This window comes from Parvibaculum lavamentivorans DS-1, from assembly GCF_000017565.1.
Classification (GTDB): Bacteria; Pseudomonadota; Alphaproteobacteria; order Parvibaculales; family Parvibaculaceae; genus Parvibaculum; species Parvibaculum lavamentivorans.
In genome coordinates this window covers 3,491,563-3,549,233 of sequence record NC_009719.1, presented here as the reverse complement: position 1 = coordinate 3,549,233, position 57,671 = coordinate 3,491,563, and the positions used below count along the sequence as shown (strand labels likewise).

Annotated in this window: 47 protein-coding genes (2 of these 47 only partly in view); 19 read left to right on the top strand and 28 right to left on the bottom strand. The window is 61.5% G+C overall.

Features of this window, described 5'->3' with window-relative positions:
- Positions 1 to 355, bottom strand: partial view of a thiol-disulfide oxidoreductase DCC family protein gene (locus tag PLAV_RS16850; protein ID WP_012112250.1) — the 5' portion only. It extends 2,051 nt beyond the left edge of the window; 355 of the gene's 2,406 nt are visible here — the first part of the coding sequence; it begins with the start codon at positions 353 to 355; the stop codon falls past the left edge of the window.
- Positions 356 to 1,692: 1,337 nt separating this feature from the next.
- Here PLAV_RS16850 and PLAV_RS16840 point away from each other — a divergent pair.
- Together PLAV_RS16840 and PLAV_RS16835 are read left to right on the top strand one after the other, a co-directional pair.
- Positions 1,693 to 3,402, top strand: a complete 1,710-nt coding sequence (locus PLAV_RS16840; RefSeq protein ID WP_143710249.1) for a hypothetical protein — start codon at positions 1,693 to 1,695, stop codon at positions 3,400 to 3,402.
- The gene (locus PLAV_RS16835) at positions 3,399 to 4,097 is read left to right on the top strand and encodes a WbqC family protein (protein ID WP_012112245.1); all 699 of its coding nucleotides are present in this window, start codon (positions 3,399 to 3,401) and stop codon (positions 4,095 to 4,097) included. Before PLAV_RS16840 ends, PLAV_RS16835 begins: the two co-directional genes overlap by 4 nt.
- A 107-nt stretch (positions 4,098 to 4,204) precedes the next feature.
- Here PLAV_RS16835 and PLAV_RS16830 read toward each other — a convergent pair whose 3' ends face one another.
- The 9 genes from PLAV_RS16830 to PLAV_RS16795 all read right to left on the bottom strand — a co-directional run bounded on the left by PLAV_RS16830 (position 4,205) and on the right by PLAV_RS16795 (position 12,789).
- Complete coding sequence (locus PLAV_RS16830; protein ID WP_012112244.1) at positions 4,205 to 4,870, bottom strand: acetyltransferase; 666 nt, start codon at positions 4,868 to 4,870, stop codon at positions 4,205 to 4,207.
- Complete coding sequence (locus tag PLAV_RS16825) at positions 4,870 to 5,517, bottom strand: class I SAM-dependent methyltransferase (protein WP_012112242.1); 648 nt, start codon at positions 5,515 to 5,517, stop codon at positions 4,870 to 4,872. The genes PLAV_RS16830 and PLAV_RS16825 overlap by 1 nt, the downstream gene beginning before the upstream one ends.
- The gene (locus tag PLAV_RS16820) at positions 5,511 to 6,455 is read right to left on the bottom strand and encodes a glycosyltransferase family 2 protein (RefSeq protein ID WP_012112241.1); all 945 of its coding nucleotides are present in this window, start codon (positions 6,453 to 6,455) and stop codon (positions 5,511 to 5,513) included. Before PLAV_RS16820 ends, PLAV_RS16825 begins: the two co-directional genes overlap by 7 nt.
- Positions 6,456 to 6,551: 96 nt before the next feature.
- Entirely contained in the window at positions 6,552 to 7,454 is a 903-nt protein-coding gene (gene rfbA / locus PLAV_RS16815) for a glucose-1-phosphate thymidylyltransferase RfbA (protein WP_012112240.1), read from the bottom strand.
- On the bottom strand, positions 7,451 to 7,687 hold the full coding sequence (locus tag PLAV_RS20080; protein ID WP_425357302.1) for a sugar nucleotide-binding protein: 237 nt from the start codon (positions 7,685 to 7,687) through the stop codon (positions 7,451 to 7,453). Before PLAV_RS20080 ends, rfbA begins: the two co-directional genes overlap by 4 nt.
- Positions 7,688 to 7,805: 118 nt before the next feature.
- The gene (gene rfbB / locus PLAV_RS16810) at positions 7,806 to 8,876 is read right to left on the bottom strand and encodes a dTDP-glucose 4,6-dehydratase (RefSeq protein ID WP_012112239.1); all 1,071 of its coding nucleotides are present in this window, start codon (positions 8,874 to 8,876) and stop codon (positions 7,806 to 7,808) included.
- 53 nt (positions 8,877 to 8,929) lie between these two features.
- Entirely contained in the window at positions 8,930 to 9,499 is a 570-nt protein-coding gene (gene rfbC / locus PLAV_RS16805; protein WP_012112238.1) for a dTDP-4-dehydrorhamnose 3,5-epimerase, read from the bottom strand.
- 145 nt (positions 9,500 to 9,644) lie between these two features.
- Positions 9,645 to 11,489: a hypothetical protein gene (locus PLAV_RS16800; protein WP_012112237.1), complete on the bottom strand. Its 1,845-nt coding sequence runs from the start codon at positions 11,487 to 11,489 to the stop codon at positions 9,645 to 9,647.
- A 130-nt stretch (positions 11,490 to 11,619) separates the two neighbouring features.
- Positions 11,620 to 12,789, bottom strand: a complete 1,170-nt coding sequence (locus PLAV_RS16795) for an acyltransferase family protein (RefSeq protein ID WP_012112236.1) — start codon at positions 12,787 to 12,789, stop codon at positions 11,620 to 11,622.
- 270 nt (positions 12,790 to 13,059) lie between these two features.
- Between PLAV_RS16795 and aspS the strand changes: the two genes are divergently transcribed.
- Entirely contained in the window at positions 13,060 to 14,883 is a 1,824-nt protein-coding gene (aspS, locus tag PLAV_RS16790) for an aspartate--tRNA ligase (protein WP_012112235.1), read from the top strand.
- A gap of 84 nt (positions 14,884 to 14,967) precedes the next feature.
- On the opposite strand, the gene PLAV_RS16785 is transcribed toward aspS, so the two are convergent.
- Complete coding sequence (locus PLAV_RS16785; protein WP_012112234.1) at positions 14,968 to 15,501, bottom strand: fasciclin domain-containing protein; 534 nt, start codon at positions 15,499 to 15,501, stop codon at positions 14,968 to 14,970.
- 117 nt (positions 15,502 to 15,618) lie between these two features.
- Between PLAV_RS16785 and PLAV_RS16780 the strand changes: the two genes are divergently transcribed.
- Entirely contained in the window at positions 15,619 to 16,647 is a 1,029-nt protein-coding gene (locus tag PLAV_RS16780) for an ATP-grasp domain-containing protein (RefSeq protein ID WP_012112233.1), read from the top strand.
- A 462-nt stretch (positions 16,648 to 17,109) separates the two neighbouring features.
- Here PLAV_RS16780 and PLAV_RS16775 read toward each other — a convergent pair whose 3' ends face one another.
- Positions 17,110 to 20,844 (bottom strand): vitamin B12-dependent ribonucleotide reductase, encoded by a 3,735-nt coding sequence (locus tag PLAV_RS16775; RefSeq protein WP_012112232.1) that lies wholly within the window; start codon positions 20,842 to 20,844, stop codon positions 17,110 to 17,112.
- A gap of 397 nt (positions 20,845 to 21,241) precedes the next feature.
- Here PLAV_RS16775 and PLAV_RS16770 point away from each other — a divergent pair, with 397 nt between their 5' ends.
- The 4 genes from PLAV_RS16770 to PLAV_RS16755 all read left to right on the top strand — a co-directional run bounded on the left by PLAV_RS16770 (position 21,242) and on the right by PLAV_RS16755 (position 23,228).
- The gene (locus PLAV_RS16770; protein WP_049767818.1) at positions 21,242 to 21,766 is read left to right on the top strand and encodes a response regulator; all 525 of its coding nucleotides are present in this window, start codon (positions 21,242 to 21,244) and stop codon (positions 21,764 to 21,766) included.
- Positions 21,767 to 21,874: 108 nt separating this feature from the next.
- Positions 21,875 to 22,273, top strand: coding sequence for an NADH:ubiquinone oxidoreductase subunit NDUFA12 (locus PLAV_RS16765; RefSeq protein ID WP_012112230.1), 399 nt, complete (start codon positions 21,875 to 21,877; stop codon positions 22,271 to 22,273).
- A gap of 49 nt (positions 22,274 to 22,322) precedes the next feature.
- A complete protein-coding gene (gene mlaD / locus PLAV_RS16760) occupies positions 22,323 to 22,817 on the top strand; it encodes an outer membrane lipid asymmetry maintenance protein MlaD (protein ID WP_012112229.1) in 495 nt (164 codons plus the stop codon).
- A gap of 3 nt (positions 22,818 to 22,820) precedes the next feature.
- Entirely contained in the window at positions 22,821 to 23,228 is a 408-nt protein-coding gene (locus PLAV_RS16755) for a DUF2155 domain-containing protein (protein ID WP_012112228.1), read from the top strand.
- Here the strand turns inward: PLAV_RS16755 and aat are convergent.
- The 5 genes from aat to aroQ form a co-directional block, all read right to left on the bottom strand.
- Positions 23,165 to 23,815: a leucyl/phenylalanyl-tRNA--protein transferase gene (aat, locus tag PLAV_RS16750; protein WP_041536090.1), complete on the bottom strand. Its 651-nt coding sequence runs from the start codon at positions 23,813 to 23,815 to the stop codon at positions 23,165 to 23,167. The genes PLAV_RS16755 and aat overlap by 64 nt on opposite strands.
- Before the next feature lie 98 nt (positions 23,816 to 23,913).
- Positions 23,914 to 25,884, bottom strand: coding sequence for an AsmA family protein (locus PLAV_RS16745; RefSeq protein ID WP_012112226.1), 1,971 nt, complete (start codon positions 25,882 to 25,884; stop codon positions 23,914 to 23,916).
- A 41-nt stretch (positions 25,885 to 25,925) separates the two neighbouring features.
- Positions 25,926 to 27,269, bottom strand: a complete 1,344-nt coding sequence (gene accC / locus PLAV_RS16740) for an acetyl-CoA carboxylase biotin carboxylase subunit (RefSeq protein ID WP_012112225.1) — start codon at positions 27,267 to 27,269, stop codon at positions 25,926 to 25,928.
- Positions 27,270 to 27,285: 16 nt separating this feature from the next.
- Positions 27,286 to 27,729 (bottom strand): acetyl-CoA carboxylase biotin carboxyl carrier protein, encoded by a 444-nt coding sequence (locus PLAV_RS16735; protein ID WP_041536089.1) that lies wholly within the window; start codon positions 27,727 to 27,729, stop codon positions 27,286 to 27,288.
- A gap of 82 nt (positions 27,730 to 27,811) precedes the next feature.
- A complete protein-coding gene (aroQ, locus tag PLAV_RS16730) occupies positions 27,812 to 28,270 on the bottom strand; it encodes a type II 3-dehydroquinate dehydratase (protein WP_012112223.1) in 459 nt (152 codons plus the stop codon).
- A 275-nt stretch (positions 28,271 to 28,545) separates the two neighbouring features.
- Here aroQ and thiS point away from each other — a divergent pair, with 275 nt between their 5' ends.
- On the top strand, positions 28,546 to 28,746 hold the full coding sequence (gene thiS / locus PLAV_RS16725; RefSeq protein WP_012112222.1) for a sulfur carrier protein ThiS: 201 nt from the start codon (positions 28,546 to 28,548) through the stop codon (positions 28,744 to 28,746).
- Positions 28,747 to 28,771: 25 nt separating this feature from the next.
- Entirely contained in the window at positions 28,772 to 29,584 is an 813-nt protein-coding gene (locus PLAV_RS16720; protein ID WP_012112221.1) for a thiazole synthase, read from the top strand.
- A 12-nt stretch (positions 29,585 to 29,596) separates the two neighbouring features.
- Here the strand turns inward: PLAV_RS16720 and PLAV_RS16715 are convergent, their stop codons facing one another.
- Together PLAV_RS16715 and PLAV_RS16710 are read right to left on the bottom strand one after the other, a co-directional pair.
- The gene (locus tag PLAV_RS16715) at positions 29,597 to 30,046 is read right to left on the bottom strand and encodes a DUF421 domain-containing protein (RefSeq protein ID WP_012112220.1); all 450 of its coding nucleotides are present in this window, start codon (positions 30,044 to 30,046) and stop codon (positions 29,597 to 29,599) included.
- Positions 30,047 to 30,055: 9 nt separating this feature from the next.
- Positions 30,056 to 30,514 (bottom strand): hypothetical protein, encoded by a 459-nt coding sequence (locus PLAV_RS16710; protein ID WP_041536088.1) that lies wholly within the window; start codon positions 30,512 to 30,514, stop codon positions 30,056 to 30,058.
- A 266-nt stretch (positions 30,515 to 30,780) separates the two neighbouring features.
- Between PLAV_RS16710 and PLAV_RS16705 the strand changes: the two genes are divergently transcribed.
- The gene (locus PLAV_RS16705) at positions 30,781 to 31,251 is read left to right on the top strand and encodes a DUF421 domain-containing protein (RefSeq protein WP_049767895.1); all 471 of its coding nucleotides are present in this window, start codon (positions 30,781 to 30,783) and stop codon (positions 31,249 to 31,251) included.
- On the top strand, positions 31,248 to 32,543 hold the full coding sequence (locus PLAV_RS16700; RefSeq protein ID WP_012112217.1) for a DUF2254 domain-containing protein: 1,296 nt from the start codon (positions 31,248 to 31,250) through the stop codon (positions 32,541 to 32,543). The genes PLAV_RS16705 and PLAV_RS16700 overlap by 4 nt, the downstream gene beginning before the upstream one ends.
- Before the next feature lie 12 nt (positions 32,544 to 32,555).
- Here the strand turns inward: PLAV_RS16700 and PLAV_RS16695 are convergent, their stop codons facing one another.
- The 4 genes from PLAV_RS16695 to PLAV_RS16680 form a co-directional block, all read right to left on the bottom strand.
- Positions 32,556 to 33,587: a class 1 fructose-bisphosphatase gene (locus PLAV_RS16695; protein ID WP_012112216.1), complete on the bottom strand. Its 1,032-nt coding sequence runs from the start codon at positions 33,585 to 33,587 to the stop codon at positions 32,556 to 32,558.
- 86 nt (positions 33,588 to 33,673) lie between these two features.
- Positions 33,674 to 34,660: a fatty acid desaturase gene (locus tag PLAV_RS16690; RefSeq protein ID WP_012112215.1), complete on the bottom strand. Its 987-nt coding sequence runs from the start codon at positions 34,658 to 34,660 to the stop codon at positions 33,674 to 33,676.
- Between the two features lie 61 nt (positions 34,661 to 34,721).
- Positions 34,722 to 35,513, bottom strand: a complete 792-nt coding sequence (locus PLAV_RS16685; protein ID WP_012112214.1) for a DsbA family protein — start codon at positions 35,511 to 35,513, stop codon at positions 34,722 to 34,724.
- 38 nt (positions 35,514 to 35,551) lie between these two features.
- Positions 35,552 to 36,910, bottom strand: coding sequence for a M48 family metalloprotease (locus PLAV_RS16680; protein ID WP_012112213.1), 1,359 nt, complete (start codon positions 36,908 to 36,910; stop codon positions 35,552 to 35,554).
- 223 nt (positions 36,911 to 37,133) lie between these two features.
- On the opposite strand from PLAV_RS16680, the gene PLAV_RS16675 reads away from it, so the two are divergent.
- On the top strand, positions 37,134 to 38,645 hold the full coding sequence (locus PLAV_RS16675; RefSeq protein ID WP_012112212.1) for a gamma-glutamyltransferase: 1,512 nt from the start codon (positions 37,134 to 37,136) through the stop codon (positions 38,643 to 38,645).
- Positions 38,646 to 38,725: 80 nt separating this feature from the next.
- On the opposite strand, the gene PLAV_RS16670 is transcribed toward PLAV_RS16675, so the two are convergent.
- Positions 38,726 to 41,317: an Rne/Rng family ribonuclease gene (locus PLAV_RS16670; RefSeq protein ID WP_012112211.1), complete on the bottom strand. Its 2,592-nt coding sequence runs from the start codon at positions 41,315 to 41,317 to the stop codon at positions 38,726 to 38,728.
- 871 nt (positions 41,318 to 42,188) lie between these two features.
- On the opposite strand from PLAV_RS16670, the gene PLAV_RS16665 reads away from it, so the two are divergent.
- The 4 genes from PLAV_RS16665 (at position 42,189) to PLAV_RS16645 (ending at position 49,555) form a co-directional block, all read left to right on the top strand.
- On the top strand, positions 42,189 to 43,622 hold the full coding sequence (locus PLAV_RS16665; protein WP_083762720.1) for an N-acetylmuramoyl-L-alanine amidase: 1,434 nt from the start codon (positions 42,189 to 42,191) through the stop codon (positions 43,620 to 43,622).
- A 217-nt stretch (positions 43,623 to 43,839) separates the two neighbouring features.
- Positions 43,840 to 46,566 (top strand): penicillin-binding protein 1A, encoded by a 2,727-nt coding sequence (locus PLAV_RS16660; RefSeq protein WP_012112209.1) that lies wholly within the window; start codon positions 43,840 to 43,842, stop codon positions 46,564 to 46,566.
- 363 nt (positions 46,567 to 46,929) lie between these two features.
- Positions 46,930 to 48,058 (top strand): peptide chain release factor 2 gene (gene prfB, locus PLAV_RS16650; RefSeq protein WP_143710247.1). Its coding sequence is split into 2 segments (ribosomal slippage): positions 46,930 to 46,998 and positions 47,000 to 48,058, totalling 1,128 coding nucleotides; the frame shifts between segments, so codons are not numbered across the junction.
- Positions 48,059 to 48,364: 306 nt separating this feature from the next.
- On the top strand, positions 48,365 to 49,555 hold the full coding sequence (locus PLAV_RS16645) for a BaiN/RdsA family NAD(P)/FAD-dependent oxidoreductase (protein WP_012112207.1): 1,191 nt from the start codon (positions 48,365 to 48,367) through the stop codon (positions 49,553 to 49,555).
- Positions 49,556 to 49,999: 444 nt separating this feature from the next.
- On the opposite strand, the gene PLAV_RS16640 is transcribed toward PLAV_RS16645, so the two are convergent.
- From PLAV_RS16640 to bcp, 4 genes are all read right to left on the bottom strand, one after another.
- Entirely contained in the window at positions 50,000 to 50,593 is a 594-nt protein-coding gene (locus PLAV_RS16640) for a bactofilin family protein (RefSeq protein ID WP_012112206.1), read from the bottom strand.
- Positions 50,571 to 51,950, bottom strand: a complete 1,380-nt coding sequence (locus PLAV_RS19115) for a peptidoglycan DD-metalloendopeptidase family protein (RefSeq protein ID WP_012112205.1) — start codon at positions 51,948 to 51,950, stop codon at positions 50,571 to 50,573. The genes PLAV_RS16640 and PLAV_RS19115 overlap by 23 nt, the downstream gene beginning before the upstream one ends.
- Positions 51,951 to 52,081: 131 nt before the next feature.
- Complete coding sequence (locus PLAV_RS16630) at positions 52,082 to 52,897, bottom strand: ferritin-like domain-containing protein (protein ID WP_012112204.1); 816 nt, start codon at positions 52,895 to 52,897, stop codon at positions 52,082 to 52,084.
- Positions 52,898 to 52,900: 3 nt separating this feature from the next.
- The gene (gene bcp, locus PLAV_RS16625; RefSeq protein ID WP_012112203.1) at positions 52,901 to 53,407 is read right to left on the bottom strand and encodes a thioredoxin-dependent thiol peroxidase; all 507 of its coding nucleotides are present in this window, start codon (positions 53,405 to 53,407) and stop codon (positions 52,901 to 52,903) included.
- A gap of 197 nt (positions 53,408 to 53,604) precedes the next feature.
- Here bcp and PLAV_RS16620 point away from each other — a divergent pair, with 197 nt between their 5' ends.
- Positions 53,605 to 57,114 (top strand): YhdP family protein, encoded by a 3,510-nt coding sequence (locus PLAV_RS16620; RefSeq protein ID WP_012112202.1) that lies wholly within the window; start codon positions 53,605 to 53,607, stop codon positions 57,112 to 57,114.
- Between the two features lie 89 nt (positions 57,115 to 57,203).
- A protein-coding gene (locus tag PLAV_RS16615) for a ferritin-like domain-containing protein (RefSeq protein WP_012112201.1) crosses the window boundary here: on the top strand, positions 57,204 to 57,671 show its 5' end (the start). Its footprint extends 669 nt past the window's final position; the window shows 468 of its 1,137 coding nt (coding positions 1-468); the start codon lies at positions 57,204 to 57,206; its stop codon lies beyond the right edge, outside the window.

Genomic DNA, 57,671 nt, shown 5'->3' with positions numbered 1-57,671 from the left:
GGCCGGCGGGCGCTAAGAGAAAAAGCAGAAGCGCGATGGACAATACCATGGTACCGAGCGTCGACGCCCCGAGCGCGTTGTCGATCAGAATGTTGGCCGAGCTCATTAACAAGAGAAGTGCCACCGGTGTTGCCACACCCAGCATCACCAGTAGCGACAAACCAGTCGCAACTCCGGCAACAAGCACGATGTCGTAGGAGCCATTCGACAGCGCGAGGGAAAGGATGAGGCCGTATCGTCCGGTGGCGAAAGCGCCTATCGCGATCCGGGCGATGTCTAGTTTTCGGAGATCGTGGTCAATTTCGTGTTCGGGAAGTGCGTGCCTTTTTCTGACCCAGCCCGCTAGCGTCGCCATGGCGCGACCCATCCTCCCCGATAGCCACCTTGACCTCGCGGAAATCGCAAAGGACAGGAGGAGGAGAGACCAGAAAATCAGGAACTCCGTTTGTGGTCCAATATCGGTGAAGCCCGGTATCATTAGGAACCCTTCCGTTGTCACCATTCTTTCTCATCTCTGCTTCGAGGTTTACTGAAATTTGGACAAAATGGAAGCTGTGAGCCATTTCTATACAGCGGATATGGCAGGATTGCCGCGACGGGTTAACCGCCATCGTCGAAGTCAGTATCCTCTTTTGGTCTATTGGAAGGATCAAATTCCGGAACGGGCAGGCCGGCATGGGGCTCACAGGACACCGATAATGCTAGATGGGGAGCGCGTTTTAATGGATCAGAACGGACAAGCTGCACGGCGGGCAATACTGGTCTTGGGGATGCACCGCAGCGGTACGTCCGCGTTGACGGGGGTCCTCTCCGCGTTAGGCGTTACAGCGCCAAACACGCTCATAAGGGGCAACGAATGGAATCGCCGCGGTTACTGGGAATCTGCCAAACTCTACCATTTTCATGAAAACCTGCTGGCAGCGGCTGGAAGCGAGTGGAATGACTGGAGCCAGTTTGACAGCACTTGGTCTTCAGGAGCAGCCGCTGAACCTTTCTCGATTAAATTGGCCCGCATAGTTGAGGATGAGTTTGGAAGCGCCCTACTATTTGCTGTCAAAGATCCAAGAATGTGCCGCTTTCTACCTCTTTGGCTGCAGACCTTGAAAAGCCTGGGAGTTCAAACCTCCGTTATTCTGTCTTTGCGCGAGCCGATGGAGGTTGCGATCTCACTTCGCCGTCGAGACGGGATGAGCCTCAATGAGGGGTTGCTTCTGTGGCTTCGGCACACTCTTGATGCGGAGTTTTCGTCACGCGGACTGAATAGAAGTTTCGTCTACTACGACGCCCTGCTTGCGGATTGGCGTTCCGTCGTGCGGCAGATAGGTGCTGAACTGACCATTCCGTTTTCTCGACTAACGGAGGACGCAGAAAAGGATCTGAATGAATTTGTCAGCAAGGAGCTGAAAAACAACACAGCAACGTTAAACGAGGCAGATGTTCCGACGCCGTTGCTGAGATGGGTCGAGAAAAGCCATTATGCCTTTCAAGGGCTGGCCCGGAAGACAGGCTCTGAGGAGATATTCCTTCGAACGCTGGACGAAGTCAGAAATGAATTCGACCAATATTGCAGAATTTTCTCAGAAACGAGCAAGAGGCGCAGACTCAGCATTCAGAAGAACGACCCAGAGAAATCCTATCTCGGTCGAAAAATAGAACGATCTTTGAAAGGGCTGATGGGAGAGAAGCTCAACCATGCCCGTCGTGTATGGGGAATTAAAACTCTTCTTGTATGCGAACCGATTCTCAAAAAGGAATACGCAGAAAATCTTCGGAGACGCCTCGACAGGATCGAGATTAGGCATCGGTTCAAGTTATAACCTGATTATCAATCTTGATTTTCCAATGGCGCGCGGCGGGGGGGCAGCGTTGATAAAAAAGTTTTTGGCACTGGGGAATAATTATTTAGCCGTGACAGCGCTTGTCGCTGCGGGGTGCGCATTTGCATTTTATGCCTGGCAGAGAGATATCGGTCTCGACCTCTGGGACGAAGGGTTTTTATGGTACGGCGTCCAACGCACCATGTTGGGTGAGGTGCCGGTTCTCGACTTCTTCGCATACGATCCAGGACGATATTATTGGTCCGCCGCGATCATGCTTGTATTGGATGACGCGGGCCTTCTTGCCTTACGGATCGCAGGGGCGGCGATCCAGGCCATCGGCTTGTTCTTCGGGTTATTGGCACTGGGAACGGTTACAAAGAAAGAGGACCGGTTCTTCATACTCATAGCGGCAATTACGCTCGTCATATGGATGTTTCCTAGGCATAAATATTTCGACATCACGGCATTACTCGCACTGATTTTTGTTTTCACGTGGCTCGTGCAACGCGCCGATCTTCGGCGGTACTTTATTGCGGGACTGACCGTGGGAATCGTGGCGGTCTTTGGAAAAAACCACGGAGTCTACGGCCTCACGGCAAGCGCACTCATATTGGGTTATTTGTGGCTCGAACGCAGCGGGCCGGGTCTTCTTAAAAGCATATCGGCGCTGTCGGCAGGGATCGCTGCCGGATACGCGCCTGTGTTAATTCTCATGGTTATGCAGCCCGGCTTCACGGAAGCTTTCTGGCAGAGCATTGTGTTTCTGCTAACTGGCGGCGCAGCAATAATTCCGGTCAACATACCTTGGCCGTGGCGAGTTTCGTTTGGCGACAAAACGATAATTGGCCTTGTCTTTCTTGCCGTGTTTGTTTGGGCCGTTGTGGGGATTCCGTGGATTTTATGGCTCCGCTACAAACACAAACACGTGCCGGCACTATGGGTCTCCTGTGCAGCGCTTGGCTTGCCGTATGCGCATGCTGTCTCCCTGCGCGCGGACATTCCTCACTTGTCCCAAGCTCTGTATCCGGTTTTGTTGGCTGCACTGGGCGGGATTGCAATGCAAAGGCCTGCGAAAAGAATGGCGTGCGCTGGATTCATATGCCTACTCAGTATTGTCGTGATGTTGGGGCGGCATCCCGGGTGGGACTGCCGGCCGGGGAAAGAGTGCGCAGAGGTTGAGCTGCTAGGTGACCGGCTGAAGCTTCCGCCAAGCGTAGACAGAGATATGAAGCTGCTTAACAGCTTGAACGAACAATACGCGGCTCCTGCGCGCACCTTCTTCGTAGCGCCCTTCTGGCCCGGCGCTTATGCGGCGTTCGAGAAGAAAGCTCCCGTTTGGGAAGTCTATGCATTTGCCACGCGTGACGATGCTTTCCAACGGAGAGAAATTGCGCGTATCGAAGCTGCAAATCCCGGCTTCGTATTGATTTATGACCTGCCGCTCGATGGTCGCGACGAGTTGCGCTATAGCCGGTCGCACGCATTGATTGCAGAATACGTCGAGAAAAACTATGTCTTGCTGGAAGGCTACTCGGAGAACCCCGCATACAGGATTTACGCCTCTAAGCAGAACAGACAATGAAGAAAGTTGCGATACTCCAGTCGAACTACATCCCTTGGAAGGGCTATTTCGATCTCATTGCGTCGGTGGACGAGTTCATTCTCTACGACGACATGCAATACACGCGGCGCGACTGGCGGAACCGAAACCAGATCAAAACTCCGCAAGGGCTGATGTGGCTTACGGTTCCTGTCAAGGTCAAGGGAAAGTACCATCAGAAGATTTGCGAGACGGAAATCGATGGAGTGGACTGGCCTGAAGGGCACTGGAAGAGCATCTCATCCAACTACAAGCGAGCGCCCTTTTTTGCCGAGGTGACGGAATGGTTATCTCCTTTCTATCTGGAGAAGCGCTATTCGCATCTTTCCATCCTCAACCGCGATCTGCTTGAAGCCATCTGTCGCTACCTTGGAGTTTGCACAACAATCACAAACTCCTCGGACTATGAACTGGTCCAGGGGCAAACCGAACGACTTGCCAGTCTCTGCGAACAAGCCGGTGCCTCTGAATATATCTCCGGTCCTGCAGCGAGGGAGTATCTCGACGAGGAGGTTTTTCGCCGCAAAGGTATCGGCGTCACCTGGTTCGATTACAGCGGTTATCCCGAGTATCCTCAGCTTTGGGGTGATTTCGTGCACACCGTTTCAATCGTCGATCTGCTATTCAATTGTGGTAGTTCTGCCGGCCAATATATGAAAGCAGCCGGCCGGCGGTAGGCCGAATGGGGGTGTGTTGTTCGACGATCAGCGACGTGAGTTTAATATATTTGCGGTCGGATTAATCTCTAACGCGCCCGCTCTGCTTCAGAAATATATCGGCCGTTTCATATCTTTCGAAGCCTGCTGCTGGGAATCTTCGCGCGCTCCGTGCCTTGGCCGACATAAACGCCTTCCGCTTCTGCATCGGCGAGAATGATGGCGCCTGCGCCGATTACACAGCACTCACCGATTTTTATGTGATCGCGAAGCGTGGCGTTCACGCCAATAAAGCTGCGTTCCCCGATTTCGACACCCCCGGAAACCACAACATGGGAAGCGATAAAGCAGTGATCGGAGATCACGGAATGATGGCCAATGTGATTTCCACTCCACAGGGTCACATTGTTGCCGATGGTAACAAAGGGCTGGATGGTGTTGTCTTCCAGGATGAAGCAATTTTCGCCGATCTTGCCTTGGTTAAGCACCGATGCGCGGGAACTTATGTAGCTTGCAATATTGTATCCAGCGGCTTTTGCGGCCAAATATTTGTCTTTTCGTAGCTGGTTGAGCTTGGAATAGCTCAGGGCGACAAAAAAATCGTGCTCCCGGGGCGGGAAGGCGTCAGTTACCTCTTCAAACGGGACCACGGGGAGGCCGCAAAAATTGTCCTGATCGATATGGGCGGCATCCACGCTGAAAGCGACAACTTCATGTGCTGAATCTGTCGAAAAATAGTAGTGCGCCAGTTGGGCAATGTCGCCGGCGCCGAAAATGACCAGCGGTTTTGTCATTAGAGTTTCCTCACCAGAATTGTGAATTCGTAGAGTCCGTAATCATGCAAGAGAGCCACTTGCCGGGAGTATTTTTTCTTGCAGATATCGAAAAGCTCGCACGGATCCGCGTAGTAGAGGTGGGGACGCATCTTGTCCTTATCCGAGTATGAGGTGAGGCAGTTGAAGGAAAATCCCAGTCTGCTGGTCCTGTGAAGCTGATCGAGCGTCTGTTCTATATAGCTGCGCCATTCTGCATCGGCGCGACCGAGCCTGACATTGAAGATGCCACTCGCCATGCCATAGTCGGCAGATGTTTGAGGTGTCGAGGAAACCGAGAAGGTGGCATTTCGGGCATGGCCAAACTGCCTGCGCGCAGCCATCACCATACTTTCGGAAACGTCGTACCCGAAATAGCTGACATCGGCGTAGCGAGTATCGAGATAGGAAAAAAGTGCGCCGTAGCCAGCACCGAGATCATTGACAGAAAAAGCGGGGCCGGAAGCGACCACCTTGCTAAGTTGTTCGAACCTCAACACCTGACCGGCCTCGCCGTTCCAGTCCACCCCCTGGGGCGTTTCTCCATGTTCCGCGAGTTTGCCGGAATAGTAGTCCGCAACTTCCGCAAGAATGGTGGTGTGAGAGTCGGTGCCGCTTTCTTTCACCATGAAAGCCGCCTTTCTTCGACGGAATCGACGACGTAGAGCGGTCGGCCTCGCGTCTGCTCGAATATCTTGCCGATATATAATCCTACGAATCCCAAACTAATAAGGATTACGCCTGTGCACAAAAGCATAAGCACGATGAGGCTTGTCCATCCGGGTATGCTTGCTTGGAACAGCTGTCGCCACACAAGATATGCCGCTGTAGCAGTGCCGCTGATTGCGATGAAGAAACCGAATCCGACGATCCAGTGAAGCGCGACGGTCGCCTGGAGGAGGATACCGTTGATTCCGATTCGGAAGAGGTGTCGCAGGCCGTAGCTGCTGCTGCCTGAATGCCGGCTCCGGTGAAGGAAGTCTACTGTTCCTACATTGAAGCCGAGGCAGCGGATGATGCTCAGATAGTAGCGCTCCCTTTCTTCAAATAGCAGAAAGCTGTCGACGACCTTTCTCGACAGAAGAGAAAAGGAGCCGTAGCTGCCGTCGATCTTCTCGTTGGTGAGCATGCGCGAAATTGCAACGAATATACGTGCAGCAAGTTGTCTGAACGGCGAGTGGCTTCGGGATACCCGGCGGGCGAGTACGAGGTCATGACCTTCCCGAAGCTTTGCGAATAGAGTGGGAATGAGATCCGGCGGATCCTGAAGATCGCAATCCATCACGACCGTGTAGTCACCCTTCGCTGCGGCAAGACCCGCCGTTATGGCTACTTGCTGTCCGTAGTTGCGGCTGAGGCGAACGGCTTTGAGTGAAGCATGGCGCTTCTGTAATTCTGGCAGAATCTGCCACCAGTTATCCGGACTTCTATCGTCAACAAGGATGATTTCGTACTGGTCGGTGAGGATAGACAAGTTGCGCTCGAGCTGGACACAAAGTTCCTCCAGGCAATCCCGGCAGCCATAGACAGGGACTACTGCACTGATCGTGAAGGGTTCGTTGCTCAAGGCGGCTCCTGCTAAATACATGTCCGGTTTAGAGCACTCTATCCATAGGAGTTTAGCGAGTGTGGCGAGGTTCGGAACCGGAAAAGATACTCCAGTCTATGCCCTTCCTGCGCCCGGCGCCGGAGGCTGATACTCTTCTCGGGTAAGCAGCTTGAGGTAATTACTGTACCCGTTGTTACCGCAGCTCGCGGCAAGGGCAATAAGTTGATCCGCATCGATATACTTAAGACGGTAGGCAACCTCATCGGGACTGCCGATCTTGAGGTTCTGGCGCTCTTCGATCGTTTCGACAAATTGGCTCGCCTGCAGCAATGTCTGGTGAGTGCCTGTGTCGAGCCACGTGAAACCACGACCCAGGATTTCCACTGTCAGGCATCCTCGATCCAGGTACATATTGTTGAGCGTGGTAATCTCCAGCTCGCCTCGTGCTGAAGGTCGAATTTCCGCGGCCATATCGACCACCTGCTCGTCGTAAAAATAAAGACCGGTGACCGCGTAGGGTGATTTGGGCCTCTTCGGTTTCTCTTCGATTGAAATCGCGTTTCCGTCCCGGTCAAACTCCACGACTCCATATCGTTCAGGGTCGGCGACCCAGTAGCCGAACACCGTGGCGCCGTTCTTCCGGGAAGCGGCGCGTTGGAGGATGCCGGAGAGCCCGTTGCCGTAGAATATGTTGTCGCCGAGAACCAGGGCACATCTCTCCCCGGCGATGAAATGCCGGCCGATAAGGAATGCCTGCGCCAGGCCTTCGGGGTTCGGCTGCACAGCGTAGGAAATCGAAATGCCCCACTGATTTCCATCTCCTAGGAGATTTTGGAAGGCAGCGGCGTCATGCGGTGTAGTTATGACGAGGATGTCCCGGCTGCCAGCAAGCATCAGTGTTGTGAGCGGGTAATAGATCATCGGCTTGTCGTAAACCGGCAGCAACTGTTTGGACACGGCACGCGTTATCGGGTAGAGGCGGGTGCCGCTTCCGCCAGCCAGTATTATTCCCTTCATTTCATGTACCCGCTTTTTGCGAGATTGCCGGACAGAAGTTGGTCCAGTACCTCGCCAAGACCTTCTTGCCACGGCCGCAGCACAAAGCCGAAAACATTACCGACCTGTGTGCAATCAAGCGCGACATTTGCGGGCCGGATCGACGCAGTTGGGTAGTCGGCCGTTCTGATGGATTTACGGTTCGCTGAGGCATTACACGTGCCGCCGCTTCCTTCAATATCGCTTCTGCACACTGTTGAAGTGCTAAACACCCCATGGCGGCTCGCCCCCGAAGGCGAGGTCTCCCATACCGCGTTTCATTACAACAAGAAGCCCCTCTGCAATATCTGCCGCGCAGCTCGGATTTCTGTGTCATATCGCCTGACGGGCGCCCATAAGGCCTAGCCGTTCACCTTGGTAGCGGTCGAGAAGCAACCGCGTCCAGATGGCTCTGTTGTCGATGTACCATTCAACAGTCTTTCTCAATCCGCTTTCAAAGCTTTCGACCGGCTGCCAACCCAACTCGCGCCGGATTTTCGATGTGTCTATCGCGTAACGCATATCGTGGCCTGGCCGGTCGGCAACGAACCGGATCAGGTTTTCATGGGGACGAAACGATGAGTGAGGCAAAATCTCGTCCAGAAGGCTGCAGATGGAGCGAACTACTTCTATGTTGGTGCGTTCGGCGTCGCCGCCGACATTGTAAGTTTCACCGACGCGCCCGCGTAGAGCTATCGTCATGAGCGCGCGCGCATGATCCTCGACGAACAGCCAGTCACGAATATTCATGCCGTTGCCGTATACCGGCAGGCTCTTGCCCTCAATGGCGTTGATGATGGTCAACGGGATCAGTTTTTCCGGAAACTGATGGGGGCCGAAATTGTTTGAGCAGTTGCTCGTTACTACAGGTATGCCATAGGTCGCATGCCATGCGCGCACCATATGATCCGATGCGGCCTTCGATGCTGAGTAGGGGGAATTAGGAGCGTAGGCCGTTTCTTCGGTGAAGTAGCCTTCTGCTCCCAGGCTTCCATAGACCTCGTCGGTCGACACGTGGTGGAACCGAAAAGCGCGCTTCTCCGCTCCATCGAGAGAAGACCAGTAGCTTCGCGCAGTCTCAAGAAGATTGACCGTACCGACTACATTAGTTTCGATAAAATCCGCAGGCGCATCAATGGAGCGATCAACATGCGACTCTGCCGCCAGATGCATCACGAGATGGGGGCGATAATCTCGAAAGACCCTCCTGAGTGCGTCAGGCTTGCGGATATCTGTATGGGAAAACCTGTAACGCGGATGTTCGCAGACGGAAGAGAGGGCGGCCTGATCGCTGGCATAAGTCAGGCAGTCGAGGTTGAGCACTTCATGTTCGGTTTCGTTGATTAAAAGCCGGATAACCGCAGATCCGATGAACCCAGCGCCGCCTGTAACTATAACGCGCATCTAGCCCTCTCCCAGGAGCTCGCCTCAGTCCTCACGTATAAATAGCCGCTTATTCAAGCTGCTTCAAACATGAAAGGACTTTCAAAGGCGGCAAATCCTGGCAGGTCCGCATCTTTTTCGGAAAGTATTGCCGCTGCCGAATCCACCGGCCATTTAATGGCCAGATTTGGGTCATTCCACAGCAAGCCCGATTCGTGGGCCTCGGAATAGTAAGCATCGACCTTATAAGTTACGTGGGTAGCAGGTGCCAATGTGCAGAAGCCATGCGCAAAGCCGCGGGGAATGAAAATCTGCTTGTTGTCGGCGGCATCGAGCTCCAGGGCTACGTGCTGGGCGTAAGTAGGCGAGCCGACCCGAATATCCACCGCGACGTCGAGAATTGCACCGGACAGCACCCTCACGAGCTTCGCTTGCGCGAAATCCGGACGCTGGAAATGGAGGCCACGTATCGTGCCCGCAGCGGAGTTCCAGGATTCATTGTCTTGCACGAAATCTGCGGTGATTCCAATTTCGATAAAATCGCGCCGCGAATAGGTCTCGGCAAAAAAGCCCCGGCCGTCTATGGCACGGGAAGACGTCATCACTTTCACTTCCGGTATGGACGTTGAGTGAATCTCGATCATGAAAAATGGCGATCCGAATTTTGCGCGGTGTACAGATGGGGTGAGCGTCGACGAGAACAAGCATCCTCTTATCCGTTGACTTTATCCCAAATCGACTCTGTGGCTGCAATCAACAGATCCAGACTGGACAGTGAAATATTGAGCCTCACATCTCGCCGTCTCCGGCTGGTTCTGCCCGGAAAGCAACCACCCAGAAGGGTGTGTATCCTGTATCGCCAACAAGCAGGCGATCTACTTCAGTGACCCGGTAGCCGTGACTGGTCAGGGTTGCTGCTGACTTATAGCACTTTGCGGCATCAAGGCAGAGTGTGAAGATCATCGCGGGAATGGAGTGCTGCTGCAGCCGCTCGAGCTCAGCGGGTTTAAGTTCCGGCATGGTCCAGCCGAGCGAACTCCGGTCCCAAAGCCAGACCGCAGTCAGGCTGTCCCAATAATTAAGGAAAAAGCGTTTGTCGCTGAAACGCAATTCGTACACGCCATATGCGCCGAGCGGGCGATCCGCCAGGGTGAGTTCATCACGGTCATACCAGAAGAAAAGTCTTTCATTGTTGCTGATGAGGCGATCGACGAAGCCGGATACGGCAATGGTCGACCGGTAGCTTGTCACGTAGTCCAAACCGGATGGTATGACAAAAATTCTTCTGGTGTCCGTGTTGAAAAAACCGCAGAGGACGATGACGGATGCAAGTAAAACGAACCCGGATCTCGGGGCGATTGAATGCCGGGACGAGCCCTCCATGATACGCGGCGAACAAAAAAGTAGACTGCATGCCAGAATGGAGGCGCCAAAAAGGGCAATCCAGATGAATCCCCTGTGCATGTCCACCATCGCCCAGGCCAATTCTGCGTAGCTGAAGACCGCAATTGTGATCGCAGCCGCGGCAATTCCCGAAAGAGTCAGATACCGCAAACGCGGATTTGCGTGGTCAAACGCCAAGCCGGCCGCGGCACCGGCAATGATCGCCAGGCCAGCCACGAGATAGCTCGAATAGAACGACGATTGGAGCGTGGCGCCACCGATAATGAAATCGAGGACGAGAAGGAACATTGCCATGCCGCCCGACATGGCAACGCCGATTGCCGCCAGCCAGAAGGATGGGTGCGTTCTCTTGAGGAATACAAGCAAGGAGATTCCGAACGCCAGTAGAACAGGGACGGGCAGAAGCCGATAGGCATTGGGAACCCAGCTGGACAGAGCATATTGGTAATTGGCTCCGAAGCCGCTGAACGTTCGCTCAAAGGCATAGGGATCCGCGAGGACGAACAGAAAATTGCCACCGAAGGAAACGCTCACCAGCCCGAGGATCGCGGTCGCCGCCGCGACGCCAGTCAAGATCCATGCTCCTTCCTTCAGGAGCGAAGCAAGTTTGGGCCTGTTGAGAAATATATCCGCTGCAATCGCGCAGCCGAACAACAGAACTGTGATGGGGTGGGTATAGACCGCCGCCGCAGCGACGCCGCCGCCAGCGACAAGCGCGACTACGCGCTGCCGCCCTGTCCTGGGGGTGAAAAGAACAGCGAGAGCGGTCAGCGTATAGGCGATTGCAGGTCCGTCCACATAAGTGCGGCTGATCGTGGCAACCCATACCGGATTTAGGGTCAACGTCCAGGCAGCGGCGACGCCTGCAACGATACCGGCACGCCCGGCAACGAGCAGGCAGAGGGATATGGCCGCTAGAGAATTGAACAAGACCGCAAAAACCTTCGCGGCGACTTCAGGTGCAAAGATGCTGTGGACGAGAAATCCGACGACGGTGAACGGAAGCCTCATCGAAAAGTAGTTTGCGCCGTAACGTTCGATGCGCTGGTTGAGGTCCCAGAAGTATCCCGTGTAGATGCCTGGGTCGACCCACCCGATGGGCGGGAACAACTGGAAAACGCCCGACAGCAATACGGCGTTCGGTATCAGAACAACCAGAAGCAGGATCAGTGCATACCTGCCCAAATTGGAATGCTGTCTCAGATGGGTTCCGGAGTTCTGATAGGCCATCAAGCGCCGCCTGTCGCAGGAATGAGGAAGGGATGAAGCAGGGGTGGTAGAGGGTAACGGCAGGCAGAGAGATTCGCGATGGATATGAAAATGCCCGGTTCAGGGGCAGCGCCGGGCCGGTTCATTGCCATCAAATCCGTTCCGGGGCCGGCGCGGGTGGTGCGACGGGTTGAGGCGCTGCAGGGCGGCGGTATTTGACTTGTTGTCCACGGCGCCGGATGGGCCGTTCCATGAATGTCATCGAAATTCGCGAAAGCGTATAGGCAACGGCGAGGACGGAAAGCGCGAGAAGAAATTCTGCAAGTGACGATATGCGCGGCGCCTGACCGAAGAAGTAGCCATGGGCCAGGCCATTGACGGCCTGATGGTACATGTAGAAGGCATATGAGATCAGGCCGATATGAACGAGAAGAGGATTCCGTAAAATACGTCTGTACGGGCCCTCCGCGACCAGAAATATTCTGAGAACGGCGATCCCGTAAAAAGCTGCGAGCGCCGAATATCTGAGAGTCCGCACGAACAGCTCGAGCTGGCGATGCTGAATATGTTCGGCAATGAGATCGAAGATGCCGAAGGCCACGCTTGCAGCCAGAATGGCGGCAATCACGTCAAGTTTCGTGCGCATGCGCCTGGCAATGTCGAGTGCCAGGGGCGAGCGGACGATGCAGGTGGCCAGCACGCCGAACATGAGAGTGTCCATCCGCCCGGGCAGGAGAACATATGAGGCAAACCAGCTCTGCTCCGTCCACAGAAGGCTCCTGATGATCGGTGCAGCCACAATGCCGCAAACCGCCAGCCCCACCAGAGACCGCCGGGCCAACAGATAGACCAGCGGCGGAAGAAGAAGATAGAACTGTTCCTCCACCGCGAGCGACCAGGTTATGCCGATCCAGCGCGGGCCCCCCGAGCTGGCGAGCGCCATGGCGAAATTTTGAGTGAAGGTTGCGTAGGTCCACAAGGCCAGCTGCTCCTTGAGGAGCCAAATATCCAGCCAGGGCGCATCTATATAGGGGCGCACCGCCAGAATGCCGACAAAGCTGAAGAAGAGCAGGAAATAGACGGGAAATATCCGGGCGATACGCCGCGTCCAGAAAGCGCGAAAGAAGTTGCTGGCCCCCTTGTTGTCGATAAGGATGCCGCCGATCAAAAAGCCCGACAGAACGAAGAAGAGGTCAACGCCCCCCACCATGAAAGGCTGGAGGGCAGTCTGAATTGCGCCGCCTGCCGAGTCGCTTGCGAAGGGGATGATTCCGAAAATCGTATGGAGGAGCACGACGACGCCACATGCGATGCCACGCATGCCATCCAACTCCGTCACATGTCCGGATTTGATCGGATTTTCCAGCGGCTTCCCCCGAGAGCTTGGCCGCTAGCCTACAAACACCGCATGGCTTTTTCCACACTGAACCGCCCCGTTCTCTGTCCGCCATGGCCATCTGCCGGGGCCGCGAGCCTCCATATGTCCGCCCCTTGACAAGCCCCCCCAATAAATGCGCTTTTCGCCTCGGCACGGTGTAGAGATTTTGTTTACATCACGCCGATTCGTGCTGGATTCTCAAGGCTTTATGACATGAGCAGTTTTCGCAGCCACACCAGTGGCGAGCTTCGCAAGTCGCATGTGGGGGAGACGGTGCGTCTCGCTGGCTGGGTCCATCGCAAGCGCGACCATGGCGGCCTCCTTTTCATCGACCTGCGGGACAATTACGGGCTGACCCAGCTCGTCTTCGACCCGGACCGGGCGGAGGCATTTGCCCTGGCGGAAAAGCTGCGCGCGGAATATGTCGTCGCGATCGAGGGCAAGGTCGTCGCCCGGTCCGCCGAGACCATAAACGCGAACCTGCCGACCGGGGATATCGAGATTGCCGTTTCCTCGATGGAAGTGCTGTCCGAAGCGCAGGACCTGCCGCTGCCGGTATTTGGCGAGCCTGACTATCCGGAAGACATTCGTCTCACATACCGCTTCCTCGACCTGCGCCGCGAGACGCTGCACAGGAATATATTGCTCCGCTCGAAGATCATCGCCGATATCCGACGCCGCATGACGGAGGTGGGGTTCAACGAATTCCAGACGCCGATCCTGACCGCGTCGAGCCCGGAAGGCGCGCGCGACTTCCTGGTGCCGTCGCGCATGCATCCCGGCAAGTTCTATGCACTGCCGCAGGCGCCGCAGCAGTTCAAGCAGCTCATCATGGTGGCGGGCTTCGACCGCTACTTCCAGATCGCGCCCTGCTTCCGCGACGAGGATGCGCGCGCCGACCGCTCGCCTGGCGAATTCTATCAGCTCGATGTCGAGATGAGCTTCGTGACGCAGGACGATGTCTTCGCCGCCATAGAGCCGGTGTTGCACGGTCTGTTCGAGAAATTCGCGGAAGGCAAGAAGGTCTCGTCCTATCCGTTCACGCGCATCCCTTATGCGGAAGCGATCCGCAAATACGGCTCCGACAAGCCGGATCTGCGCAATCCGATCGTCATGGAGAGCGTCACCGATCATTTTCGCGGTTCGGGCTTCAAGGTCTTCGCGGGACTGATCGAAAAGGACTCCAAGGTCGAGGTCTGGGCGATCCCGGCGCCGGGCGGCGGCAACCGCGCCTTCTGCGACCGCATGAATTCATGGGCGCAGGGTGAAGGCCAGCCGGGCCTCGGCTACATCTTTTTCCGCGAGGAGGGCGGTGCGCTGGAAGGCGCGGGGCCCGTGGCGAAGAATATCGGCCCAGAACGCACCGAAGCGATCCGCACGCAGCTTGGGCTGAAGGCGGGCGACGCGGTTTTCTTCGTTGCCGGCGTGCCGGCCAAAACGGCGAGCTTTGCCGGTCTTGCGCGAACCCGTGTCGGCACGGAGCTCGGGCTGATCGAAGAGGATATTTTCAAGTTCTGCTGGATCGTCGACTTCCCGATGTTCGAATGGAACGAGGACGAGAAGAAGATCGACTTCTCGCATAATCCGTTCTCGATGCCGAACTATCCGCTCGACAAGTTCCTCAAGCTCGACAAGGACAATGCCGACGAGATCCTGGGCATGACGGCGTTTCAGTACGACATCGTCTGCAACGGCGTCGAGCTTTCCTCCGGCGCCATCCGCAATCATAAGCCGGATGTCATGTACAAGGCCTTCGAGATCGCGGGCTACGACAAGTCCGTGGTCGAGACGAAGTTCGGCGGCATGCTGAACGCCTTCAAATATGGCGCCCCGCCGCATGGCGGCCTCGCGCCCGGCATCGACCGGATGGTAATGCTGCTCGCGGGCGTGGAGAACCTCCGTGAAGTGACGATGTTCCCGATGAACCAGCAGGCGCAGGATCTTCTGATGCAGGCGCCGTCCGAGGTCGAGCCGAAACAGCTCAAGGAACTCCACATCCGCGTCGTCCCGCCGCTGGAAAAGAAAAAGGAAGGCTGACCTTCCTTTTCAAGCGAGGATAGATGCGAAAGAAAAAAGGGAAGGCTCAATGCCTTCCCTTTTTGCATATGAGATACCAAAACTTTATTGAATCGGCTGTGCCGCAGGCGTTCCATCGTCGAAGACCGGGATGGGCAGTGCGTCGATCGGGATGATGATGCCGTTGGAGGCCTCGATGGCCTCGCCCGAGACATTGGCGCCGAACTGGGAATGGCCGTAATGGATCGGGCTCTGCGTGCCGTCGATCGTCACCTTGCCGCGCTGGAGGGTCGTCGCTTCCGTGACCTTGCCGCTGAGCGAAGCGGGCGTGTGGCGGCCGCTGACGATGCTGTAGAGAAGAAGCGCGCGCGCGTTCTCCTTGTTGCTCGGATTATCGCCGGTGAGCATGTCGTCGACACCGCCCGGCTGATTGGCGAGCGCCTCGTCGGTCGGCGCGAAGACGGTGATGTTGCCTTCCGTATAACGGAACTTGAGATCGTTCGCCTCGATGATCTTCGTCAGCGTGGAGAACTGCGGATTGCCTTTCAGCGTTTCATAGATATTGGCGGCGAAGGCGGGAGCGGCGCTGAGGGCGCTGATCGCCACGGCTGCCAGGAATAGACCGGTTCTCTTCATCATTCTGCCTTTCGTTTCACGGCCCCACGGCCAGTCTATCTAGACAGTGATTTTGACCGGAATGCGACATAATCACTGTAGGGCCGCGCCCCGCAGGGGGCATAAAGGGGCACTGGCAGATTGCCTTTTTCGAAATTCCTCCATTCCGGCCGCAACGAAAGCACGGCGAGAGCAGGCGCCGCTTATACTTCCCGCGCCATGCCCGCCAAGACCCGCAATCTGATCCTCATCAACCGGCCTTACGCCCAGGAGCCGCGCGACTTTGTCGAGATCGCGGAGCGGATGGCGGTTCTGGCGCCGGAAATCGACGTCCGGGTGGTCGATGCCGGCGCCGGCGAGGCGAGCCTGCCCGCGGAGCTGTGGCAGCGACCGACGCTGAGCGTCTGCATGACCCTGCCGGGAAGGTTCCGGCCGCCGCGCGGGCGCCTCTATCACGGCTTCCCGGTGCCCAAATTCGAGCAGATGCGCAAATTCGCCGAGGCCGGGCTGCCGGTGCCGAGAACGGCGGTTTACGCCCTCGGACGGCGGCTGGACCCGGCGGTCTGGGGCAGCCATGTCATCGTCAAGCCGACGGCTGTCCGCGCGATGTCGAACGGCGATGCCGTCTTCCTGATGCGGACGGAGCGCGTGGCGGAGCGTGCGCCCGTCGCCTTTCCGCCCGGCCATGCGGCGCATGAGGCACCGCTTCTCGTGCAGCAATTCATCGATACCGGCGACCACCCCTGGAGCTACCGCGTGCTGACGCTGTTCGGCGCGCCGATCATGTCGATGATCTATCGCGCCAAGGGCCCGCGGCCGCAACTGGGTGTCCCGGACGAGGAACTGCTGCGCGCCTCCTTCGCCTCGAATGTCGACCCGCATTTCACCTGTACGCTCGATGCCGATCCCGAAGTGCTTGCCTTTGCCCGCCGCGCGGCGGAAGCGATGCCGCGCATTCCGCTGCAGGGTCTGGACATCATCCGCGAAGAGCGGACCGGCCGCCTCTATATTCTCGAAGCAAATCCCGGCGGGAATACCTGGCACTTTTCATCGAAGCTCGCCGAGGAAGGCCGCAAGGAAGTGTCGCGCGAGGAGCGCATGGCGCAGTTCGATGCCTGGGGCGTGGCGGCGCAGGTGCTGGCCGAGCGGACGCTGAGGGAGGCGGGATAGGGCAAGCACGAACAGCCCCGCGAGGCACGCGCCTCCGGAGTTTTGCTTTCATCTGCGGCCTTCAGGAAAAGAAGGTTGCGCGGAGCAGCGGCGACGCCGCCTTTGTTTGTTTATATTGGCGGGATGCGTCCTCCTCCGACGCTCCGCGCACGGCGATTCTTGAACCTGCCACCCATAACCCAACGGTGCTCCGGCTTTTATCGGCCGGCCGCTTGCGGATCGTAGTGTCCGCTCCACAATCAGATCCTCCCGGGATGCACGGTACGTTACTCCGCACACCGCAGGACGCCGCTCCCTCTCCACGCTACCGGCCGTCCGGACGCGCCCTTCGCGGAGCGAGATCACTTCAATATGGGGACGGAGAAATGGGTGGGGACAAGTTTATTTTCGCGAGGCTCTTGTTCTTCGGCGTCATGACCCGGACAAGCCGGGCCATGACGTGTTTGGTTAGGGAGTTTCCCCTCAGCTACACCCGCTGGTCCCGCCGCACGTATCGCACTTCAAACACGTCCCGTTCCTGACCATCGTGAAGTTGCCGCATTCGCTGCAGGCTTCGCCTTCATAGCCTTTCATGCGGGCTTCGGCGGCGCGGCTGATGCCGCCGCCGGATGATCCGCCCCCTGACGATACGGCGCCGACGGCAACTGCCGCGAAGCTTTCGGACGAGCCGGCGCGCATCAAGGCGCCGGCGGCCATGACTTCGGCTTTCACCGTCTGCTCGCGGACCGCGGGCGCGGCGACGGCTTCCGCCGTGTCGGCGCGGGCCGTAGCCGCCGCGCCGCCGCGCACGAGATAAAGGTTCCCCATCTGCGCATTGCGCGTGTAGCCGGGGCTTACCACGGCGGAGGCGGGGAGGGCAGGTGCCTTGCCTTCGTCGGCACCGTCGCCCATGGCGTCGAAGGCGAATTCCTTCGGATCGACATGGCCGAGATCGGAGCGGCCGAGATAGGAGACGGCGAGTTCGCGGAAGACATAATCGAGGATCGAGGTCGCATTCTTGATCCGGTCATTGCCCTGGACAAGGCCCGCCGGCTCGAAGCGCGTGAAGGTGAAGGCCTCGACATATTCCTCCAGCGGCACGCCATATTGGAGGCCGAGCGAAATCGCGATGGCGAAATTGTTCATCAGCGAGCGGAAGGCGGCGCCCTCCTTGTGCATGTCGATGAAGATTTCGCCGATCTTGCCGTCATCATATTCGCCGGTGCGGAGATAGACCTTGTGGCCGCCGACCAGCGCCTTCTGCGTATAGCCCTTGCGGCGGTCGGGAAGCTTCTCGCGCTTCTGCTCCGCCGACTTCACCTGTTCGACAAGCTGCGCCACGCTGCGCTCCGCGACCACGCGGGCGCGTTCCTGCGGCGCCTGCGCCATCAGCGTTTCGACGGCACTTTCTTCCGCTTCGTCATCGGCTTCATCTTCGAGAAGCTGCGAGTTGAGCGGCTGTGACAGCTTCGAGCCGTCGCGGTAAAGCGCATTCGCCTTCAGGCCGAGCTTCCAGGACAGCATGTAGCTTTCCTTGCAATCCTCGACCGTTGCCGCATTGGCCATGTTGATGGTCTTGGAGATGGCGCCCGAGATGAAAGGCTGCGCCGCCGCCATCATGCGGATATGGCTTTCGACCGAGAGATAGCGTTTGCCGATGCGGCCGCAGGGATTGGCGCAATCGAAGACGGGAAGGTGTTCGTCCTTCAGGCCCGGCGCGCCTTCAAGCGTCATCGCACCGCAGACATGAAGGTTGGCGGCGTCGATCTCCTGCTTGGTGAAGCCGATGGCGGCGAGGAGGTCGAAATCGAGATCGTCCATTGCATCGGCATCGAGGCCGAGCACATCGGTGCAGAATTCCTCGCCAAGCTGCCACTTGTTGAAGACGAAGCGGATGTCGAAAGCACCGGCGAGTGCCTCTTCGACGATGTTGATCTTTTCCTGCGTGAAGCCGAGCTCCCGCAAGCGTTCATGGCTCACGCCCGGCGCATTGGCGAGCGTTCCGAAACCGACGGCATAATTGACGATCCGCTCGATGGCGGCAGCGTCATAGCCGAGCGTGCGGAGCGCCTGCGGCACGGCGCGGTTGATGATCTTGAAATAGCCGCCGCCCGCGAGCTTCTTGAATTTCACCAGCGCGAAATCGGGCTCGATGCCGGTTGTGTCGCAATCCATGACAAGGCCGATCGTGCCTGTGGGCGCGATGACGGTCGCCTGCGCATTGCGATAGCCGTAGCGTTCGCCCATCGAGACCGCGAGATCCCAGGAGGCGCGGGCGTGATCGACGAGATCGGCTTGCGGGCAGTTTGCTGCGTCGAGCGCGAGCGGATAGACGCTGAGGTCTTCATAGCCGCCATTGTAGCCATGCGCGGCGCGCGCATGGTTGCGCATCACCCGCAGCATGTGAGCGGAATTTTCCGCATAGCCTTCGAAGGCGCCGAGTTCCTTCGCCATCTGGGCGGAGGTCGCATAGGAAACGCCGGTCATGATGGCGCTGATCGCGCCCGCGAGTGCGCGCGCTTCGGCTGAATCGTAGGCAAGGCCGCAGGACATGAGCAGGCCGCCGATATTGGCGAAGCCGAGGCCGAGCGTGCGGTAGCGGAAACTCCGCTCCGCGATTTCCCGGCTCGGGAACTGCGCCATCAGGACGGAAATTTCCAGCACGATGGTGAGAAGCTTTACGGCATGCTCAAACGCCTCGACATCGAAACGGCCATCGGCGTCGCGGAACTGCATCAGGTTGATCGAGGCGAGGTTGCAGGCCGTGTCGTCGAGGAACATATATTCCGAGCACGGATTGCTGGCGCGGATCGGCCCGGAAGCGGGGCAGGTATGCCAGTCGTTGATGGTGGTGTGATACTGGATGCCCGGATCGGCGCTCGCCCATGCGGCATGGCCGACCTGCTCCCAGAGTTCGCGGGCGGGCAGGGTCTTCGTGGCCTCGCCGGTGAGGCGGCTTTTCAGCGACCACTCCGCATCCTCTTCCACCGCGCGCAGGAAATCATCCGTGACGCGAACGGTGTTGTTCGAGTTCTGGCCCGAGACGGTGAGATAGGCCTCGGAGTCCCAATCCGTGTCGTAGACCCGGAAGTCGATTTCGTCGTAGCCCTGCTTTGCGAACTGGATCACGCGCTGCACATAGTTTTCCGGCACATGCGCCTTGCGCGCCGCCAGCACTTCGCGTTTGAGGGCGGGGTTCTTCTTCGGGTCGAAACAGGCGTCGCCATCCGCCTCGCAATTCACGCAGGCGCGCATAATGGCGTTGAGGTGTTTCTGGTTGATCTTCGAGCCGGTGACGAGCGCCGCCACCTTCTGTTCTTCCTTCACCTTCCAGTTGATGAAGTCCTCGACATCCGGGTGGTCGATATCGACGATCACCATTTTCGCCGCACGGCGCGTCGTGCCGCCGGATTTGATCGCGCCGGCCGCCCGGTCGCCGATCTTGAGGAAGCTCATCAGGCCCGACGACTTGCCGCCGCCCGAAAGCTTTTCGTCCTCGCCGCGCAGATCCGAGAAGTTGGAGCCGGTGCCGGAGCCATATTTGAAGAGCCGCGCCTCGCGGACCCAGAGATCCATGATGCCGTTCTCGTTCACGAGATCGTCGTTCACGCTCTGGATGAAGCAGGCATGGGGCTGCGGATATTCGTAGGCCGTGGCCGTGCGCGCGGTTTCGCCGGTGGCGGGGTCGGTGCGCCAATGGCCCTGGGCCGGGCCGTCGATGCCATAGGCCCAGTGAAGGCCGGTATTGAACCATTGCGGGGAGTTGGGCGCGGCAATCTGCGCCGCCAGCATGAAACGGTGCTCGTCGAAAAAGGCCTGCGCGTCGGCCTCGCTGTCGAAATAGCCGCCCTTCCAGCCCCAATAGGTCCATGTGCCGGCCAGCCGGTCGAAGACCTGCCTCGCGTCCATCTCGGGGCCGAAACGATCTTCCGGCCGCAGCGCCTCGAGCGCCTCATGATCCGGCTCCTGCCGCCACAGGAAGGCCGGGACACCGGCCTCGGGCACGCGCTTCAGCACGGCGGCGACGCCCGCCTTGCGGAAATATTTCTGGGCCAGCACGTCGCAGGCCACCTGGCTCCATTCGGCGGGCACCTGGATGTCCTGCAGCCGGAACACGACGGAGCCGTCGGGATTGCGGATTTCGCTCGCCGTCGTCCTGAAGGCGATGCCTTCATATGGCGACTGACCCTCGACGGTGAAACAACGCTGGATACGCATCTGGCCCCCGGTTTTTCGGCTTCTGGCTCGTCTCGCGAGAGGCGGGGCGGAAGGACGGCCGGATGGATTTTGCCAGCCGTCCGGACATGGCAATCCGTTGCGCCGCATCTCCCGGGACCGGCAAGCTAAGTTGCTGATTCCGTTGAGATTTCCGTCGCTGAGCTGACCGCTCTTTTCGGGTGCCCGCCTGTCTCTTCTGCCTCGTCCCTCGCAAGGGAGATCAATCCTAGGGACCATGCCGGGCGCCCGTCAAGCACGACGCGCAATATGTAGCTATGACGGGCATCGGAGCACACGAGATGCGGTAGCGGGACGGGCCGAATCGAAAATTAACGGGGCGGAAACCTGGAGACTGCTACCAATTCAGTTCAAAACCCAGAATAGGTGGAGAAGTCGCGTGGGCGAGAAGAGCACGGCGTTCGGCAAGGAGCTGAAGTCGCTCAATATCCTGATGGTCGAGGACAATGGAGGCATGCGCCTCCTGCTCCGCACGATGCTGAGCACTTTCGGCATCACCAACATCCGCCAGGCTCGCGACGGCACCGACGGCCTCACCGAAATGCAGGTTTACGACATCGATCTGGTCATCACCGACTGGGAGATGGAGCCGATGAACGGCCGCGATTTCATTACGCGCATCCGTACCGTCGGCAACGAACCGCTTTGCTTCACGCCGATCATCGTTCTCACCGGCCACGCCTCGCGCTCGCTCCTCACGGAAGCCTTCGAAATCGGCGCGACCCATCTGCTGGTGAAGCCGGTCACGCCGGCAAGCCTGCTCCACCGCATCCAGTGGGTGCTGGCAGACCAGCGCGAATTCGAGGTCGCGGGCGACATTTACCGCCAGCCCATGCTGATCCACGATACCTCCGGCCTGCGCCGCCGCACGGCCACCGCCCAGACCACCTGGTCGCTCGAATAGGCCGGTCCTTCGGTCTGGACCATCCCCTTCCTCGGTGTCATATTCGGCCCGCGCTTCGGCCGGGAACGGCCGGATTCGCCTTCATGCGTTTTCTGCGGGATAGGGTCCATGGGCTTGTTTTCTGAAATCTTCGTCTGGTGGAACGGCCAGACCATGGGCACCCGCTTCCATACCTGGCGAAAGGGCCGCCTCGTCGGCACCGACGAGCAGGGCAACCGCTATTACGAGTCGAAGGATGGCGCGGCGATCAGCGGCTATGCCCGCCGCTGGGTCATCTATAACGGCCCGGCCGAAGCCTCCCGCGTGCCGCCGGACTGGCATGGCTGGCTCCATCACACCTTCGATGTGCCGCCGACCGAGGAAGACTACACGCCGCGCGAGTGGCAGAAGCCGCATATGCCGAACCTCACCGGCACACCGCACGCCTACCGGCCGGAAGGCAGCCTCCTCAAGGGCGCGAACCGCCCGCAGGCAACCGGCGACTACAAGGCGTGGCGGCCGGAGTGAGCATTCCGCCATCCAGGCATTTCCGATACAGGATCATTCAGGGACCGCCATGCAAAGCAATCTCGTCGAAACGCTGATCGGCACGCTGGTCGTTGCGGTGGCCGCCGTCTTCCTCTTTTACGGCTACAGCGCCTCCGGCATGCGCGGCAGCGCCGGCTACCATGTGAATGCCGCCTTCAGCGGCATCGACGGGCTCGCCAATGGCGCGGATGTTCGCGTCTCGGGCATCAAGGTGGGAACGGTGGTGCGCCAGAACCTCGATCCGGAAACCTTCCAGGCGGTCGTGACGCTCGATATCGCACAGAACGTGAAGCTGCCGGACGACAGCAGCGCCAAGATTACCAGCGAGGGGCTCCTCGGCGGCAGCTACATCTCGGTCACGCCGGGCGGCAGCGAGGAATACCTCGCCGATGGCGGCGAGATCATGTTCACCCAGGGCTCCGTCGACCTGATGAGCCTGATCGGCCAGGCCGTGTTCTCGACGCAGGGCGGGGGAGACTCCTCCGGCGGCAGCCCGGCCGCCGACCCGATGGGCGGCCAGTAAAACATGCGCCACCTCGCGCGCCTTGCCGCCGCATCGGCCATTCTCTGCCTTTCGGCCGCGCCGGCATTCGCGGACAAATATCCCGTCGCCGTCTTCAGCGGCCTCGATAAGACGACCGCGCGCGTCACAAGCTTCAGCGTAAAGGTGGATGAGCCTGCGCAATTCGGCTCGCTGGAGGTTCTCGTCCGCGCTTGCGACAAGCGGCCGCCGGAAGAGCCGCCGCAGACGGCCGCTTTCCTCGAAATCCGCCAGATCGACCGCGACGACGACAGCGTTCAGCCGGCGCCGATTTTCGAGGGATGGATGTTTGCCGAAAGCCCCGGCCTGAACGGCCTCGAGCACCCTGTCTACGACATCTGGGTGACGGACTGCAAAACCGCCTCCGGCGGCGCATCGACCGGCAGCGAGTAGAAATCCGCCGTCATCGCCGTCGCCTCGAACAGCATCGAGCGATAGACGTTGCGGGACACTTCCTTTGCACCGAACTGCTGCAGATGCGTCGTCACGAACTGCGTGTCGAGCAGCTTGTATCCGCCCGCGATCAGCCGTGCCGCGAGATAGACCAGCGCCACCTTGCTCGCATCGGTCTCGCGGCTGAACATGCTCTCGCCGAAAAACGCCGCGCCGAGCGATACGCCATAAAGCCCGCCGACAAGCCGGTCATCCAGCCAGCATTCGACCGAATGCGCCCGCCCGCGCTCATGCAGGTCGCAATAGAGCGAGATGATGCGGTCGTTGATCCAGGTGCCGTTCCGGTTCGGCCCGTTTTCCGCGCAGCCGAGCATGACCTCCCGAAAGGCCGTATCGATCCTGACAGTGAAGGGGGCCTGGCGGATGGTCCGCCGCAGCCGCTTCGGCACGTGAAAATCAGTGAGCGGCAGGATGCCCCGGGCCTCCGGATCGATCCAGTAAAGCTGCGGATCGTCCCGCGCTTCCGCCATCGGAAAGACGCCATATGCATAGGCGCGGAGCAGCACATCGGAATCAATGTTGCTCATCTTCGTGTCGCCATTCCTCGCGATACCACCTCGGCCGGCCCCTCGCGCGAAATGTAGCGGAGACCGGCGCCGCGCGATACCGCTACAGGGGCGGGGCATCAATTTTCAGCCGGTTCGTCCGTTCCGTTCCGCGGCAGGGCCTCGCTCTCGCGTTCCATCCGGTTGACGCTCTCCACGCACTCATTGTCCTCGCCGAGGCCGAGCTGGATGGTGGGCAGAAGGGCGGCCAGGGGCGTCAGCAGCACCCCGAGAATGGTGGCCGTGCCGGCGCGCGCCGCCAGTGCCTCGGCGTCCGGCCCGATCGCGGGGTCCTTGAGCCTCCCCTCGATATTGATGGGTGCGGCCACCGCGCCGATGCTCGGCTGCTTTGGCTCGGTGGTGATCTGGTAGTCGATCGTTTCCTCGCCAAGATCGATGGCGCCTTCGCCGACAATGTTCGCCTTTTCCGTATCGACATAAAGGGCGCGTGTCAGCAGTTGACCGTCCTCCAGCTTGAAGTCGCTCACCATGCAACGGATGGCCGTCCGGTCCGGCAGGCCGAGCAGAGACAGGATCGAATTGCCGATGTCGAGGCCCGCCAGATCGACGAGCAGCGCACTCATGTCGCCGCCCGCCATGAAAAGCCGGAGCTCGCCATCGCCGCTTCCAAGCATGGAAGCAATCGAATTGCCTCTCGTTTCGAGAACGGCACGTCCGCCAATGGTGCCGGTTCCCTCGAACACGCCTGTCGCGTCCATCACGCGGCTGAGATCGACCCGGCGGAAATCAATGTCGGCGGTGACATGCATGGGGTCCTCGCGCGCATCCAGCATGATGTTGCTGGAAATCTCGCCCTGGCCGACGCCGAAATTGAGCGGCTCCAGCGTCACCTTGCCATTCTCGATCTTCAGCACCGTCACAAGATTATCGAGGGGCATGTTGTCGCCTTCGATCCGCGTCGCCTCATAGCGCACGTCGAAATCGGCTGCGCGAATGTCGGGTATTTCAAAAGGCTCATCGGGGAGGAGCCGCGGGCTTGCCTCGGACCTCGCATGCTCGGCCTGCTGTTCTTCCGACATATCCGGCTGCTGGCTCACCTCGCCGGGCGCGGCACCGATAAAGCCGCCGAGATCGGCGAGCAGCACGCGCTTCGAGCGGAGGTCGGCGGTGATTTGCGGACGCTCCTCGCCCGGATCGACGGCGAAGTCGCCGGAGAGGTCGCTCTGTCCGACGCGGCCGGAGAAGTCGTTGAAACGGATACGCCCTTCCGCGTAGTCGAGGCGGCCTTCCAGCCGGTAGGGCGGCGTCGAGACGAGCGGGATAAGGATGATCGGTTCGAGATGGTCGAGCGACTTGCCCTCCAGTTCGAGCGCAAGTTGCGCACCCGCAAATTCGAGCGGATTGACGAGCGTGCCCTCCAGCGAAATATGCGTATCGCCGTTTTTCGCCTGAAGGTGCACCGGATAGGGACGCTCCGTCTCGCGCAGCGTCAGAAGCGCGCCGCCGCGGAAGCGGGCCTCGACAGGCGCACCGTTGTAGGTGCCCTCGGTCGTCGCCACTAGCATCGCTTCGCCGTCGGCTTCTTCGGTGTGAATGAGGGTCGTGAAGTCCGCCTGCAATTCAGGATCGGCAAAGCGGACCGATCCCTCCTCGATGATGAGTTCGCCGATCTCCGGCATCGCGCCGCCTTCGCCGGAGCTGGACGTCCCGAAATCCCAGTTGCGCACGCCCTCGCTGTTGCTGCGAAGATTGCCCACCGGCTTCACGAGGCGGATTTCCGGAATGACGATGCGGCCGCGCAGGGCCGGCCCGGCCCGCAGGCTTACGCTCAGCCGCTCGATGCTGCCAAGCGGCTCTTCCTCGCCGAAACCGGACGGGTTCTCGATGGTCACATCGTCGAGAACGGCACGGGGTGTGAATGAAAGATCGACATCGAAATGGCCGATGCGAACCTCGCGTCCTGCCGCGGCGGATACCCGCGCCTCCACCATCGGGCGGAACCAGTTCCAGTCCCAGAAGATAAAGAGGACAACCGCGATCACCGCCAGAACGGCGAAGACCGCGAGCCGAGGATGTGCACGCCAGTCCATCAAAACCAATACGCGCGAAGCATCGCGCCGGTTCCGAAACCTCAGGCGTTCTTTTTCAGAAAGTCTTCCAGCCAGTGGATATGATATTCGCCATTGATGAAGTCGGGCTCGTTGACGAGTTCCTGAAAGAGCGGAATGGTCGTCTTGATGCCGTCGATGACGAATTCATGCAGCGAGCGCCGAAGCCGCATCAGGCATTCGTTGCGGTTGCGCCCATGCACCACGAGCTTGCCGATCAGGCTGTCATAATAAGGCGGTATCCGGTAGCCGGAATAGACCGCGCTGTCGACGCGCACGCCGAGCCCGCCCGGCGTGTGGAAGTCCTTGATGGTGCCGGGGGAGGGGGCGAAGGTCTTGGGATCTTCGGCGTTGATACGGCATTCGATCGCGTGGCCGGAAAACTCCACATCGTCCTGGGTGAAGCTCATTTCCATGCCGGCCGCGATGCGGATCTGCTCGCGCACGATGTCGATACCCGTCACCGCTTCGGTGATCGGATGCTCGACCTGGAGGCGCGTATTCATTTCGATGAAGAAGAACTGACCGTCTTCATAGAGGAATTCGATCGTGCCGACGCCGAGATAGCCGAGCCCTTTGATCGCCTTCGAGACGATGCCGCCGATTTCGGCGCGCTGCGCGGTGTTGAGCGCGGGCGAGGGGCTTTCTTCCAGTACCTTCTGGTGGCGCCGCTGCAGCGAACAGTCGCGCTCGCCGAGATGGGCCACATTGCCGTGGCTGTCGGCAATCACCTGCACCTCGATATGGCGCGGCTGGCCGAGATATTTTTCCATGTAGAGCGCATCGTCGCCGAAGGCGGCTTTCGCTTCCGCGCGCGCGGTCGAGAGTGCGGATGACAGCTCGCCGCGCGACCGCGCGACCTTCATGCCGCGCCCGCCGCCGCCTGCCGCCGCCTTTACGAGCACGGGATATCCCGTTTCCTCGGCAACCTTGTAGGCCTGTTCGTCGGTGGTGATGGCGCCGTCCGAGCCGGGCACGCAGGGAATACCGAGCGATTTCGCCGTCACCTTCGCCTGGATCTTGTCGCCCATCAGGCGGATGTGGTCGCCGCTCGGTCCGATGAAGGTGATGCCATGCGCCTTCAGGATGTCGGCGAACTTCGCATTCTCCGACAGGAAGCCATAGCCCGGATGAACCGCATCCGCGCCCGTGATCTCGCAGGCGGAGATGATTGCCGGAATGTTCAGGTAGCTGTCGGTCGCGGAAGGCGGACCGATGCACACGCTCTCGTTTGCGAGGCGGACATGCATCGCGTCGGCGTCCGCCGTCGAATGAACGGCGACCGTCTTGATGCCCATCTCGCGGCAGGCGCGATGGATGCGCAGCGCGATTTCGCCGCGGTTTGCAATGAGGACCTTCTCGAACATGTGCGGGTCCGGTCTCTTATTCGATTATGAAGAGTGCTTCGGCGAACTCGACCGGCTGCCCGTCTTCGACAAGAACCGCGGTCAACTTGCCGCTGCGCGGGGCGGGAATGTGGTTCATCGTCTTCATCGCCTCGATGATGAGGACGGTCTGGCCTTCTGTGACCGAGCTGCCGGGCTGGATGAAGACCGGCGCGCCGGGCTCCGGCGCGAGATAGACCGTGCCCACCATCGGCGAGGTTACGGTCCCGGGATGCGACGCCGCTTCGGCGGGCGTTGGCGCCGCTGCCGCCACGGGCGCGGAGGGCGCGGGCGCCGGCACATGCGCGACGGCCTGCGAGATCTGGCGCGCCACGCGCAGCTTCAGATTATCCGTCTCGATCTCGATTTCGCTGAGGTCCGTCTCCGTGAGGAGGGCGGCCAACTGCCGGATCAGTTCCTGATCGACGCCTGACTTGCTCATCTCGCTTTTCTTGCTTCCCTTGTCGCTCGCGGGTTTGTCGCTGGCCGGTTGTCTTGATGCTGCCACGTGAACAAACTCCTGGTCAGATTTTTGATTTTACGGCTTCGAGCGCCAATTCGTATCCGATCGTGCCGAGGCCGCAGATGAGGCCGGTGGCGACTGAAGACACGGTGGAATGGTGCCGGAAGCTTTCGCGCTTGTAGATATTCGAGATGTGAACCTCGATAATGGGAATGTCGAGCGTCGCCAGCGCATCGTGAATGGCAATGGATGTGTGCGAATAGGCGCCCGCATTGAGGATCAGGCCCGCCGCGCTTCCGCGCGCCTCCTGAATCCAGTCCACCAGTTCGCCCTCATGGTTCGACTGACGGCAATCGACGGTGAGGCCAAGTGTCTTCGCCCGCGCCTTCACCAGCTTCTCGATATCGGCCAGCGTCGTGCTGCCATAGATTTCCGGCTCCCGCTGGCCCAGCAGGTTGAGGTTCGGGCCGTTGAGCACGAAGACAGGCTTCGCGGCCGCTTTGGAACTCTGTTTGGCCATCGGGTCGAACGGGCTTTCCGGCGTGACCGCCTGATCTCGGAAGGGGACATAAGGGCTCTAAAAGGGCGAAATTGTGGTCCCCGCCACCCGGCCTCGTCCCGGCTCGCCCCCGATTCGGAAGTCTCTTTTATACGCAAGTCGCCCCGCCAGTAAAAGGCCGGTAAAAGGCATGTGGAAAGAAGGGCTTGGCACCTTCCGTCGGGGCGCGGCCCCGGCCTTGAACTGAGGCTCCCGCTCACCCATTATCCGGCCGTTGGAAAGGCGTTAACGGTCAGATGAAGCTCACGGTGAACGGCGAATTGCGCGAGATGGACGGCCCGTTGACGGTTCTCGGCCTCATTGAAAGCCTGCGCCTGAAACCCGGCAAGATCGCCGTCGAGCGCAATCTCGAAATCGTGCCGCGCTCCGCCTATGGCGAAGTGGCGCTTGGCGACGGTGACCGCATCGAGATCGTGAATTTTGTCGGCGGCGGCTGACGCGGCCAAACAGGAGTTAAGTGAAGTGACGGAAGTGGCAGCGCGTATCGACACCCCGGCAGCGACGGATGACGATCCCTTCATCGTCGCCGGGCGCAGGCTGAAGTCGCGCCTCATCGTCGGCACCGGCAAATATAAAGACCTGGCGCAGAACGCCGCCGCCGTCGAAGCGGCAGGCGCCGAGATCGTCACCGTCGCCGTCCGCCGGGTGAACGTCACCAATCCGGACGAGCCGATGCTTGTCGACTTCATCGACCCGAAGAAGGTGATCTACCTGCCGAACACCGCGGGATGCTACACGGCGGAAGACGCGGTGCGCACGCTCCGCCTCGCGCGGGAAGCCGGCGGCTGGAACCTCGTGAAGCTCGAAGTGCTTGGCGACCAGAAGACGCTCTACCCCGACATGATCGAAACGCTGCGCGCGGCGGAGGCGCTGCTGAAGGATGGCTTCGAGGTCATGGTCTATTGCACCGACGACCCGATCATGGCGAAGAAACTCGAAGACATGGGCTGCTGCGCGATCATGCCGCTCGCCGCCCCCATCGGCTCCGGCCTCGGTATCCAGAACCCGATCAACATCCGCCTGATCGTCGAACAGTCGAAAGTCCCCGTCCTCGTCGACGCCGGCGTCGGCACGGCGTCGGACGCCGCAGTGGCGATGGAATTGGGCGTCGACGGCGTGCTGATGAACACGGCCATCGCGGAAGCCAAGGACCCGATCAAGATGGCGCGCGCGATGAAGCTCGCGGTGGAAGCGGGCAGGCTCGCCTACCTCGCGGGCCGGATGCCGAAGAAGTTGTATGCGGACCCGAGTTCGCCGATGGGCGGGCTGATCTGAGAGCCACCCGCCTCACTCCTTCGGCTTCGGCACGATGCTGATCGTCCCGCTCACCTCCAGCACCGCATATTTGATCTGGTCCATCCGTTCGAGCCCCTGGCTTCGGCGCGCCGCTTCCATGATGTCGTATTCGTTCACACGCGCTTTCTTCATCCGCTCGTGCAGCGGCTCGCCGTCTTCCACCAGCAGCATCGGTACACCGTCGAGGATCTTGCCGGAGGCAGGCACATACCGTTTGAACAGCGACAGCCCGATATCGATGATGATGAGCGTCGAGATGATGAGAAAGGCATTCGTCACCGAAAAATCGTCGCCGAGAAGCCCCTGTTGCGTCGCCTCGCCGATGATCAGCAGAAGGACAAAATCGAATGTGGTGATTTCCGAAAAGGTGCGGCGTCCCGAAATGCGGAAGATGATGAGGAGAAACACATAGATCGCAACGGCGCGGAGAATGGCGTCCATGTCGGCCTCTCAGGGATAGGTGAACTGTGTGAGCCGCGCGGGCGGTCCGTAAGGCAATGAAATTTCGCTCCGGATCAGGCCGCTTAATTCCGGACGGACATCGAAATAGACGCGGAGCGGCCCGCCGCCGGTCGAGGCGAAGACGAACTCGGTCCCCTCCGGCGTGCTGCGTTCCTCGCGCGGTGTGGGATGAACGGTCTCGACGGCGAAGGCATCCATCATGGGCTTGCTGAGGGTGATCGCCAATTCCTGCGCGTCATTGTCCCGCACGGTAATCGAAATTCGTGTCGCCGCGCCGTTCCGGCCGAAGCGGTCATAGCTGACTTCCATCCGGCCTGCGGCGCCCGTGGTGCTGGCGGTGCTGAGCGGTCCCTCCGAGAAGAGGCCGAGCGCCGCCGCAATCACCAGCAGGCCGAGCGCCACCCAGCCGCAGCGCTGCACCCACCATGTCGTTCGCTGTACGTCCATATCCTCATGGATCGGATATGCTCTGCTCCGCCAGTCAGGGGCTTTATCGTGAGAGGAAATTTGGCTTTCGGGGGGCATGGCTGCGTGTTCCTGCGCCGGCCGCCAGGGGGAGGGAGGGGCCAGAAGCCGCCATAGAACGTGCCGCCTGCGGGAAAGTTCCGCCGGGCCTTTCCACATGGAACATAATGCTTCTCCGCGCATTTTATTCTCTAATGGGCCGGGTGGACCGGTAATCGTCAGATGAGGAGCGAGCCTTGAACGAACCGATGCTGTTCGATTCATGGACCGGCCTTTGGCGTGTGCTCTTTGTCGGTACGGCGGCCTATGCGAGCCTTGTCCTCGTCCTGCGCGCCTCGGGCAAGCGCACGCTCAGCAAGATGAATGCATTCGATCTGGTGGTGACGGTGGCGCTCGGCTCGACCTTGGCGACAGTCCTGCTCAACCGGTCGGTGCCGCTCGCGGAAGGGGTTCTCGCCCTCGCGCTTCTCGTCTTCCTGCAATATGCGCTGACATGGCTGGCGGTCCGCTCACCCGCCGTCGAGAACATCGTCAAAAGCGAACCGACGCTTCTCGTCCGCAATGGCGCCTGGCTCGATGGCGCCTTGCGCCGGCAGCGAGTCACGCGCGAGGAAGTGGAAGCGGCGCTGCGCGAGCATGGTCTCGCCGATATTTCCGGTGCCGCCGCCGTGGTTCTCGAAACGGATGGCTCCCTCAGCGTGATAGGCAAGGCGGCATGATCGAAAAATGGCGCTGGATACTGCTGGGGCTGACGCGCAAACTCTGGCTTCGTGCCTCGCTGTTCGCCTTGCTCGGCGTTGCCACCGCGCTTTTGTCCACCGGCGCGGAATGGCTCATCCCCTGGGACCTCCCCGGCAAGATCGGTTCCGACGCGGTCGATCAGATCCTCAATATTCTCGCCTCCAGCATGCTCGCTGTGACGACCTTCTCCCTCACGATCATGGTGACGGCCTACAGCGCGGCGACAAGCGATGTGACGCCGCGCGCCACGAAGCTGCTGCGTCAGGACACCACCACGCAGAATGTGCTGGCGACGTTCATCGGTTCGTTCCTCTACAGCCTCGTCGGCATCATCGCCCTCAATACCGAGCTCTATGGCGAGCGGGGCAGGGTCATGCTGTTCGTCGTCACTCTCGGCGTTATCGTCATTATCGTCGTCACGCTTCTGCGCTGGATTCAGCATCTCGCGAGCCTTGGCCGGGTCGACGAAACCTCGAGCCGCATCGAAGAGGCTGCGTTCGCCACAATGGACAAACGCGCCCGGGACCCCTTCATGGGCGGGCGGCCTTTGCGAAACGGACAGGAAAGCGTGCCCGGCGCCGCAGTCCCCATCTACGCGCCGGATACCGGCTACATACAGCACATAGACATGCAGGCGCTGAGTGCCGCCGCCGGCAAGTTCGATGTCGATATCTATCTCGGCGCGTTGCCGGGCGCCTTCGTGGACCCGGCCCGCCCACTCGTCTGGATTGTCCGCCCGGAGGAAAAGGGCGAAGGCGAAGAGAAAGGCTGGGACGAAGAAAAATTCTCGGCCCTTGTCTGCGCGGCCTGCGCGATCGGCGGTCTGCGCACTTTCGACGCGGACCCGCGTTTCGGCCTAGTCGTCCTCGCGGAGATCGCGTCGCGCGCCCTTTCGCCCGGCGTCAACGACCCCGGCACGGCGATCGACATCATTGGCCGCTTGCTGCGATTGCTGCTTCGCTGGATGAAGGCGGATGGGGACGCCGGCAGCGAAAAGCCGGTCTGTCCGCGTATCTGGGTGCCGCCGCTGAAGCTGGAAGATCTGTTCGACGATGCCTTCGCGCCGATAGCGCGCGACGGCGCTTCCATCGTCGAAGTGCAGGTGAAACTCCAGAAGACACTTCTGACGCTCGCCCAGCTCGGCGATGCGGCATGGAAGGAATGCGCTCTGCACCACGCCAGAATGGCGCTCCAACGTGCGGAAGACGGATTGCTCCTCGAAGAGGAGAAAATCCGCCTGCGCAAGATCGTCCGGTCTATGACGGAATAGGCTGCCTGTCCGTCAGGCCGTCTGTTTTGCCAGGTTGGCGTCGTGGTGATATTGCACCACGCGCTTCACCTCATCGCGGTCGCCCATGACGACGCCGACGCGCTGATGCAGTGCCTTCGGCTCGATGTCGAGAATGCGGTGATTGCCGTCAAAGGCCATGCCGCCCGCCTGCTCGATCAGGAAGCCCATCGGGTTCGCTTCATACATCAGCCGAAGCTTTCCGGCGCGGTCCGGCTCGCGCGCGTCCCACGGATACATGAAGATGCCGCCGCGCTTCAGGATGCGGTGAATGTCGGCGACCATAGAGGCCGTCCAGCGCATGTTGAAGTTCGCTTCGCGCGGACCGGTCGTCCCCGCCAGGCATTCGTCGATATAGCGGCGCACGGGCGGTGCCCAGTGGCGCATGTTCGACATGTTGATCGCGAATTCGCGGTTTCCGGAAGGAATGCGGATGCGCTCGTTGGTCAGCACCCATGAGCCCATCTCGCGGTCGAGCGCGAATTCATAGACGCCTGTGCCGACGGAAAGAATGAGCAGGGTCTGCGGCCCGTAGATCGCATAGCCGGCGGCAACCTGCTTGCGGCCCGGCTGAAGGAAGTCCGCTTCCGTCACCGCCCGGCCCGACACATCTTCCGGCGCCGTCAGCACCGAGAAGATCGTGCCGACCGAAAGATCGACGTCGATATTGCTCGAGCCGTCGATGGGATCGAACAGCAGCAGATATTCGCCCTTGGGATAGCGGTTTGGAATGAGATGGATCGTCTCCATCTCCTCGGACGCCATTGCCGCCAGATGACCGCCCCATTCATTGGCCTCGAGCAGCTTCTCGTTGGCGATCACGTCGAGCTTCTTCTGAACCTCGCCCTGCACATTCTCGCTTGTGAGATTGCCCAGCATCCCGCCCAGCGCGCCCTTGTTGACGCAATGGCTGATGGTCTTGCAGGCGCGCGCCACGATCTCGACCAGGAGCCGGAGTTGGGCCGGCAGCGCGGCTTCCTTGCGCTGCTGTTCGATCAGAAACTGGGTGAGCGTTCTCTGGGACAATCTACTGGACCGTGTTCATCGTGTGGAAGGGAGAGAAGCCTATCGAATAGCACGATCCGGCCGCCCGGAAAATGCGCTTTGATGTCTCAGACACCCTGAAAACCGACAAGCTTCCTCTGCCGCGGGTCCCAGAGCGCCAGCGAGGCCGTCCGCAGACTGTCCATGATCGTCAGCCTGTTGATTGTCTTGAGCTCCGGCATCGCATCGAGGCATTCCTGCAGCCGGTAGTTCGGAATATGGCTGCACAGATGGTGGATATGGTGCAGGCCGATATTGCCCGTGAACCAGCGCAGCACACGCGGCAGTTCATAATAGGAACTGCCCTGCAATGCGCCGCTCTGCCGGTCCCAGGCGTCGCTCTTGTCCCAGCTCGTCGTCTCGAACTGATGTTGAACATAGAAGAGCCAGACGCCCATTGCCGCCGCCGCGACCAGCACCGGCACCACCATCACCGCGAAGTTCACCCAGCCGAGCAGGATGAGGAGCGTGCCATAGAAGGCGAGCATCGCCAGATTGTGAATCATGACGCTGCTCCACATCTCCCATGCGGGGCGCCGCAAGGTAAGCGGCAGCCGCTGCAGCAGCAGGAAGTGGATCGGGCCACCGATCATGAGCAGGAACGCCGGATGCCGGTAGATGCGATAGCCGAGCCGCCGCATCGGCGTCAGTGCCTTGTATTCGTCGGTCGTCAGCGTGTTGATGTCGCCGAAGCCGCGCCGGTCGAGATTGGAAGAGGACGCGTGATGCAGCGCGTGGAGTCGCCGCCAATAGGCATAAGGCGTAATCGTCAGGATGCTGACGATCCGCCCCGTAATATCGTTCGCCCGCTTCGACGCGAAGAAGGAACCATGCCCGCAATCGTGCTGGATGATGAAAAAGCGCAGCGCGCATCCCGCCAGCGGTATCGCGAGCAGCAGGGTGAGCCAATAGCCGACATGCAGGCTGAAATACATTGCCGCCGAAAGCGCGACGAAGGGGATCGTCGTGTTGGCGATCTGCCTGACGGCGTGAAATTTGCTCGGCGTGCGGTAGCGCGCGCAGTGCGCCGCGAGATCTTTGATGCTCGTGTTCATGAATTACCGTGCCCCGCTGGGGCCTTGTGAGTGTCGGAAAAATCTGGCCTTGAATCGCTGGTCAACCGCCTCTCGCGGTCTTCACGATTTCCGTCAGGCGCTCCTTGTCCGCCGCGCCGGGATAAAGTTCGCCGCCGACGATGAAGGCAGGCGTGCCGTCAACACCCAGCGCCTCCGCGAGGTCATAGTGACGGCTCACCATTTTGGCGATTTCCGGATCTTCCATGTCCTTGCGAAGCTTTGCCGTGTCGAGGCCGAGCGAGGTTGCGATGCCGAATATCGCCTCGCTGTCGAGTTGCCCCTTGTGCTCATAAAGGGCCCGGTGCATCTCGAGATAGCGGTTCTGCTTCTTCGCCGCGATCGCCGCCTTCGATGCTTCGAGCGATGCGGGCCCGAGGATCGGGAATTCCTTCAGGATCAGGCGGATATTGCCGTCCGCCTTCACGAAATCCATCAGTGGCTTGAAGCTCTGCTTGCAATAGCCGCAGCGGTAATCGAAGAACTCGACGATGGTGACGTCGCCCTTCGGGTTGCCGGCAACGAAGTCGCCCGGATCGTTATAGATATCCGCATGCCGCTTCTCGATCGCTTCACGCCGAGATGCCAGCGCCGCGTTCTGCTCGCGCTGCTCCAGCACGCGCATGGCCTCGATCAGCACTTCCGGGTTCTCGATCAGGTATTCCCGCACGATCTCCTCGATCGCTTGCCGGTCCTTTCCCTCAAACCGCGCCTCCGCCCGTGCGCCGCCCGCAGGCGTGAGCAGGGCGCCGGACATCAGGGCAAGCGCGAGGAAAATGACGCCCGTCGCGCGGGCGCGCGGGCGGGTGGGGCAGTACTGAAAAATAAATCTCATCTGTCTCTAACGGTAAGGGTGAAATCGGACGGCGCGCATCAACCGCGTTGAGGATTGGGCTGCACGAGAATGTCCTGCGCGCGAAGCCATTCGGGGCTCCCGTTGGTCAGGAGCTTCTGGGCCCGGGTCGCATGCATCTTCGCTTCCTTCACCGCACCCAGCGCATCGTAATACTGCGCCGTCGCCAATTGCGCCATCCCGATATTGTCGAGCTGCCCATAAGCGATGGAGAGCTGGTAGAAGGCGTAGGGCTGGTTGCCGCTGCTGCTCGCCGCCTGCAGGTGCTTGACCGCTTCCTCCGAGGAGGCCTTGTCGCCGCGCGCCAGCAGCGCCCGTCCGAGGCCGAGATGAAACTGTTCGTCCGGCAGCAGCGCCAGCGCCTGCCGGTAGGAAGAAATCGCTTCCTCGACCTTGCCGCTCTCGAAATAGATCTGCCCTTGAACCTCGCGGATATAGGGGTTCGACGGCTCCATCTCCAGCAGCGGCTCGATTTCGCTCATCGCCTTGTCCAGCCTGCCTGTGCGATGATAGGCGACGCCGCGCGCATATCGCGCATAGGTGCTGTTGTCGGACTCGGGATAGCGGTTGAAGGTCGCGTTCGGGTCGTCGAGAAAGCCATGCAGCTTCGCCTGCACCATCTTGAACTGGTGGAGACGCTCGGGCGAGTCGCGGCGGTCGTAATAGGGTGATTCCTTCACCCGCGCTTCAAGCGCCGAAAGCCGCGCGCCGGACATCGGGTGAGAACGCGCATAAGGGTCCTGCCGGTTTTCCGTCAGCAGCTCTTGGTCGCGCATGGTGGCAAAGAGGTCGAGCATGCCGCGGCCGGACATGCCGGACCGCTGCAGATAGGTCGCGCCCGCCTGGTCGGCGCTGGCTTCCTGTTCGCGCGTGAAGGCGAGCAGGCTCCGCGTCGCCAGATGCTGGCTGCCCATGATGACCGCCATGCCCGCATCGCCCGCGCCGGCCGCGATCGCGCCCACGCCGAGGATCATGGAAGCGAGCATCGGAACGCTCAAGCCTTCCATTTCCTCGCGCCGCTTCACGAGATGGCCGCCCGCCATATGGCCGGTTTCATGCGCGATGACGCCGATGAGTTCGGAAGGCGTGTCGACCGTGGTGATGAGGCCGGTATTGAAGAACATCTGCTGCCCGGCAGCCACGAAGGCGTTGAGCGACTGGTCGTTCACGAGGTGAAGCTTCACCGCGCTCGATTCGAGGCCCGCCGCCCGCAGGATCGGATCGGTATATTCCCGCAGCATGTTTTCGGTTTCGGCATCGCTGATGAGCGCGATGCGCTGCGCGGAAGCAGGGGCCGCGCCGGTAAAGGCAAGGCTCGCGCCGACAATGAGACTTGTCATCGTCGCGCCGACTTTCCGCTGCACGGCTTTCAGAAGCATTTTCTCTTAAACCCGTTACTCGGAGGCATATCGTCCTCCGTTTCCCTTCCCCTGCCGCCTTTTTCGCGTCACTCTCCAGCACCCCGTCGAGAGGGGGCGCCTGGCGGGGACGCGTTGACGTTATGGGCTTCCCGCGACTAAACGATAGGGGCGGGTCCCACAGCCGGCCCATCTTACATGGAACGGCCCGGATTGCTGAATCCGGCGCTGAAAAAAGGTCGACATGACGAAAGATACGCGCACGTCCCTTACCGGAATCGACATTAAAGCCTCCACCGGCGCCCAGGCGAAGGGAAGCGCCGGATTGTGGTTAAACTATGAACGGCGCAGCCTGCGCTCCGGTCTGGCCGCCTTCGCTCTGGCGCTGGGCCTTGCCGCCTGCGGTTCCGACGGCCCGGTAGAGCCTGTCGGCCTCACGGCGGTCAGCCACGGCGTGGAAACCGGCCAGCAGCGGCGCGACCGCCAGACCAGCATCCGCGAAACGGACAGCCGCGACCCCTGGTTCGCAGGTGCCGCCGTCGCGGATGAGCCGGCGGCGGCCCTGATCGCCCGCCAGGTGCTGGAACGCGGCGGAACCGCGGCCGATGCGGCGGCAGCCGTCTATTTCGGCCTCTCCGTCACCTATCCGGCGGCGGCCGGCCTCGGCGGCGGCGGCATCTGCCTCGCCCGTGCCAGCGGCTCGAAAACGGTCGAAACCATCTCCTTCCTCACGCGCAATCCGCGCGGCGGCGGCGCTGTCGCCGTGCCGGGCAATGTCCGTGGCTTCGCGCTTCTCCATGCGCGCTATGGCCGTCTTCCCTGGGGCTCCGTGGTTGGCCCGGCCGAGCGCCTCGCCGCCACCGGCACGTCCGTTTCCCGCGCCACCGCCCGTCAGCTTGCGGCGTCCTCCGCCATCATCGGCGCCTCGCCCGCCCTCCGCAGAACCTTCACAAATTCCTCTGGCGCCATCGCCTCTGAGCTTGATGTCGTCACCCGCATCCAGCTTGCGGCGACGCTCGCCCAGGTCCGCAGCCAGGGCGTCAGCGGCTTCTATGCCGGCCAGACCGCCCACCGCCTGGTCGAGGAATCGGCCGCCGCCGACGGCAGCCTCAGCCTCGACGACCTCCGCGACTACCGTCCGGAAGTTCTGCCCGCGCAGTCCGTCGGCGGCATCTGGCTCCCCGCGCAATCCGTCGGCGCTGGTGCCTATAATGCGGCACTCTTGTCGAATATCGGCACTGCGGGCCCCGCCGAACTCGCCGACATCGCCCGCCGCACCGCCATCGGCCTTGGCGCGCCGGCGGATATCGACCGCGACTTCGGCTCCACCGCCTTTGCCGTGCTTGACGGCCAGGGCGGCGCTGTTGCCTGCGCGGTCACGATGAACGGCCTTTTCGGCACCGGCCGCGTGGCGGAAGGCACAGGCATCGTCTTCGCCACCGCGCCGAGCAATCCCACGCTCGGCCTTGGCTCCGCCTTCCTCTCCCCGGTCATCGTCACCGGCGCGAATGGCGAGCGGGTCCACATGTCGGGCGCGGGCGCGGGGTTGAAGGGCGCACCGTCCATCCTTTCAATGGCGAAGAATGCGGCCAGCGGGTCCGGCGCCGTCTCCGCGCTTGAGGCCTCGCCGGCCGATGCCGCTTCATCCGCCAATGCCGTTGTCTGCGCCGATGGCGTCGCCGCCGGCTCCTGCGTCCTCGCGATCAACCCGCGCGGCGAGGGCATGGGCATCACCGCCGTCGCATCGGGATCGTGATCTTCCCGCGCGGCAGCCACTGAAAATAAAAAGGGCCCGGAATTTCCGGGCCCTTCTTTTATCTGGTGTGGCGAGAGCGCCTAGCGCCGCTGCCACCAGCCGCGACGCGAAGGCTCGCTCTCGCGCGGTTCGGCTTCCGCGCCTGGCGCTTCGCCGGTCATCGGCGCACCGCCTTCGGCATCGGCCATTTCGGCCTCGCGCCTTTCAGGCTCGGCCGCGCTTTCCTCTTCTTCCGCCTCAGCTTCCTCTGCGTCGGCTTCCGCATCGGCGGCGGTGTCGGCATAGGCGCCTTCCTCGGCGGCTTCCGCGTCCCATGTCTCTTCGTCTTCCGCCACCGGGTCGTTCGGCGCGTGAGCCTCGGCATCGGCGCGCGAATAGGACAGCAGCACCGGCACATCGTCGGCGGAGACCGTGGCCTCGTCCGCTATCGTACCGGCGTCGCCCGCTTCGAACTCGCCTTCGTCATTGCCCTCGGCGCTGGCGCCGTCCCGGGTGGCGCCGGTCTCGGTGCCTTCCTCTCCGCGGCGGCGGTTGCGGCGTCCGCCACGGCGTCCCCGGCGGCGGCGCTTGCGTGCGCCTTCGCCGTCTTCGCCCTCGGCAGTGCCGGACGTCTCGCCGGGCTGGGCTTCGGAAGCCTCTCCCGTCTCCTCGCCGTCCTCGTCTCCATCTTCGTCGCGGCCTTGCGCATCCTGCTGCGTCTCGCCCTCGGCGCGTTCGCCGTCGGGCTTGCGCTTGCGGCGGCGGCGCTTGCGGCGGCGCTGTCCGTCGCCCTCGGCATTGTCTGCCCGGTTGCGGTCGGCACTGTCGCCGCTCGCTTCCGCCGCCTCGGCTTCGTCATCCGCCTCGTCTTCGGTCTCGGCTATTACGGGCTCGTCTTCTTCGTCCGCATAGCCGCTTTCAATGTTGATCGCGCCCTGCGCCGGCCGCGTGCGCGTCAGCGCGCGGGCTTCCGCCGGTTCGATCCGGTGCTCGGAGCCGGTCAGCGTCGCATCGGCCTCGATATAGACCGAGGTGCCGTAACGCTCTTCGACGTCGAGAATCTTCGCGCGCTTCTGGTTGAGAATGTAGATCGCGACGACAGCAGGCACCTTCACGGTGAAGGCGGCGGCGCGGCCCTTGATCGCTTCGGCTTCCACACCGCGCAGCACATGCAGCGCCATGGATTCTACCGAGCGCACAAGGCCCGTGCCCTTGCAGTGCTGGCAGGTGACGGTCGAGCCTTCGAGCACGCCGGAGCGCATCCGCTGGCGCGACATTTCGAGAAGCCCGAAATGGCTGATGCGGCCCACCTGGATGCGGGCCCGGTCCGTCTTCAGGCAATCCTTGAGCTTGCGTTCGACCGCGCGGTTGTTGCGGTTCTCGTCCATGTCGATGAAGTCGATGACGACGAGACCGGCAAGGTCGCGCAGGCGCATCTGCCGCGTGATTTCTTCCGCTGCTTCGAGGTTGGTCTTCAGCGCCGTCTGCTCGATGTTGCGTTCCTTGGTGGAACGTCCCGAGTTCACGTCGATCGAAACCAGTGCTTCCGTCGGATTGATGACGATATAGCCGCCCGATTTCAGCGTCACCGTCGGCTCCAGCATCGCGTCGAGTTGCTGCTCGATGCCGAACTTCTGGAACAGCGGCTGCGTTTCCTTGTAGGGCTGCACATTCTTGGCGTGACTCGGCATCAGCATCCGCATGAAGCCCTTGGCCTCGCGGTAGCCTTCGTCACCCTCGATCTGGATGGTGTCGATATCCTTGTCGTAGAGATCGCGGATCGACCGCTTGATCAGGCTGCCTTCCTCATAGACGAGATAGGGCGCCGTTGATTTCAGCGTCAGCTCGCGCACGCTCTCCCACATGCGCAGCAGATATTCATAGTCGCGCTTGATCTCCGCCTTGGTGCGCTTGGCGCCCGCCGTGCGGACGATAAGGCCCATGCCTTCCGGCACATCGAGAGACTCGGCAATGCCCTTGAGCTTCTTGCGGTCGGCCGCCACGGTGATCTTGCGGGAAATGCCGCCGCCCCGCGCCGTGTTCGGCATCAGCACGCAATAGCGTCCGGCGAGCGACAGATATGTGGTGAGAGCCGCGCCCTTGTTGCCGCGCTCTTCCTTCACGACCTGCACCAGCAGGATCTGCCGCCGCTTGATGACTTCCTGAATTTTATAGGAGCGGTAATTGCCCCGCTGCTTGCGCGGCGCGGCTTCTTCCATCGCGTCTTCCGCACCGACGGATTCGACCGTCTCGTCGGAGAGAACCGTCTCGGTTTCGCCGCGTTCGATGTCGCCGCTGTGGTCGTCGCCATGGTCTTCGGCGTCTTGTCCGCCGTTTCCGTCGGCCTTCGCGGAGGGCGCTTCTTCCGCGTCGTCTTCGTCTTCTTCTTCCTTCTCGCGGCGCGCCTCGTCGGCCTGCTGCTTCAGCAGGGCTTCGCGGTCGGCCACCGGGATCTGGTAGTAGTCGGGATGGATTTCGCTGAAGGCGAGGAAGCCGTGACGATTGCCGCCATATTCGACGAACGCCGCCTGAAGCGACGGTTCGACGCGCGTAACCTTGGCTAGGTAGATATTTCCCCGAAGCTGTTTCCTGTTTTCTGACTCGAAATCGAACTCTTCAACGCGATTGCCGCTTACGACCACTACCCGGGTTTCTTCGGGGTGGGCCGCATCGATCAGCATCTTCTTTCCCATATGGAAATTCTCCGTGGCGCAGGCGGCGCGGAGCCGGTCGCAGGATTGTGCGTCCGTCCAGTCGCGCGCGGGCGCCTGTTGTTTGGGCCCGGTTGTCCGCGCCGGCGCCGTTCAGGCGCGCCGCGGTAGGGCCGGACAAGGTGTGTAATGAAGGGGCGGGGACAACTCGCGCGGCCGGGCAGACGGCCGATCCGGAGCCGGTCACGGAAAAACCCCGTGTCGTCGGCCGGTCGGCTTGCTGTCTGACTGCGTCGTGCATCTCAACCTTTTGGTGCACCCATCAAGACGCCGGGTGCCGGCGGCGCTCCTCTTGATCGCCGCGCCGGGCTTGAAATGCCGGGCGGCGGAGAGAGCGGTATAACTTTCAGAATGCGCGCTTTGGTTCACTCCGGCGGCGCCCTTTGCGGGACGTCGTTTGAAGAGATCGCCGGGCCCGCGCGGCCCGCTACCGGTATCGCCCTTGAGGGGTGTCAGTCCGGCGCGCGACGGTTTGCCCGAAATTTGGTCCCGCCCGAAAAGGAGGCGGGGGAGCCGGGTGTTCCTCGGAACGCCTGTCGGCCAGTGCCCGTTTGTACCTTTTGCCGCTCTGATTTGGCAAGCGGCGTGGTACAGGCAGCTTCTACTGTCCTGTTATTAACCATTCTACCCATTGAAAAAGCGTAAATTTTGGACGTGCTAACCAATTTTGAAGTAATCTGGCCGTAATAGTGATTTGGGTTGCTGTCGAAGCACCCGTTAACCGCCTCCGGGACTGTTCCGGGGGGCGTCGCCGGGGGGCTCACCCGGATAGTGGCGTTCCCGGATACCCCGCGTGGCAAAAGTCTGATTGCGGGGCGCTGCGGCGGTATTTATGCGGATCGGCAGGCGTGAAATGAGGACGGGGAAGGGGGCTGGCTTGTGCCTGGCGCTCGCCGCTGGCCTGTTTGCCGGCCTGCTCACGCACTCTCCCGCCCAAACCGCCCATGCGGACGACCTCGAAGCTCTCATTCAGGCCGACCTCGAAAACGACCTTCGCCGGGCCGCTCCCGGCCCGCGCACGCTCGATGCCTCCCTCGAAGAAGCGGCCCGCGAAAACGACGCGCTGCAAACCGGCGCCCTGAACGATGCCATATCCGCCGTGCCGGTGGCGCCCGTCGCGCCGCCCGGCGGCGCCGCCGTCACCTCCATCCGCCTCGGCGATCACGGCGAGCAGACGCGCTTTGTGCTGGAACTCTCCGGCGACGCCGCCGCCGACTATCAGGTCTTCACCCTTGCCGAGCCCTACCGCGTCGTCATCGACATTCGCGGCGTCCCGTTCCATCTCGTCGAGGAGCCGGTGAAGAAGGGCAAGGGCTTCGTCTCCGGCTACCGCTATGGCCGCTTTCAGGCCAATACCTACCGCGTGGTGATCGACGTGGCGCAGCCGGTCGAAGTCGCGCGCGATTTCGTGCTCGATCCGCAGGCAGGCTTTGGCCGCCGCATCGTTCTCGATCTCGCCTCGACCGATCTCGCCACCTTCACCGCCAATGCCGGCCTTCCCGAGGGCGAAAAAGCCGCCGCCGTCGAGGCTGCCGAGCAGATGGCGAACGTCGCCGCCGTTCCAGTCAGCCCGCCCGCCGCGCGCCTTGAGCGCCGCCGCGTCGTCGTCATCGATGCCGGGCATGGCGGCGTCGATCCGGGAACCAAGGGCCGCACCGGCGTCTATGAAAAGGATGTCGTCCTCGCCTTCGCGAAGCAATTCGGCGAGGAATTGCGCTCCTCCGGCCGCTATGAAGTCCACCTCACGCGCGAGACCGACATCTTCCTGCCGCTCCGCCAGCGCGTCGCCATCGCCCGCCAGCACAAGGCGGACCTCTTCATTTCCGTCCATGCGGACGCGATCCACAAGCCCACCGTGCGCGGCATGTCGGTCTATACCCTCTCCGAAACCGCATCGGACGCGGAAGCCGCCGCCCTCGCGCGCAAGGAAAACCAGGCCGACCTCATCGCCGGCCTCGACCTGAAAGGCGAAAGCCCGGAAGTCACCGGCATCCTGATCGACCTCGCCCAGCGCGAAACCAAGAATTATTCCTCGCGCTTTGCCAAGTCGGTCGTCGATTACGCGAGCCAGAACACCGTCACGCTCGATCCCGCGCACCGTTTCGCCGGTTTCGTCGTGCTGAAGGCGCCGGACGTGCCCTCCGTGCTGATCGAGCTCGGCTTCCTCACCAATGCCGATGACGAGAAGCTCATCACCTCGCCCTCATGGCGCGCCAACATGGCCCGCGCCCTGTCCCGCGCCGTCGACCGCTATTTCGGCGACCGCATGGCCGAGGGCCCGAACTAGGGAACGCCGCCGCCGCGCTTCGCCGGCGGAGCAGGGGAGACGGGCGCGGAAAAATTCGCTAAACCGTCCCCGCCATGCATCCCCGGCAACGATTTCTTGGTAAATAGCGGCTTTATATGGGGCGCGGGTTCGCCACCTTGCCTCGCGCATGCCATAATTGAAGCCTAGCAGGCAGCGGCGGGACGGATTAATTGACGGAGTGGGGTCGGAGCGCCCGATGCTGAGAGTTTTCTCTATCGTTGCGGCAGTGTTTCTCGTGCTGGTCTTCGGCGGGGTCATGGCCGGCACCTATATGATCTGGCGTCTGAACGACGACCTGCCGGATTACTCCCGCCTCGCCAATTACGAGCCGCCGGTCATGACCCGCGTCCATGCGGGCGACGGCCAGCTCATCGGCGAGTTCGCGCGCGAACGCCGCCTCTACGTCCCCATCAGCGCCATCCCCGCCCGCGTCATCAACGCCTTCCTCGCCGCCGAGGATAAAAACTTCTACAGCCATGGCGGCGTCGATGCGACGGGCATCCTGCGCGCCACCATCGACAACGTCTTCAACGTCATGCAGGACCGCCGCCTTGTCGGCGCCTCCACCATCACCCAGCAGGTCGCAAAAAACTTCCTGCTCTCCTCCGACGTGACGCTGGACCGCAAGCTGCGCGAGGCGCTGCTCGCGCTCCGCCTCGAACACGCCTTCACCAAGGACCAGATCCTCGAGCTCTACCTGAACGAGATCTATCTCGGCATCGGCGCTTACGGCGTCGCCGCCGCCGCCCTGAACTATTTCGACAAGTCGCTCGACGAGCTCACCGTCGCCGAGGCCGCCTATCTCGCCACCCTCCCCAAGGGCCCGAACAACTACCATCCCTATCGCCACCGCGAACGCGCCGTCGCCCGCCGCAATTGGGTGATCTCCCGCATGGAGGAAGAGCGCTTCGTCACCGGCATGGAAGCCGCCGAGGCCCGCGCCGCCGAGCTCGACGTCTCGCTCCGTTCGCGCGGCGTGCAGATGCGCGACGCCAATTATTTCGTGGAACAGGTCCGCCGCGAACTTCTCGCGCTTTATGGCGAGCAGAAGCTCTATGAAGGCGGCCTCTCCGTCCGCACCACCATCGACACAAGCCTGCAGGAAGTTGTCGCCGACGCATTGCGCGACGGCCTCATCGCCTATGACCGCCGCCACGGCTGGCGCGGGCCCGTAAAAAAGCTGGAGCCCGGCGAGAACTGGCAGGAAGCCCTCGCGGCGATGGATGTCGGTTCCGACCTTGCCCCCTGGACGCTCGCCACCGTGCTCGATGTCGCCGTCGACAAGATCACCATCGGCCTCCGCCCGCGCCGTCTGCCGGACGGCAAGTTCGAAACCGAAATCGTTAAGGGGACCGTGCCGCTCTCCGCCATGACCTGGGCGCGCCCCACCGTGAACAAGATCTATCTCGGCCCGGAGGTTAAGTCCCCGTCCGATGTCGTCGCCGTCGGCGATGTGATCTATGTCTCGCCGAAGCGCGACGAAGAAAAGAAGATCACGCATTACGCGCTGGAGCAGGTCCCCGCCGTCAACGGCGCCGCGCTGGCGATGGACCCGCATACCGGCCGCATCCTCGCCATGCAGGGCGGCTTCAGCTTCGGCCTGTCGGAGTTCAACCGCGCCGTGCAGGCGCTCCGCCAGCCCGGCTCCTCCTTCAAGCCCTTCGTCTATGCCGCCGCGCTCGACAAGGGCTTCACCCCGTCCTCCCTCGTCCTCGACGCGCCCTTCGTGCTCGACCAGGGCGGCGACCTCGGCCTCTGGAAACCGGAAAACTACGAACGTACCTTCCACGGTCCGTCGACGCTCCGCTTCGGCCTCGAACATTCGCGCAACGTCATGACGGTCCGCCTCGCGCAATATGTCGGCCCGGAAACCGTCTCGGCCTATGCGCGCCGCTTCGGCATCATGGACAATATGGCGCCCGTCCTCTCCATGTCGCTCGGCGCGGGCGAAACCACGCTCGCCCGCCTCGTCAGCGCCTATGCCATCCTCGACAATGGCGGCAAGCGCGTGACGCCGACATTGATCGACCGCGTGCAGGATCGCTTCGGCCGCACCATCTACCGTAAGGATGATCGTCCGTGTGCCGATTGTTCCGTCAAGTGGCAGGACGCCGCCGCGCCGGCCGGCGACGCCTTGTTCGAGAATGCCGGCCTCGGCCCGCAGCCGCCCCGCCTCCCGGATAATCGCGAGCAGGTCGAAAACCCGCAAACCGCCTATCAGGTGACGTCGATGCTCGAAGGCGTCGTCCAGCGCGGCACCGGCTCGGCCGTGAAGGCGGTCGGCGTGCCGCTCGCCGGCAAGACCGGCACCACGAACGACGGCAAGGATGCCTGGTTCATCGGCTATTCGCCAAATCTCGTCGTCGGCGTCTTTGTCGGCTTCGACGAGCCGACGCCCTTGGGCCGCGCCGAAACCGGCGGCCGCGCCGCCGCGCCCATCTTCCGCGACATCATGATGAAGGCCGTCGGCAACAAGCCCGCCATTCCCTTCCGCGTGCCGCCCGGCATCAGCCTTGTGAAAGTGAACGCGAAAACCGGCAAGCTCGCCGATGGCGAGGGCGCGGGCATCATCCTCGAAGCCTTCAAGCAAGGCAGCGAGCCGCATTTCGAATCCGCCGCGCCCACCGTCGGCCTCTTCGGCAATGTCCCCGCCGAGGATGAAATCGCGCCCGCGCCCTTCATCGGCGGCGTCGAGCCCGGCACCCCCGGTGCCGTCCTGGATGGCGCGCCCCCCGCCGCCGATCTTCCCCCCGGCACGCTTGGCCAGCTCCCGCCGGGCATGCAGCCGGCAAGCGGCCTCCCGGCCGAAATCCCGGAGGGCGGCATCCCGACCGACCGCATCGAGGAAGCAACCCGCCCCTCGAACGAAGCCCGCACCTCCGGCAACAACACCATCGGCTCCGGCACCGGCGGCCTCTACTAAATCAAAGCCCCCGCCGGAGCGGCACCTTTTCCCTCTCCCCGGCGGGGAGAGGGAGGGAGCCGTCGCAGACGGCGGAAGGGTGAGGGGGGTGAGAGGCGGTTCGCGTTAGCGAACGAAAAGGTCCGGCGGACCTTTTCGAGCCTCGAACGCCCGAAGCGGAAGCGAAGGGCAGAGGCACTGCCTCGCCATCGTCAACATCCCCATCCCCGTCATTGCCGGACTTGATCCGGCAATCTAGTAGCCGCCGAAGGCGGCGTCCCTCTTCGCAAGACTCCCCTTCACCTGCCAACCTTTGACTCCTCCCCCCATCCCCCCTATTTTCCGCGCCACAGCCACTCCCGAACCCCACGGAAAGCACCCGCCATGCGTGCCGAAACGCAAGTCCTCGCCGATGAGATCAAGCAGTCGCTCGCGCTGCTGAGGAGGCATCTTTGACTGGGATGCTGCCCTTCGCCGTTTCGATGAGCTGACGGCCAAAGCCGAAGATCCCGACCTCTGGAACGATCCCGCCGCCGCGCAGGACATGATGCGCGAGCGCACGCGTCTGGAAGAGGCCATCGGGCGCTACCGCGCGCTCGAGGCGAGCCTCAACGACAATCTCGAACTGATCGAAATGGGCGAGGCCGAAGGCGATGCCGCCATCGTCGCCGAGGCCGAAGCCGCGCTCAAAGCCGCGCGCGACGTCGCCGCCGAAGCCGAGATCGAGACGCTGCTCTCCGGCGAGGCCGACGCCAACGACACCTATGTCGAAATCCATGCCGGCGCGGGCGGCACCGAAAGCCAGGACTGGGCGCAGATGCTGCTCCGCATGTATACGCGCTGGGCCGAGCGCAAGGGCTACAAGGTCGAGCTGATGGAGCGCCATGACGGCGAAGAAGCCGGCATCAAATCGGCCACCATTCTCGTGAAAGGCCACAATGCCTTTGGCTGGCTGAAGACGGAATCGGGCGTCCACCGCCTCGTCCGCATCTCGCCCTATGACAGCGCAGCCCGGCGCCACACCAGCTTCTCCTCCGTCTGGGTCTATCCGGTGGTCGACGACAAGATCGACATCGAGGTAAGCGAGGCCGATGTCCGCATCGACACCTATCGCTCCTCCGGCGCCGGCGGCCAGCACGTCAACACGACCGACAGCGCGGTCCGAATCACCCATATCCCGACAGGCATCGTCGTCGCCTGCCAGAACGAACGCTCGCAGCACAAGAACCGCGCCACCGCCTGGGACATGCTGCGCGCAAGGCTTTACGAGGCCGAACTCCAGAAGCGCGAAGACGCCGCCGCCGCGCAGGCCTCCGGCAAGACCGACATCGGCTGGGGCCACCAGATCCGCTCCTATGTCCTTCAGCCCTATCAGATGGTGAAGGACCTCCGCACCGGCGTCGAAACCTCCGACACCGACGGCGTCCTCGGCGGCGACCTCGACCCCTTCATGGCCGCCGCCCTCGCCGCCCGCGTAAAAGGCGGCGTCGAATCCGTCGAAGACATCGACTAAGAGATAGTCGATCAGAGTCGAGCGGCGTGTTATCTCCCTCGCCCCATCGGGGAGAGGGCAGGGGGCACAGCATCCTCCAAAAAAAACCGGTGTCACCCCGGCGAAAGCCGGGGCCCATTGGTTCCCTCAGCAAGAGAGGCCATGCGCGGCGTGAGCGTGGTTCACACACTCTCTTCGCTGCGGCAAGAGGCGCTGCGAATGGGCCCGGCTCTTGTCCCGGCGAAAGCCGGGATCAACGGGGTGACATTTGTGGAAGAGGTGGGTGCAATTCCTCTTATCCGTTTTTCGTAACCAACAAGGATCCCCATGCCCACGCCGCCCGAACCCTTCGACGTCATCATCCTCGGCGCGGGCGGCGCCGGCCTCTTCTGCGCCGCTGAAGCAGGCCGCCGCGGCCGCCGCGTCCTCGTGCTCGATCATGCCGCCGCGCCCGGCGAGAAAATCCGCATCTCCGGTGGCGGCCGCTGCAATTTCACCAACCTCCACACCACGCCGAAAAACTTCCTCTCCGAAAACCCCTCCTTCTGCATTTCGGCGCTCAAGTCCTTCACGCAGCATGATTTCATCGCGCTGGTGAACCGCCACGGCATTGCCTGGCACGAAAAGACGCTGGGCCAGCTCTTCTGCGACGGCTCCTCGCAACAGATTATCGACATGCTGCTCGATGAATGCGCGAAGGCGGGCGTAACGATCCGCCTGCGGACGAAAATCACCGCCGTCGAGAAATCCGAAACCGGCTTCCGCGTGGAAACGGATGCGGGCCCCTTCGCCTGCGCCTCGCTCGTCATCGCCACCGGCGGCAAGTCGATCCCCAAAATGGGCGCCACCGGCTTCGGCTACGATATCGCCCGCCAGTTCGGGCTCCCGCTGGTCGAGCCGCGCCCCGCGCTCGTCCCCTTTGTCTTCGACGAAAAATTGAAGTCCCGCCTCGAAGGTCTGGCCGGCGTCGCGGTGGACGCCACCGTCGCCTGCGGCAAGACGCGCTTCGCCGAGGCGCTGCTCTTCACCCACAAGGGCCTCTCCGGCCCCGCCATCCTGCAGATCTCGTCTTATTGGGCGCCTGGCCGTGAAATCATCATCGACCTTGCGCCCGGCACGGACGTCTTCGCCTTCCTGAAGGAAGCCCGCACCGCCCAGCCGAAGCAGGATGTGGAAACCATCCTCTCCCGCCTGCTGCCGAAGCGCCTCGCCGACCGCCTCTGCGCGCTCGCCGCCGTGCAGGGCAGGGTGGCCGACCTCTCCGACCTCCGCCTCCGCGCGCTCGCCGATGCCGTCAACCGCTGGCGCATCATCCCCGCCGGTACCGAAGGCTACCGCACCGCCGAAGTCACCGCCGGCGGCGTCGCCACCAGCGCCCTCTCGTCCAAAACCATGGAAGCCCGCACCATCCCCGGCCTCTTCTTCATCGGCGAAGTCGTCGACGTCACCGGCCACCTCGGCGGCTTCAACTTCCAATGGGCCTGGTCGTCGGGTTGGGCGGCCGGGCGAAACGCCTGACCTTCACTCCCTCTCCCCTCGGGGAGAGGGAAGGGGCCCACCTGACGTCGTCAGGTGGGAAGGGTGAGGGGGGTGAGAGGCGGTTCGCGTAGCGAACGAAAAGGTCCGCCGGACCTTTTCGAGCCTCGAACGCCCTGAGCCATGCGAAGGGCAGGGTGGCACTGTATTTCCACAATCCCAAACCTCGAACGCCCCGAGCGCAAGCGAAGGGCGGGGGCGTAGACGATCCGAGTACGCATCCGGGAGACGAACCCGCAGTCCGCCCGCGTACATTTACGCGCCGCCGTACCTCCCCGCGCACACCCGCCGTCTTCCGCGAATGTCCTTCGCGATGATCGAAACGCCGCATGACGGTTTCGCGACAGTTCGATGACGGTCGACGCAAAAACGGGGACAACTTGCGTCATCCCCGTCTTCAAATGTCCCGAAAAATCCGCCGGCGGATTACTGCGCGGCGGGCCGCTTCACCACCACGCCGCCATCGTTCACCACCACCGGGCTGTCGCCGGTCGGGGCGGGGCGGGGCGTCGCGCGCGGCAGGTCGCCGAGCGTGGGCGCGGCGGAAGCCGGGCGGGGTGCCGCGCCGGGGGCCTGTCGTGCAGGCCCGGACTGGCTGATCGGATCGTCCGAATGGCGGCAGTTTCCTTCGAAAAACGCGCCCGTTTCCACGGCCAGCGCTTCATGCAGGATGTCGCCTTCGACATGGCAGGTGGAGGCGAGCTGAACGCGCCGCCCACGGATGGTGCCGAGCACGCGGCCGCGGATCACGATGTCTTCCGCCACCACTTCGCCGGTAATCGACGCTTTTTCGCCGATTGTCAGCGACTGGCTGCGGATATCGCCTTCCACGGTGCCGTCGATCTGAATGTCGCCGGTCGCCACCAGATTGCCATGCACCACCAGGTCGCTGGAGATGATGGACGGCGCGGTCCGGACGTTGGGGCGCCGGTTGTTGCTGCCACCCGGCGCGGAAACAGGCGCGGATGCGGCGGGAACCGGTGCTTTTTCGGTGTCTCTATCCTTGCTTCGCGAAAACATAATGCCCTGCCTCAATGAACTTGGAGGGGTTGCGGACGATACCGTCGAACCAGACCTCATAGTGAAGATGGGGCCCGCTGCTGCGGCCAGAAGACCCTACTTTGCCGATGACTTCACGGAATGCAATTTTCTGGCCAGCCTTGACGTCGATCTTGCCGAGATGCCCGTAGCGCGTCCGGAAGCCGTTCCCATGGTCGATTTCGATGACCCTGCCATAGCCGCCCTTCCAGCCCGCATAGCTTACCGTGCCGGCTCCCGGCGCGAAGATCAGGGCACCATAGCTGGCCGCCATGTCCTCGCCGGAATGAAAGGCCATGCGGCCGTTGAAGGGGTCGCGCCGGGCGCCATAGCTGCTGGTTTTCCGGTAGGAAACAAGCGGCTCCGCGAGCGGCATTCTGGCAATGGAATCCTCAAGATCGGCCATTTTCTTCAGGTTCTGGCTTACTCTGAAGAGCTGCCGTTGAAAGGCCGTTTCATCGTCGCCGCCGGCCAGCGCGTCGGCGTCTGCAAGGCTGATGAAGGGGCCGCCCTGGGCGTCGTCCCGGGCCTTGCTGCCGCGCTTCAGCAGGTCGTCCGGGTCGATCACCTTGGTCATCGCGATGATCGATTTGAGCTCCCGCACCCGTCGGTCCGTGATCTCCTCGACATTGTTGATGAGGCCCTGCTGCGCAGTGTCGAGGCGGGAAAGCCGCGTATCTATCTGGGAAACCGTACCGTTTTGGTTGCTCTCGGCGCCCGCCAGCCCCGCAATATCGAACACCGCGCCGTCATCCGTCGCCTCGATGAAGAAGCGGTCGAGCTCCGCCGCCTTTTGCGGCCGCTCGCTCGTCGGCACGATATCGGCGCCTTCCGACGCCTCGTCGACGCGCATAAGCACGGTATTGCTGCTGCTTTCGGCGTTGCCCTGGCCGCGCAGCGTGGCGGCGTAGCGGCGGCGCATCGTGTCGAGCTGCGATCCGGCGGTCTGGCGCTGGCTCATCAGCGCCGAAAGCTGCTTGTGCTTGTCCTCGAGCTGGCGCGTCGTGGCGAGGAAGCGCTCCTCCGTAATGACCAGCTGCCCGTTGAGTTCGTCGTAAGCCGACTGCAATTGCGCCATCCGCTCTTCATAAGCGGACTGCATCTTCACGTAGCGCCGGTCTTTCGCGGCGATGATCTGTTCCTTGAAGACCACGTTGACCGAGGAAAACGCGATCCAGCTCAGGAACACGAAAGCAATCGTCGCGAACACGGTCTGCGTCAGCGGCGACAGCGATATGAACTGCACATGCCCGTGGCTGCGGATATAAATCTGCCGCTCCACATACATGTGACGCAAAAAATTGCGGAATTTATCGGCCCAGCCCGACCGTTGGTGCATGCCCCTCAATGCCCCTTAGCCCCCTGTTTATAGGTGCCTATATCACCCCAATATGGCACAGGGGACAACATACTCCCGTCGAGTTTTAATGTTAATGGTTAATATCGATTTACCATAGCGCACACAGCGGTTTAGCGGTTCACCAGCGGCATATAAAAGTTCTGCGAAAGTCCCGCATTGCTGCGCGCTTCTTCGTTGAACGGCGGCTTGAGCAAGCCTTTGAAATGCTCTCTGACGAGGCGGTGAAATGTCTCTTCCGGACCGAGCCCGCGCTCCTGGCAGAGAAAGGCAAACCACCTTGCTCCCGCGCGGACATGGTTCTGTTCATCCGTATAGATCGTTTCGAGAATACCTGCGCTTTCGGTATCGCCGGCCAGTTTCAGCCGGGCGATCATGCCGGGCGTGACATCGAGTCCTCGGGCCTCCAGCACCATCGGTACAATGGCAAGCCGTGCGAGAAGGTCGTGGCTCGTCTCCTCCGCCGCCTGCCAGAGCCCGTCATGGGCAGGCAGATCGCCATAACTCGCGCCCAGCGCGGCAAGGCGGGTCTGCAACATGGAGAAATGCCGCGCTTCATCGTCGCCGACAGAGACCCAGTCGTCGAAGAAAGCTCGGGGCAGGTCCATCGCCGCAAAGCGTCCGGCCATATCGAAAGCAAGGTCGATAGCGTTGAGTTCGATATGCGCGAGCGAATGCAGGAGTGCGATCCGGCCGCGTGCGCCCTTGAAACTGCGCCGGGGCATATCCCGCGGCAGCAAAAGTTCCGGCCTGCCGGGCCTGTTTGGCCGGTCGGGCATCGAACCGTCGCAGGGAATAGTGAGGAAACCATCTCGCCAGAGCGCCGCCACGCTTCTGGCGCGATGTGCTTTTTCGTCGGCATCGGCGCAGAGGAGAACGCTCAGGGCGGCTTCCGCCAGGGAGCCGGAACGGTTAGGCAGATTGATCAAGCGTCAGATTTCCCGTGCTGCGGCCAGCACGTCTTCCGCATGGCCCTTTACCTTCACCTTGGGCCAGACCTTCCGCACGACACCCTTTTCATCGATCAGGAATGTCACCCGGTTGATGCCCATGAATTTGCGGCCATAAAGGCTTTTTTCACCCCAGACACCATAGGCCTCAACTGTCTTGCCATCCTCGTCGGAAAGGAGGCGCACTGTGAGATTGTGCTTGTCGCGAAACTTGCAGTGCTTGTCGACTGTATCCTTCGAGACGCCGAGCACGACGGCGCCCGCAGCGTCGAACTTCTTCTTGAGTGCGCTGAACTCGATACCTTCCGTGGTACAGCCGGGCGTGTCGTCTTTCGGATAGAAATAAAGCACCACTTTCTTGCCGGCGAGCGCCTTCAGTGTGACTTTTGTGCCGTCGTCGGCGGGCAGCGAGAAAGCGGGCGCCTTCTTACCCTCGGCCGGCAGGCCGCCCGCCGCCGGGGCGCTTTTCGGTGCCGTTGCTTTTGCCATGCTGATGCCTCCTGTCCGTCCGGAAAGTTATTCGCACTGTTGCTGAGGGCCCCAATATGATCGGGATGGTGTCCCGATGCCAGCGGTCAGCCAATTTTGCAGACTTGTGACGGGGCAGCGGTTAGAAAGAGCTGACTCGCTTTCGCCTCATTGTGGGGCTTCCATGGGGTGGCGAGCGAGAGGAGCTAAAGCGTTACTTGATCCGCCGGACCAGTAAGATCGCGTTGGAGGTTATTGGGGCTGCCGTCGCGGTGACGGCGGTGCTTCTTGGCGTTCTTGCATGGCGTCTATCGTCCGGGCCGGTTTCCGTCTCGATTCTCAATCAGATGATTGAAGACGCAGCCAATCCCTCCCTCCAGGGCGGGTCTCTCGGCATTGGCGACACGGTGCTCATCTGGTCGGCGGAGGAGCGGGAACTGTCCTTGCGGCTCGCGAATGTCCGGCTCACCGGGGCGGATGGCAACGCGATCGCAGATATCCCGCAGCTTGCCTTCGATTTGAGCGTCCCGGCCGCTTTCCGGGGCATGTTGGCGCCGACGGCAATTGATCTATACGGAGTGAGCGCAACAATTCTTCGCCGTCCCGGGACCGGCATCACACTTGCGCTCGCCCCGGCTGGCGCGGAACAGCCGGACCCCGACGTGTCCTTTATCGGCCCCATGCTCGAAGCGCTGGTCGACGACAACGACAAATCCACGCCGCTCGGCTACCTCGATAGTGTCGGCATCCGGCAGGCCAGACTTCGCTTCGTCGACGAAGTGAACGGCGTGAGTTTCGACGCGCCTTCCGCAAGCCTCACGATATCCCGCGGCGAAGAAGGCCTGGCCGGCGTGCTGAGCGCGGAAGTCGTCACCGGCGATGCCACCGTCCATCTCGAAATGGATGGCGTTCTGCCAATGGGGGACGATACGGCGCGCATAGACGCCCGGGTAAGGGACTTGAGACCAGCCGCTCTGGCGCACATGTCTCCCGTCTTCGCGGATTATGCCGTCTTCGACGCGCCGATAACTGCCGAGGGCAGTTTGCGGATCGGAAGAGATGGTGCTCTTCACTCTGCCCGTCTTTCACTGGAGGCGGGCGAGGGGCAAATCGATCTGCCTGATCCCTGGGCCACAAAGATTCCGTTGGAGCAGGCCCAGGGTGAAATCACCCTTGATGGTATTGCGCGTCGCATCGAGCTTCAGGAATTGACATTCAAGGCCGGTCTGCACGAGGCGCGGTTGAAAGGCGCCGTTGACTATCGGATGGGCGAGGGGCTGAACATCGCTTCCGCTCTCGTCGATCTGACGGCGGAACGGTTTCATACCGAAGTGCCCGAGTTTTTTGCAGGCCCGGTCGATCTGGATACGGCGCAGCTGAAAGCGGAAATCGATTTCGATGCCTTGCGCGCAGATATCGAAGAGCTTTTCCTCGCTGCTGGCGGGGGTGGCGTAAGGCTTTCCGGCAGCATTGCGGATGCCGAGCGCTCACCGGCCATAAGGGTTGAAGGTGTCATCGAGCCAATGCCGTTTGAAGCGTTGACAGCGCTTTGGCCTCTTCCTCTTGCGAAGGGCGCCCGCGAGTGGGTGGCCGCTAACCTGTACGGCGGCAACGTTACCGGCGCTTCCTTCGACATCGATCTGGCAGGCGGCATGATCGCGGATATGGAAGCACACAAGCCGATACCGGCGGAAAGCCTGCGCTTCGAATTCGCCGTCAACGGAGCGACGATGAAATATCTTGGCGCGATGCCGCCGATGTTGAACGTCGATGCTCGAGGATTGATCGAGGGCATCCGTTTCGATGCATGGGTTTCCTCGGCTGTTATCCGGCAGGAGGGGATTGGCGAGATAGCGATCAGCGAAGGTCATTTTTATGATGAAGAGATACATATCAAAGGCGCGCCCGGACATATCGCCTTCACCGCCAGCGGCGCAACGGCCGATATTCTCAGCCTTCTCGATCATGAACCTCTGACTCTCATCAGTGATTTCGGTCTCGATCCGCGAAGCGTTGCCGGTACCGGCACATTGCGGGGACAAATTACCTTGCCGCTCGTGAAGAGTGTCACGATGGAGCAAGTCGAAGTTTCCGGTAAGGCGCATGTGGAAAACGTCGCCATTCCGGAAATCCAAAAGGGTCTCTCCATCACATCGGGCGTTCTCGATGTCGACGTTACGCGAGCAGGCCTTTCGGCGAAGGGTCCTATCGGCATCAACAACGCCGCCTTTCTCGATATCGAATGGCAGGAGAAATTCAGCCGCGAGGCAAGCCCGACATCGGTCTATCGGTTGCGCGGCGATATCGATGATCTCGGGCGGGCAGCTCTTGGATTGCGTCTCGATGAATTCCTCGCCGGATCGGCGGATATAGATGCGACGTTGATGGGAGATGGACGGAGCGTCAATCGCGGATCCATCAAGGCTGACCTTACAGACAGCATCGTGAAGCTTGATTATGCCGGCTGGTGGAAGAAGGCCGGCGCCCCGGCCATAACGTCATTCGATCTGGCTTTTCTGGAAGATGGCGGATACCGGATTTCCAATTTCTCGCTTACCGGGGAAGGTATTGAGGCAGAGGGACAAGTTACATTGGGCGATGATGGGCGCATGATCGCTGCCAACTTCCCCGTCGTGAAGCTCGGCTCTCACAATGATTTTGCCTTTATCGCGCATGGAAGCGAAGACGCGGCGCTGGCGATGGATGTGACGGGCGCGCGTTTCGACGCGCGGGGAATTCTTGGCAACCTGTTCTCTGGAGAGGAACCGGGAGAAGATCAGGGCGCCCAGGCGGCATTGCCCCTACTGACCGAAGCGGAGGCTGCCGACCCCCTTCGCAGGACCGAGCTCAAGGCCTATGTGACGCAGGTAACCGGGCACAACGACACGAGCTTCTCCAACGCGCGCGTGAGTATGGTGCAGGTGGACGGCCGCACATGGTCGCTCGATGTCGAAGCGGCCGATGAGGAGGGCACGCCGCTCTCTGTGCGGGTCGGCCCGGATGGCAACGGTGTTCGCACTCTTGCCGTATCGTCGAGCAACGCCGGCAATATTTTCAGATCTCTCGATTTCACGGAGAGCGTTCGGGGAGGCGCTCTGTCTGCGTCGGGTCGCTACGACGATACGAAACCTGGATCGCCTCTTGCCGGCGTAGTGACGATCGGCAAATTTCGTATTGTCGAAGCGCCGGTATTGGCCAACATCCTGACGCTCGGTTCTCTCACCGGGATCGGGGACACGTTGCGCGGTGAGGGCATTCTGTTCGACCATCTGGAATTACCATTCACCGTCACCGAAAACCGAATTCGCATCAAGGATGCGCGCATGTCGGGCCCGGCAATTGGTCTCACAATGAATGGCCAGATAGACCGTGCCGCGGACCTAGTGGACATGGAGGGAACCCTCGTTCCTGCCTACACAATCAACTCGTTTCTGGGACAAGTGCCGGTGCTGGGCCCCCTGATTGTGGGCCGTGAAGGCGAAGGCATTTTCGCAATTACCTATGGCGTTCGCGGCAAGACGGATGAACCGACCGTGGTCGTGAACCCGCTCTCCGCACTCGCACCAGGTTTCCTTCGCCGGCTATTCGAGTTCGGAAGCACATTGCCGCCTGAATCCGCCTCGTCTTCGGAAAACACACCCTCGGAACAGAGGGCCACACCACCCGATGCCTCTTCCGAAGCCGAACCGGACCTCGCTCCGCCAGAACCTCCTGCAGCGCAAAACTGACATCGGAAGTCATTTTTATATTGCGGAGTTCGGCTCCGCATATCACTATCGCTCATCGATGAATTGATCGGACTGTGGAGGAGGAGCCTATGTCCACCAATCAGAAGATGACGATGGATGCCGCCTATGAGGCGGTGGCGCCAGACGATTTCCCGGCCATGATGGATGTCGACCGCTACGGCAACCGCTCCACGGCTTTCGACAAGATCATCTCAGCAACCCACGATCATTTCTGGGATCCGCTGGATGACAAGTACATCGACTACACCCAGCCGTGGGATCTCGACAACGAATTGCTGATGCCAGCCGACTTCAACATGGAACTGAAGACGGCGGTGTCGGACAAGCTGGACGAGAAGCAGAAAATCTATCTTGTGAACGAAAGCGTGCGCTGGACGATGTCCTCGATCCTGCATGGTGAGCAGGGTGCCTTGGCGTTGTCGGCAAGCCTTTGCCACATCTTGAAAGACCCGGGCGCGCAGGAATATGCCGCGAACCAGACCCGCGAAGAGGCGCGTCACGTGACCGGCTTCGCGCGCTATGTGCAAGCGCGCTGG

Bases quoted from the DNA above. Each gene is read 5' to 3' on its own strand.
- rfbB (WP_012112239.1), bottom strand. From the start codon at position 8,876: ATGCGCGTTATAGTTACAGGCGGCGCTGGGTTCATCGGATCTGCGGTT.
- PLAV_RS16835 (WP_012112245.1), top strand. From the start codon at position 3,399: ATGAAGAAAGTTGCGATACTCCAGTCGAACTACATCCCTTGGAAGGGC.
- PLAV_RS16715 (WP_012112220.1), bottom strand. From the start codon at position 30,046: ATGGACGCCATTCTCCGCGCCGTTGCGATCTATGTGTTTCTCCTCATC.
- accC (WP_012112225.1), bottom strand. From the start codon at position 27,269: ATGTTCGAGAAGGTCCTCATTGCAAACCGCGGCGAAATCGCGCTGCGC.
- PLAV_RS16795 (WP_012112236.1), bottom strand. From the start codon at position 12,789: ATGCGTGGCATCGCATGTGGCGTCGTCGTGCTCCTCCATACGATTTTC.
- PLAV_RS16640 (WP_012112206.1), bottom strand. From the start codon at position 50,593: ATGTTTTCGCGAAGCAAGGATAGAGACACCGAAAAAGCACCGGTTCCC.
- aroQ (WP_012112223.1), bottom strand. From the start codon at position 28,270: ATGGCCAAACAGAGTTCCAAAGCGGCCGCGAAGCCTGTCTTCGTGCTC.
- PLAV_RS16785 (WP_012112234.1), bottom strand. From the start codon at position 15,501: ATGATGAAGAGAACCGGTCTATTCCTGGCAGCCGTGGCGATCAGCGCC.
- aat (WP_041536090.1), bottom strand. From the start codon at position 23,815: ATGAGCAACATTGATTCCGATGTGCTGCTCCGCGCCTATGCATATGGC.
- PLAV_RS16840 (WP_143710249.1), top strand. From the start codon at position 1,693: ATGCCCGTCGTGTATGGGGAATTAAAACTCTTCTTGTATGCGAACCGA.
- PLAV_RS16700 (WP_012112217.1), top strand. From the start codon at position 31,248: ATGATCGAAAAATGGCGCTGGATACTGCTGGGGCTGACGCGCAAACTC.
- PLAV_RS16665 (WP_083762720.1), top strand. From the start codon at position 42,189: ATGAGGACGGGGAAGGGGGCTGGCTTGTGCCTGGCGCTCGCCGCTGGC.
- thiS (WP_012112222.1), top strand. From the start codon at position 28,546: ATGAAGCTCACGGTGAACGGCGAATTGCGCGAGATGGACGGCCCGTTG.
- PLAV_RS16645 (WP_012112207.1), top strand. From the start codon at position 48,365: ATGCCCACGCCGCCCGAACCCTTCGACGTCATCATCCTCGGCGCGGGC.
- PLAV_RS16745 (WP_012112226.1), bottom strand. From the start codon at position 25,884: ATGGACTGGCGTGCACATCCTCGGCTCGCGGTCTTCGCCGTTCTGGCG.
- PLAV_RS16675 (WP_012112212.1), top strand. From the start codon at position 37,134: ATGACGAAAGATACGCGCACGTCCCTTACCGGAATCGACATTAAAGCC.
- PLAV_RS16690 (WP_012112215.1), bottom strand. From the start codon at position 34,660: ATGAACACGAGCATCAAAGATCTCGCGGCGCACTGCGCGCGCTACCGC.
- PLAV_RS19115 (WP_012112205.1), bottom strand. From the start codon at position 51,950: ATGCACCAACGGTCGGGCTGGGCCGATAAATTCCGCAATTTTTTGCGT.
- PLAV_RS16685 (WP_012112214.1), bottom strand. From the start codon at position 35,513: ATGAGATTTATTTTTCAGTACTGCCCCACCCGCCCGCGCGCCCGCGCG.
- PLAV_RS16830 (WP_012112244.1), bottom strand. From the start codon at position 4,870: ATGACAAAACCGCTGGTCATTTTCGGCGCCGGCGACATTGCCCAACTG.
- rfbA (WP_012112240.1), bottom strand. From the start codon at position 7,454: ATGAAGGGAATAATACTGGCTGGCGGAAGCGGCACCCGCCTCTACCCG.
- bcp (WP_012112203.1), bottom strand. From the start codon at position 53,407: ATGGCAAAAGCAACGGCACCGAAAAGCGCCCCGGCGGCGGGCGGCCTG.
- PLAV_RS16660 (WP_012112209.1), top strand. From the start codon at position 43,840: ATGCTGAGAGTTTTCTCTATCGTTGCGGCAGTGTTTCTCGTGCTGGTC.
- PLAV_RS16775 (WP_012112232.1), bottom strand. From the start codon at position 20,844: ATGCGTATCCAGCGTTGTTTCACCGTCGAGGGTCAGTCGCCATATGAA.
- PLAV_RS16800 (WP_012112237.1), bottom strand. From the start codon at position 11,489: ATGGCCTATCAGAACTCCGGAACCCATCTGAGACAGCATTCCAATTTG.
- PLAV_RS16755 (WP_012112228.1), top strand. From the start codon at position 22,821: ATGCGCCACCTCGCGCGCCTTGCCGCCGCATCGGCCATTCTCTGCCTT.
- PLAV_RS16705 (WP_049767895.1), top strand. From the start codon at position 30,781: ATGCTGTTCGATTCATGGACCGGCCTTTGGCGTGTGCTCTTTGTCGGT.
- PLAV_RS16670 (WP_012112211.1), bottom strand. From the start codon at position 41,317: ATGGGAAAGAAGATGCTGATCGATGCGGCCCACCCCGAAGAAACCCGG.
- PLAV_RS16765 (WP_012112230.1), top strand. From the start codon at position 21,875: ATGGGCTTGTTTTCTGAAATCTTCGTCTGGTGGAACGGCCAGACCATG.
- PLAV_RS16710 (WP_041536088.1), bottom strand. From the start codon at position 30,514: ATGGACGTACAGCGAACGACATGGTGGGTGCAGCGCTGCGGCTGGGTG.
- rfbC (WP_012112238.1), bottom strand. From the start codon at position 9,499: ATGATCGAGATTCACTCAACGTCCATACCGGAAGTGAAAGTGATGACG.
- PLAV_RS16825 (WP_012112242.1), bottom strand. From the start codon at position 5,517: ATGGTGAAAGAAAGCGGCACCGACTCTCACACCACCATTCTTGCGGAA.
- mlaD (WP_012112229.1), top strand. From the start codon at position 22,323: ATGCAAAGCAATCTCGTCGAAACGCTGATCGGCACGCTGGTCGTTGCG.
- PLAV_RS16680 (WP_012112213.1), bottom strand. From the start codon at position 36,910: ATGCTTCTGAAAGCCGTGCAGCGGAAAGTCGGCGCGACGATGACAAGT.
- aspS (WP_012112235.1), top strand. From the start codon at position 13,060: ATGAGCAGTTTTCGCAGCCACACCAGTGGCGAGCTTCGCAAGTCGCAT.
- PLAV_RS16735 (WP_041536089.1), bottom strand. From the start codon at position 27,729: ATGAGCAAGTCAGGCGTCGATCAGGAACTGATCCGGCAGTTGGCCGCC.